General features: G+C 58.6%; 55 protein-coding genes and 1 tRNA gene (2 of these 56 only partly in view). 25 read left to right on the plus strand and 31 right to left on the minus strand.

The genetic code is table 11. The features are described from left to right. From ACTJK5_RS12200 to ACTJK5_RS12225, 6 genes are all read left to right on the plus strand, one after another. On the plus strand, positions 1–1,341 hold the 3' portion of the coding sequence (locus ACTJK5_RS12200; RefSeq protein ID WP_112955379.1) for a sigma-54-dependent transcriptional regulator. It extends 21 nt beyond the left edge of the window; the window shows 1,341 of its 1,362 coding nt (coding positions 22–1,362); its start codon lies beyond the left edge, outside the window; it ends in the stop codon at positions 1,339–1,341. A 217-nt stretch (positions 1,342–1,558) separates the two neighbouring features. Next, entirely contained in the window at positions 1,559–2,542 is a 984-nt protein-coding gene (locus ACTJK5_RS12205; RefSeq protein ID WP_062427228.1) for a tripartite tricarboxylate transporter substrate-binding protein, read from the plus strand. A 135-nt stretch (positions 2,543–2,677) separates the two neighbouring features. Continuing rightward, a complete protein-coding gene (locus tag ACTJK5_RS12210) occupies positions 2,678–3,139 on the plus strand; it encodes a tripartite tricarboxylate transporter TctB family protein (protein ID WP_062427229.1) in 462 nt (153 codons plus the stop codon). Between the two features lie 9 nt (positions 3,140–3,148). Continuing rightward, the gene (locus ACTJK5_RS12215; protein WP_062427230.1) at positions 3,149–4,654 is read left to right on the plus strand and encodes a tripartite tricarboxylate transporter permease; all 1,506 of its coding nucleotides are present in this window, start codon (positions 3,149–3,151) and stop codon (positions 4,652–4,654) included. A 115-nt stretch (positions 4,655–4,769) separates the two neighbouring features. After that, the gene (locus tag ACTJK5_RS12220; RefSeq protein WP_440612512.1) at positions 4,770–4,982 is read left to right on the plus strand and encodes a SlyX family protein; all 213 of its coding nucleotides are present in this window, start codon (positions 4,770–4,772) and stop codon (positions 4,980–4,982) included. 46 nt (positions 4,983–5,028) lie between these two features. Then, positions 5,029–5,583, plus strand: coding sequence for a DUF924 family protein (locus tag ACTJK5_RS12225; protein ID WP_440612513.1), 555 nt, complete (start codon positions 5,029–5,031; stop codon positions 5,581–5,583). Positions 5,584–5,648: 65 nt separating this feature from the next. Here ACTJK5_RS12225 and dnaJ read toward each other — a convergent pair whose 3' ends face one another. The 6 genes from dnaJ to ACTJK5_RS12255 all read right to left on the minus strand — a co-directional run bounded on the left by dnaJ (position 5,649) and on the right by ACTJK5_RS12255 (position 13,205). Further along, the gene (dnaJ, locus tag ACTJK5_RS12230; RefSeq protein ID WP_438371030.1) at positions 5,649–6,779 is read right to left on the minus strand and encodes a molecular chaperone DnaJ; all 1,131 of its coding nucleotides are present in this window, start codon (positions 6,777–6,779) and stop codon (positions 5,649–5,651) included. 89 nt (positions 6,780–6,868) lie between these two features. Continuing rightward, positions 6,869–8,773 (minus strand): molecular chaperone DnaK, encoded by a 1,905-nt coding sequence (dnaK, locus tag ACTJK5_RS12235; RefSeq protein WP_438371029.1) that lies wholly within the window; start codon positions 8,771–8,773, stop codon positions 6,869–6,871. A 264-nt stretch (positions 8,774–9,037) separates the two neighbouring features. Then, positions 9,038–11,065 (minus strand): PAS domain-containing protein, encoded by a 2,028-nt coding sequence (locus ACTJK5_RS12240; RefSeq protein ID WP_440612514.1) that lies wholly within the window; start codon positions 11,063–11,065, stop codon positions 9,038–9,040. After that, on the minus strand, positions 11,065–11,475 hold the full coding sequence (locus ACTJK5_RS12245; protein ID WP_062427327.1) for a response regulator: 411 nt from the start codon (positions 11,473–11,475) through the stop codon (positions 11,065–11,067). Before ACTJK5_RS12245 ends, ACTJK5_RS12240 begins: the two co-directional genes overlap by 1 nt. A gap of 2 nt (positions 11,476–11,477) precedes the next feature. Then, positions 11,478–12,596: a PAS domain-containing protein gene (locus ACTJK5_RS12250; RefSeq protein ID WP_440612515.1), complete on the minus strand. Its 1,119-nt coding sequence runs from the start codon at positions 12,594–12,596 to the stop codon at positions 11,478–11,480. Positions 12,597–12,755: 159 nt separating this feature from the next. Further along, positions 12,756–13,205, minus strand: a complete 450-nt coding sequence (locus tag ACTJK5_RS12255; RefSeq protein WP_440612516.1) for a DoxX family protein — start codon at positions 13,203–13,205, stop codon at positions 12,756–12,758. Positions 13,206–13,329: 124 nt separating this feature from the next. Between ACTJK5_RS12255 and ACTJK5_RS12260 the strand changes: the two genes are divergently transcribed. Both ACTJK5_RS12260 and ACTJK5_RS12265 read left to right on the plus strand, forming a co-directional pair. Continuing rightward, on the plus strand, positions 13,330–13,638 hold the full coding sequence (locus ACTJK5_RS12260; protein WP_312806739.1) for a SelT/SelW/SelH family protein: 309 nt from the start codon (positions 13,330–13,332) through the stop codon (positions 13,636–13,638). A gap of 207 nt (positions 13,639–13,845) precedes the next feature. Continuing rightward, positions 13,846–13,932, plus strand: a tRNA-Leu gene (locus tag ACTJK5_RS12265). A gap of 341 nt (positions 13,933–14,273) precedes the next feature. On the opposite strand, the gene ACTJK5_RS12270 is transcribed toward ACTJK5_RS12265, so the two are convergent. Beyond that, the gene (locus ACTJK5_RS12270; RefSeq protein ID WP_440612606.1) at positions 14,274–14,573 is read right to left on the minus strand and encodes a pilus assembly protein N-terminal domain-containing protein; all 300 of its coding nucleotides are present in this window, start codon (positions 14,571–14,573) and stop codon (positions 14,274–14,276) included. Between the two features lie 498 nt (positions 14,574–15,071). Between ACTJK5_RS12270 and ACTJK5_RS12275 the strand changes: the two genes are divergently transcribed. The 9 genes from ACTJK5_RS12275 to ACTJK5_RS12315 all read left to right on the plus strand — a co-directional run bounded on the left by ACTJK5_RS12275 (position 15,072) and on the right by ACTJK5_RS12315 (position 23,911). Continuing rightward, positions 15,072–15,251, plus strand: coding sequence for a Flp family type IVb pilin (locus ACTJK5_RS12275; RefSeq protein ID WP_427928192.1), 180 nt, complete (start codon positions 15,072–15,074; stop codon positions 15,249–15,251). 79 nt (positions 15,252–15,330) lie between these two features. Beyond that, positions 15,331–15,843, plus strand: coding sequence for an A24 family peptidase (locus tag ACTJK5_RS12280; protein ID WP_440612517.1), 513 nt, complete (start codon positions 15,331–15,333; stop codon positions 15,841–15,843). Between the two features lie 141 nt (positions 15,844–15,984). After that, positions 15,985–16,791: a Flp pilus assembly protein CpaB gene (gene cpaB / locus ACTJK5_RS12285; protein ID WP_113178828.1), complete on the plus strand. Its 807-nt coding sequence runs from the start codon at positions 15,985–15,987 to the stop codon at positions 16,789–16,791. Then, positions 16,788–18,368, plus strand: coding sequence for a type II and III secretion system protein family protein (locus ACTJK5_RS12290; RefSeq protein WP_440612518.1), 1,581 nt, complete (start codon positions 16,788–16,790; stop codon positions 18,366–18,368). Before cpaB ends, ACTJK5_RS12290 begins: the two co-directional genes overlap by 4 nt. Beyond that, positions 18,365–19,057, plus strand: coding sequence for a CpaD family pilus assembly protein (locus ACTJK5_RS12295; protein ID WP_112358212.1), 693 nt, complete (start codon positions 18,365–18,367; stop codon positions 19,055–19,057). Before ACTJK5_RS12290 ends, ACTJK5_RS12295 begins: the two co-directional genes overlap by 4 nt. Before the next feature lie 34 nt (positions 19,058–19,091). Continuing rightward, a complete protein-coding gene (locus ACTJK5_RS12300) occupies positions 19,092–20,381 on the plus strand; it encodes an AAA family ATPase (protein ID WP_162741785.1) in 1,290 nt (429 codons plus the stop codon). 42 nt (positions 20,382–20,423) lie between these two features. After that, positions 20,424–21,914: a CpaF family protein gene (locus tag ACTJK5_RS12305; RefSeq protein ID WP_440612519.1), complete on the plus strand. Its 1,491-nt coding sequence runs from the start codon at positions 20,424–20,426 to the stop codon at positions 21,912–21,914. Then, positions 21,911–22,915, plus strand: coding sequence for a type II secretion system F family protein (locus ACTJK5_RS12310; protein ID WP_440612520.1), 1,005 nt, complete (start codon positions 21,911–21,913; stop codon positions 22,913–22,915). The genes ACTJK5_RS12305 and ACTJK5_RS12310 overlap by 4 nt, the downstream gene beginning before the upstream one ends. A 9-nt stretch (positions 22,916–22,924) precedes the next feature. Continuing rightward, on the plus strand, positions 22,925–23,911 hold the full coding sequence (locus tag ACTJK5_RS12315; protein ID WP_062443298.1) for a type II secretion system F family protein: 987 nt from the start codon (positions 22,925–22,927) through the stop codon (positions 23,909–23,911). 108 nt (positions 23,912–24,019) lie between these two features. On the opposite strand, the gene ACTJK5_RS12320 is transcribed toward ACTJK5_RS12315, so the two are convergent. Beyond that, positions 24,020–24,736, minus strand: a complete 717-nt coding sequence (locus ACTJK5_RS12320) for a tetratricopeptide repeat protein (protein ID WP_440612607.1) — start codon at positions 24,734–24,736, stop codon at positions 24,020–24,022. Between the two features lie 243 nt (positions 24,737–24,979). Between ACTJK5_RS12320 and ACTJK5_RS12325 the strand changes: the two genes are divergently transcribed. Then, on the plus strand, positions 24,980–26,377 hold the full coding sequence (locus ACTJK5_RS12325) for a leucyl aminopeptidase family protein (RefSeq protein WP_062599103.1): 1,398 nt from the start codon (positions 24,980–24,982) through the stop codon (positions 26,375–26,377). A 73-nt stretch (positions 26,378–26,450) separates the two neighbouring features. Here the strand turns inward: ACTJK5_RS12325 and pncB are convergent, their stop codons facing one another. The 7 genes from pncB to ACTJK5_RS12360 form a co-directional block, all read right to left on the minus strand. After that, positions 26,451–27,755, minus strand: a complete 1,305-nt coding sequence (gene pncB, locus ACTJK5_RS12330) for a nicotinate phosphoribosyltransferase (protein WP_062443305.1) — start codon at positions 27,753–27,755, stop codon at positions 26,451–26,453. Between the two features lie 164 nt (positions 27,756–27,919). Beyond that, positions 27,920–28,288 (minus strand): hypothetical protein, encoded by a 369-nt coding sequence (locus ACTJK5_RS12335; RefSeq protein WP_440612521.1) that lies wholly within the window; start codon positions 28,286–28,288, stop codon positions 27,920–27,922. An 84-nt stretch (positions 28,289–28,372) separates the two neighbouring features. After that, complete coding sequence (locus ACTJK5_RS12340; protein ID WP_440612522.1) at positions 28,373–29,230, minus strand: C40 family peptidase; 858 nt, start codon at positions 29,228–29,230, stop codon at positions 28,373–28,375. A 68-nt stretch (positions 29,231–29,298) separates the two neighbouring features. Further along, complete coding sequence (locus ACTJK5_RS12345; RefSeq protein WP_062427251.1) at positions 29,299–29,643, minus strand: MarR family winged helix-turn-helix transcriptional regulator; 345 nt, start codon at positions 29,641–29,643, stop codon at positions 29,299–29,301. Between the two features lie 315 nt (positions 29,644–29,958). Next, positions 29,959–31,065, minus strand: coding sequence for a DUF475 domain-containing protein (locus tag ACTJK5_RS12350; protein WP_113272957.1), 1,107 nt, complete (start codon positions 31,063–31,065; stop codon positions 29,959–29,961). Positions 31,066–31,416: 351 nt separating this feature from the next. Continuing rightward, positions 31,417–32,346 carry a DMT family transporter gene (locus ACTJK5_RS12355; RefSeq protein WP_112955355.1) on the minus strand — a complete coding sequence of 310 codons (930 nt, stop codon included), beginning with the start codon at positions 32,344–32,346 and terminating at the stop codon, positions 31,417–31,419. A gap of 89 nt (positions 32,347–32,435) precedes the next feature. Beyond that, positions 32,436–33,779 (minus strand): formimidoylglutamate deiminase, encoded by a 1,344-nt coding sequence (locus tag ACTJK5_RS12360; protein ID WP_113272959.1) that lies wholly within the window; start codon positions 33,777–33,779, stop codon positions 32,436–32,438. Positions 33,780–33,864: 85 nt separating this feature from the next. On the opposite strand from ACTJK5_RS12360, the gene hutI reads away from it, so the two are divergent. From hutI to ACTJK5_RS12385, 5 genes are read left to right on the plus strand one after another with little or no spacing between them, the layout of a single operon-like run. Next, a complete protein-coding gene (gene hutI, locus ACTJK5_RS12365; protein WP_440612523.1) occupies positions 33,865–35,109 on the plus strand; it encodes an imidazolonepropionase in 1,245 nt (414 codons plus the stop codon). A 3-nt stretch (positions 35,110–35,112) separates the two neighbouring features. Further along, on the plus strand, positions 35,113–36,648 hold the full coding sequence (hutH, locus tag ACTJK5_RS12370; protein ID WP_440612524.1) for a histidine ammonia-lyase: 1,536 nt from the start codon (positions 35,113–35,115) through the stop codon (positions 36,646–36,648). Between the two features lies 1 nt (position 36,649). Next, entirely contained in the window at positions 36,650–37,450 is an 801-nt protein-coding gene (gene hutG, locus ACTJK5_RS12375) for an N-formylglutamate deformylase (RefSeq protein ID WP_440612525.1), read from the plus strand. A gap of 12 nt (positions 37,451–37,462) precedes the next feature. Then, positions 37,463–39,148 (plus strand): urocanate hydratase, encoded by a 1,686-nt coding sequence (gene hutU, locus ACTJK5_RS12380; protein ID WP_062427258.1) that lies wholly within the window; start codon positions 37,463–37,465, stop codon positions 39,146–39,148. Between the two features lie 3 nt (positions 39,149–39,151). Continuing rightward, the gene (locus ACTJK5_RS12385; RefSeq protein ID WP_062599095.1) at positions 39,152–39,718 is read left to right on the plus strand and encodes a HutD/Ves family protein; all 567 of its coding nucleotides are present in this window, start codon (positions 39,152–39,154) and stop codon (positions 39,716–39,718) included. Between the two features lie 229 nt (positions 39,719–39,947). On the opposite strand, the gene ACTJK5_RS12390 is transcribed toward ACTJK5_RS12385, so the two are convergent. Next, positions 39,948–41,444: a CoA-acylating methylmalonate-semialdehyde dehydrogenase gene (locus ACTJK5_RS12390; protein ID WP_440612526.1), complete on the minus strand. Its 1,497-nt coding sequence runs from the start codon at positions 41,442–41,444 to the stop codon at positions 39,948–39,950. A gap of 107 nt (positions 41,445–41,551) precedes the next feature. Here ACTJK5_RS12390 and ACTJK5_RS12395 point away from each other — a divergent pair, with 107 nt between their 5' ends. Continuing rightward, the gene (locus tag ACTJK5_RS12395) at positions 41,552–42,433 is read left to right on the plus strand and encodes a LysR family transcriptional regulator (RefSeq protein WP_062599094.1); all 882 of its coding nucleotides are present in this window, start codon (positions 41,552–41,554) and stop codon (positions 42,431–42,433) included. 9 nt (positions 42,434–42,442) lie between these two features. On the opposite strand, the gene phnN is transcribed toward ACTJK5_RS12395, so the two are convergent. The 14 genes from phnN to phnG all read right to left on the minus strand — a co-directional run bounded on the left by phnN (position 42,443) and on the right by phnG (position 54,831). Further along, positions 42,443–43,042, minus strand: coding sequence for a phosphonate metabolism protein/1,5-bisphosphokinase (PRPP-forming) PhnN (phnN, locus tag ACTJK5_RS12400; protein WP_440612527.1), 600 nt, complete (start codon positions 43,040–43,042; stop codon positions 42,443–42,445). Further along, positions 43,039–44,175, minus strand: coding sequence for an alpha-D-ribose 1-methylphosphonate 5-triphosphate diphosphatase (locus tag ACTJK5_RS12405; RefSeq protein WP_062599092.1), 1,137 nt, complete (start codon positions 44,173–44,175; stop codon positions 43,039–43,041). Before ACTJK5_RS12405 ends, phnN begins: the two co-directional genes overlap by 4 nt. Then, positions 44,168–44,860 carry a DUF1045 domain-containing protein gene (locus ACTJK5_RS12410; protein ID WP_440612528.1) on the minus strand — a complete coding sequence of 231 codons (693 nt, stop codon included), beginning with the start codon at positions 44,858–44,860 and terminating at the stop codon, positions 44,168–44,170. Before ACTJK5_RS12410 ends, ACTJK5_RS12405 begins: the two co-directional genes overlap by 8 nt. A gap of 150 nt (positions 44,861–45,010) precedes the next feature. Further along, positions 45,011–46,360 (minus strand): phosphonate ABC transporter, permease protein PhnE, encoded by a 1,350-nt coding sequence (phnE, locus tag ACTJK5_RS12415; protein WP_440612529.1) that lies wholly within the window; start codon positions 46,358–46,360, stop codon positions 45,011–45,013. After that, entirely contained in the window at positions 46,360–47,334 is a 975-nt protein-coding gene (gene phnE / locus ACTJK5_RS12420; RefSeq protein WP_440612530.1) for a phosphonate ABC transporter, permease protein PhnE, read from the minus strand. The genes phnE (ACTJK5_RS12415) and phnE (ACTJK5_RS12420) overlap by 1 nt, the downstream gene beginning before the upstream one ends. 166 nt (positions 47,335–47,500) lie before the next feature. Next, on the minus strand, positions 47,501–48,406 hold the full coding sequence (gene phnD, locus ACTJK5_RS12425; protein ID WP_440612531.1) for a phosphonate ABC transporter substrate-binding protein: 906 nt from the start codon (positions 48,404–48,406) through the stop codon (positions 47,501–47,503). 94 nt (positions 48,407–48,500) lie between these two features. After that, complete coding sequence (phnC, locus tag ACTJK5_RS12430; RefSeq protein ID WP_440612532.1) at positions 48,501–49,376, minus strand: phosphonate ABC transporter ATP-binding protein; 876 nt, start codon at positions 49,374–49,376, stop codon at positions 48,501–48,503. A gap of 115 nt (positions 49,377–49,491) precedes the next feature. Continuing rightward, positions 49,492–50,109 (minus strand): DapH/DapD/GlmU-related protein, encoded by a 618-nt coding sequence (locus ACTJK5_RS12435; protein WP_440612533.1) that lies wholly within the window; start codon positions 50,107–50,109, stop codon positions 49,492–49,494. Continuing rightward, positions 50,106–50,813 (minus strand): phosphonate C-P lyase system protein PhnL, encoded by a 708-nt coding sequence (gene phnL, locus ACTJK5_RS12440; protein ID WP_440612534.1) that lies wholly within the window; start codon positions 50,811–50,813, stop codon positions 50,106–50,108. The genes ACTJK5_RS12435 and phnL overlap by 4 nt, the downstream gene beginning before the upstream one ends. Before the next feature lies 1 nt (position 50,814). After that, positions 50,815–51,591: a phosphonate C-P lyase system protein PhnK gene (gene phnK / locus ACTJK5_RS12445; RefSeq protein ID WP_062427272.1), complete on the minus strand. Its 777-nt coding sequence runs from the start codon at positions 51,589–51,591 to the stop codon at positions 50,815–50,817. Next, positions 51,588–52,505 carry an alpha-D-ribose 1-methylphosphonate 5-phosphate C-P-lyase PhnJ gene (locus ACTJK5_RS12450; RefSeq protein WP_062427273.1) on the minus strand — a complete coding sequence of 306 codons (918 nt, stop codon included), beginning with the start codon at positions 52,503–52,505 and terminating at the stop codon, positions 51,588–51,590. The genes phnK and ACTJK5_RS12450 overlap by 4 nt, the downstream gene beginning before the upstream one ends. A gap of 149 nt (positions 52,506–52,654) precedes the next feature. Next, positions 52,655–53,764 (minus strand): carbon-phosphorus lyase complex subunit PhnI, encoded by a 1,110-nt coding sequence (locus tag ACTJK5_RS12455; protein WP_113259732.1) that lies wholly within the window; start codon positions 53,762–53,764, stop codon positions 52,655–52,657. 3 nt (positions 53,765–53,767) lie between these two features. Continuing rightward, positions 53,768–54,373: a phosphonate C-P lyase system protein PhnH gene (gene phnH / locus ACTJK5_RS12460; RefSeq protein WP_440612535.1), complete on the minus strand. Its 606-nt coding sequence runs from the start codon at positions 54,371–54,373 to the stop codon at positions 53,768–53,770. Beyond that, positions 54,373–54,831, minus strand: coding sequence for a phosphonate C-P lyase system protein PhnG (gene phnG, locus ACTJK5_RS12465; RefSeq protein WP_113259730.1), 459 nt, complete (start codon positions 54,829–54,831; stop codon positions 54,373–54,375). Before phnG ends, phnH begins: the two co-directional genes overlap by 1 nt. A gap of 80 nt (positions 54,832–54,911) precedes the next feature. Between phnG and phnF the strand changes: the two genes are divergently transcribed. Next, on the plus strand, positions 54,912–55,649 hold the full coding sequence (gene phnF / locus ACTJK5_RS12470) for a phosphonate metabolism transcriptional regulator PhnF (RefSeq protein ID WP_440612536.1): 738 nt from the start codon (positions 54,912–54,914) through the stop codon (positions 55,647–55,649). Positions 55,650–55,684: 35 nt separating this feature from the next. Here phnF and ACTJK5_RS12475 read toward each other — a convergent pair whose 3' ends face one another. Beyond that, on the minus strand, positions 55,685–56,361 hold the 3' portion of the coding sequence (locus ACTJK5_RS12475; protein ID WP_440612537.1) for a TonB family protein. Its footprint extends 262 nt past the window's final position; 677 of the gene's 939 nt are visible here — the last part of the coding sequence; its start codon lies off the right edge, out of view; its stop codon occupies positions 55,685–55,687.

A 56,361-nucleotide genomic window follows, 5' to 3' on the forward strand; every position in this document is an offset into this window, starting at 1 on the left:
CTGATCGATGACGAAGAGGATTTGCGCCTTTCCACAGCCCAGGCGCTTGAGCTTGCAGGCCTCGATGTCGTGACCATCGACAATGCCGACCATGTCTTCGAACTGATTGGCTACAGTTTCGACGGCGTGATCGTCAGCGATATCCGCATGCCCGGCATCGACGGCATGAGTCTGCTGCAGAAGGTGCGGGAGCTGGATGCCGAAATTCCAGTGATCCTCGTGACCGGCCATGGCGATGTGCAGCTTGCGGTCAGCGCCATGCGCAACGGTGCTTACGACTTTATCGAAAAACCCTTCAGCATCCAGTACCTCGCCGGCATCATCAAACGCGCCATGGATCGGCGTTCTCTGGTGCTGGAAAATCGGCGCCTGCGCGCGGTTGCCGGAAAGCGCGACGATCTGGAAACGCGCCTGCCAGGTCGCACACAGGTGATGGTCGATCTGCGCTACCGTATCCGTGCCATAGGAGCCGCGGATGCCGATACGCTGATCATCGGCGACACGGGGGCCGGCAAGGAAGTGGTGGCGCGGGCGCTGCATGATGTCAGCGCGCGTGCCGACCGTCCCTTCGTCGCCATCAATTGCGCCGCCCTTCCCCAGCATCTGATCGAGAGCGAACTCTTCGGCCACGAGGCAGGTGCCTTTCCAGGGGCGCTGAGGGCACGCTACGGCAAGTTCGAGCATGCGCGCGGTGGCACCATCCTGCTCGACGAGATCGGCTCCATGCCGCCCGATATGCAGGGCAAGCTGCTGCGCGTGCTTCAGGAGCGCACCATCACGCGGCTTGGCTCCAACGAGACCGTGGAACTCGATGTTCGCTTCATTGCCACCAGCAAGACGGACCTGGCGCATGAGGCCCTTGCCGGGCGCTTCCGCCAGGATCTTCTCTATCGTCTGAACGTCGCCACGATCCATGTCCCGTCGCTTGCACAACGGCAAAGCGATATTCCCCTGCTTTTCCTGCATCTCGTAAGAGAAGCCGCAGCGCGCTATGGCCGCGACGACATGGAGGTGCCCTCCAGCATCATTTCATCGCTGGCGATGCGCGAGTGGCCAGGCAATGTGCGTGAGCTGAGAAACGAAGCGGACCGGTTCGTTCTTGGACTGGACGGTCGCTCCGGCGAAGGGCAGCAAAGCGATCCGCTTGCTGGTCATGGGCTCTCCGCCAAGGTGGCGGAGTTTGAGAAAGGCATCATCGCAAGAACAATCGCGACCCATAAAGGCAATCTGAAAGCCGTCTACGAGACGCTCGGAATATCGCGCAAGACGCTCTATGAAAAGATGCAAAAATACGCACTAACAAAGCATGCCCCCACCGATGAAGACATGACAAGCTCCTGAGTTCTGTTCTCTATTATTATCATGGGTAGGAATCCACCCACGCCGCGACGGCAATGTTTCGGATTCCACCCATCCGGGCCTTTAGCCGACACTCTTTTAACGATTTGTTTTCTTCCCTCGATTGCGTGAAGCGCGATCTCGACTGCAAATGATCTCACCCCGGCGAGCGCAGAGGAGTGCGTCTCGTCGCTGAGGCCATATTCATCGGGAGGAAAAGATGAAACTTCTGAAATCCGTCACGGGTGCAGTCGCTGCCGCCGCCGTATCGCTCTTTGCGCTTTCCGCAGCCGCACAGGATTATCCTGGCCGCAACATCACCATGGTCGTGCCGTTCTCTGCAGGCGGTCCGACGGACACCGTGGCACGTCTCGTTGCTGAATCGATGTCCAAGGATCTCGGCCAGCAGATCATCGTCGAAAATGTCGGCGGCGCTGGCGGCACGCTCGGCGCAGGTCGCGTGGCATCTGCCGATCCGGATGGTTACACCATCCTTCTGCATCACATCGGCATGGCCACCAGCGATACTCTCTACCGCAAGCTGGCCTACAAGACGCTCGACGCCTTCGACTATGTCGGCCTCGTGACCGAAGTTCCGATGACGATCCTGTCGCGCAAGAACCTAGAAACCAACGACCTCAAGGGCCTGATCGACTATGCCAAGGCGAACAAGGACAAGGTGACGGTTGCCAATGCCGGCATCGGCGCTGCCTCTCACCTGTGCGGCATGCTGTTCATGAGCGCCATCGAAACGCCGCTCGTCACCGTTCCGTACAAGGGAACGGGTCCTGCCATGACCGACCTTCTCGGCGGCCAGGTCGACATCATGTGCGACCAGACCACCAACACCACCAAGCAGATCCAGGGCGGCACCGTGAAGGCTTACGCGGTCACCACGCCTCAGCGTCTGAGCGTCCTGCCGAACGTGCCGACCGCAACGGAAGCCGGCCTGCCCAACTTCGAAGTTGGTATTTGGCACGGCATCTACACACCGAAGGGCACGCCTGCGGCTGTGAATGAGCGTTTGTCCAAGGCGCTTCAGGTGGCCCTGAAGGATCAGAACGTTGCCGCACGTTTTGCCGAACTCGGTACCACGCCTTCGCCGGAAGCAGATGCGACGCCAGCCGCGCTCAAGGCCAAGCTTGAAAGCGAAATTGCTCGCTGGAAGCCTGTGATCGAATCTGCCGGCCAATACGCCGACTAATCCTGCTTCAAGGCCGGGGATGACGTATGTCGTCCCCGGTTTCGCCTTGCAGACGACAGTTATCCTTGAAGACCTTACATCGAACTCTACAGACATCGGGCCAAAGGCGGCACCGATGCACAGGCGGGGACGACCATGAAATCAGTTAGTTTCGATGCCACAGAAGCCATCTGCGGCGCAATTTTCATCTGCCTCGGCATTTTCTTTGCCTGGCAAGCCTATGATCTGGATCTGGGAACGACATTTCGCATGGGGCCAGGCTATTTTCCGCTCGTCCTGTCCTTGATCCTCATATTGCTCGGCGGCGTCATTTTTCTTCGCGCCGGCAAGGTTGCAAACGAGCCGATGACCTCCATCGCTTGGCGGGGCATCTTCTTCATCCTTCCCGCACCGATCTTCTTCGGCCTGACGGTGCGTGGGCTGGGGTTCGTGCCATCGCTGTTTCTCAGTGCGCTGATTGCGTCCTTTGCATCGCACAAGATGAAACCGATGATGGCCGTGCTTCTCTCGGCTGCCATCACGGTGTTTTCGGTTCTCGTCTTCAATTACGGTCTCGGCCTGCCTTTCCAGCGCTTTGGCCCCTGGCTCAACTTCTGAGGTCGCGTCATGGAACTCTTCGATAATCTGGCGCTTGGCTTTTACACGGCCTCCACGCTTCATAACCTGTTCTTCTGCCTGATCGGCGTGCTTCTCGGAACGCTGATCGGCGTTCTGCCGGGTATCGGCGCCACGGCAACCATTGCCATGCTGTTGCCGATCACCTTCCAGTTGGAGCCCGTCTCCTCGCTGATCATGCTGGCCGGCATTTATTACGGCGCGCAATATGGCGGCTCGACCACGGCGATCCTGATCAACATGCCGGGCGAGTCCTCATCCGCCGTGACGGCCATCGACGGTTACCAGATGGCGCGCAAGGGCAAGGCTGGTGCAGCTCTTGCAATCGCTGCCATTGGCTCATTTTTTGCCGGCACTGTTGCGACCTTCCTCGTAGCGGTCTTCGCTCCTCCACTGACATCGATTGCTCTCGAGTTCGGCGCAGCGGAATATTTCTCGCTGATGGTCGTTGGTCTCGTCTCGTCCATCGCACTGGCACATGGCTCCATCGTCAAGGCGCTCGCCATGGTCGTGCTCGGCCTGCTGCTCGGCCTCGTCGGTACCGACATCTATAGCGGCACGCCGCGCTTCACGCTCGGCATTCGCGAATATGCCGATGGCCTGAACTTCGTCGCTGTTGCCGTTGGTGTTTTCGGTATCGCCGAAATCCTGCGCAATCTGGAAGACGAGCGCACCCGTACCGTGCTGATGGCCAAGGTTTCCGGCCTTCTGCCAACCAAGGACGACTTCAAGAAGATGGTGGGGCCGGTCCTGCGCGGTACGGCCATCGGGTCCGCACTCGGCATCCTGCCGGGTGGCGGGGCCATCCTCGCGGCCTTTGCCTCCTATACGGTGGAAAAGCGCGTCTCGAAGAACCCGGAAGAATTCGGCCATGGCGCAATCGCCGGCGTGGCCGGTCCGGAATCGGCCAACAATGCCGGTGCTCAGACCTCCTTCATCCCGCTTCTGACCCTTGGAATTCCAGCCAATCCGGTCATGGCGCTGATGGTGGGTGCAATGATCATCCAGGGTATCGTTCCAGGCCCGAATGTTGCGACTGAACAGCCAGCGCTCTTCTGGGGTATCATCGCCTCCATGTGGATCGGCAACCTGATGCTGGTGGTGTTGAACCTGCCGCTCATCGGGCTCTGGGTCAAGCTTCTGACGATCCCTTACTACGTGCTCTTCCCGATCATCATGGCCTTCTGCGCCATCGGGGTTTACAGCGTTAACTCCAACGTCTTCGATCTCTATGCCGTCGCTTTCTTCGGCTTTATCGGTTACGCCTTGGTGAAACTGCGCTGCGAACCGGCACCGCTGCTGCTCGGCTTCGTGCTTGGGCCGCTCCTGGAAGAGAACCTGCGCCGCGCCATGATCCTGTCGCGTGGCGATCCGAGCACCTTCGTCACCCGGCCGATCAGCGCCACGCTGCTTCTGATCGCCGTGCTGGTTCTCGTTGTCGTTTTCCTACCGAGCGTCAAGAAGAAACGCGAAGAGGTTTTCCAGGACGAAGGCTGACACAGGCTCACGATTTTCATCACACCATCAAAGGCCGGGCACCATGTGTCCGGCCTTTGTCTTGTTTATGCTTTATAAAACTGCGAAAGCAGCGTGAGTGATAACGGAGGTCTTCATGGCAGATCACAACGAAGCGCGGATCGTCGCTTTGGAAGAGACGGTGGCATATCAGGCCAAGACGATCGAGGAGCTGTCCGATCAGTTGGCACAGCAGTGGAAGGTCGTCGAGCAGACCCGTGCGAAGCTCGATCGTCTCACCGAGCGGTTCTTGAGCCTTGAGGAGCAGTCGCTCGACGCGCCAGCCATAACCAAGCCGCCGCATTACTGATAGCCTCGGTGCGCGCCAGCGCAGACCAAGATATTGAGGAGCTGAGATGACAGAAATCGCGATACCGACGCCAGCCGCCGAGGTCCTGTCCTTCTGGAACGAGGCAGGCCCGGAAAAATGGTTTGAGAAGAACGCCCATTTCGACAGTTCCTTCCATGCCCGCTTTCACGATCTGCACTTCGCGGCGGCACGTCAGGAGTTAACCGACTGGCTGAATGCGCCAGAAAGCAGCCTTGCCCTCCTCCTTCTCCTCGACCAGTTTCCCCGCAACTGTTTCCGAGGCACGGCGCATATGTATGCGACCGATCCGCTGGCGCTCCATTATGCCCGCGACGCGATTTCGCGCGGCCATGATGAGACGATCAATCCCGAACTGCGGATTTTCTTCTACCTGCCCTTCATGCATTCCGAAGAGCTGGCTGACCAGGAGCTTTGCTGCGAGCTTTGCGAGCCTCTTGGCGAACGCTACCTGCCTTTCGCGATCGAACACCGCGATATCGTCGCGCGCTTTGGCCGCTTCCCGCACCGCAACGACATCCTGCTTCGCGAGACGACGGCTGAAGAGCGCGCCTTCCTTGCCGAAGGCGGGTTTGCAGGCTGATCAACAAAAACGCCGCCAATCCAGATGGATGGCGGCGTTAGAAGACTTGTGGGCTGAAGGCGGCGTCAGCCGTCGAAAAATTCCTTCATCCGAGCAAAGAAGCCCGTCGATTCCGGATTGTTGTCCTTCGATGAGATTTCCTCGAACTCCTGCAAGAGTTCGCGCTGACGCTTGGTCAGCTTCTGCGGCGTCTCGATCTGGATCTGGATATAGAGATCACCCGTCTGCGCCGAGCGCAGAACCGGCATGCCCTTGCCCTTCAATCGGAACTGCTTGCCTGGCTGCGTGCCTTCCGGCACGGTGACGCGCGACTTCGTTCCGTCCAGCGTCGTGACATCGAAGGTGCCACCGAGCGCCGCCGTCGTCATCGAGATCGGCACCGCGCAATAGAGGTCGGCGCCATCGCGCTGGAAGAATTCGTGCGGACGCACCGACAAGAAGATGTAGAGATCTCCCGAAGGACCGCCCCGCATGCCCGCTTCACCCTCGCCCTGCAGACGAATACGCGTTCCGTCCTCGATACCGGCCGGGATATTGACCGACAGCGACCGCTCTTCCGTTACACGGCCCTGGCCGTGGCACTTGGTGCAGGGATCGGTAATCGTCTGGCCGCGGCCATGGCAGGTCGGGCAGGTGCGCTCGACCGAGAAGAACCCTTGCGCGGCACGCACGCGTCCCGAACCCTGGCAGGTGCCACAGGTCTTGGGGCTCGTACCCGGTTTCGCGCCGGAACCGGAACAGACATCGCAGGTTATGGATGTCGGCACGCGGATCTGCGCCGTCTTGCCGGTGAAGGCTTCTTCAAGCGAGATTTCCATATTGTAGCGGAGATCGGCACCGCGTTCGCGACCGCCCGACGACCGGCGCGCACGACCGCCACCCATCATCTCGCCGAATATGTCTTCGAAGATGTCGGAGAAGCCGCCGCTGGCAAAACCACCGCCGGCGCCACCGCCACCCATGCCACCATGCTCGAAAGCTGCGTGGCCAAAGCGATCGTAAGCCGCCCGCTTTTGTGGGTCCTTCAGTGTTTCGTAGGCTTCGTTGATTTCCTTGAACTTCTTCTCGGATTCAGCGTCATCGGGATTCTTGTCCGGATGATACTTCATCGCAAGTTTGCGGAAGGCGCTCTTCAGCTCCTTTTCATCGGCGGATCTGCTCACGCCCAATGTCTCGTAAAAGTCTGCTTTCGCCATGAAGATAACACACCCCGAAATGGATTTCCGGCTGCACGAGGCAGCCGGAGTCAGTCTCATTTACCCAAGTTCAAGAGCAAGAACCACACTTAAGCGGACTTCTTGTCGTCCTTGATTTCCTCATAGTCGGCGTCGACCACACCATCGTCCTTGACGCCTGCGCCGCCTTCACCGGCTTCCGCCTGCTGGGCTTCGTAGATGGCCTGACCGAGCTTCATGGACACTTCCATGAGGGTCTGGGTCTTCGCCTGGATGTCATCTGCATCCGGCTCGGATGCTTCGACAGCCGTCTTGAGGGCAGCGATGGCATCTTCAATCGCCTTGCGGTCAGTTTCGGAAACCTTGTCACCATACTCCTGAACCGACTTCTCGGTGGAGTGAATCAGGCTTTCCGCCTGGTTCTTGGCTTCTACGCCCGCACGACGCTTCTTGTCGGCTTCAGCATTGGCTTCCGCATCCTTGACCATCTTCTCGATGTCGGCGTCGGAGAGACCACCAGATGCCTGGATACGAATCTGCTGCTCCTTGCCGGTGCCCTTGTCCTTGGCCGAAACCTGGACAATGCCGTTCGCGTCAATATCGAAGGTCACTTCGATCTGCGGAACGCCACGGGGAGATGGCGGCAGGCCAACGAGGTCGAACTGGCCGAGCAGCTTGTTGTCGGCTGCCATTTCGCGCTCACCCTGCGAGACGCGGATGGTCACGGCAGACTGGTTGTCTTCGGCGGTCGAGAAGGTCTGGCTCTTCTTCGTCGGGATCGTCGTGTTACGGTCGATCAGACGGGTGAAGACGCCGCCCAGCGTTTCGATGCCGAGAGACAGCGGGGTTACGTCGAGAAGCAGAACGTCCTTGACGTCGCCCTGCAGAACGCCTGCCTGGATGGCAGCGCCCATGGCAACCACTTCGTCCGGGTTGACGCCCTTATGGGGTTCCTTGCCGAACAGCTGCTTGACGACTTCCTGCACCTTCGGCATGCGGCTCATACCACCGACCAGAACGACTTCGTCGATCTCGGAAGCGGACACGCCTGCATCCTTCAGCGCTGCCTTGCACGGCGCTACAGTGCGCTGAACCAGGTCATCAACCAGGCTTTCGAACTTGGCGCGCGTCAGCTTTAGCGTCAGGTGCTTCGGACCGGAAGCATCTGCCGTGATAAAGGGCAGGTTGATTTCGGTCTGCTGCGAAGACGACAGCTCGATCTTTGCCTTTTCGGCAGCTTCCTTGAGGCGCTGCAGAGCCAGCTTGTCGGACTTCAGGTCGATGCCGTTGTCCTTCTTGAATTCGGCTGCGAGGTACTCGACCAGACGCATGTCGAAGTCTTCACCGCCGAGGAAGGTATCACCATTGGTGGACTTCACTTCGAAGACGCCATCGCCGATTTCCAGGATGGAGATATCGAAGGTACCACCACCAAGGTCGTACACGGCAATCGTCTTGCCTTCCTTCTTGTCGAGACCATAGGCAAGCGCGGCAGCTGTCGGCTCGTTGATGATGCGCAGCACATCAAGACCAGCGATGCGGCCTGCATCCTTGGTGGCCTGACGCTGGGCATCGTTGAAGTATGCCGGAACGGTGATAACAGCCTTTTCGACCTTTTCACCGAGATAGGATTCAGCGGTTTCCTTCATCTTCTGAAGGATCATCGCGGAGATCTGCGATGGGGAATAACCCTTGCCCTGCGCTTGTACCCAAGCGTCGCCATTGTCACCCTTGACGATGTCGAAGGGGACCAGGCCCTTGTCCTTCTCAACGGTCGGATCGTCGTAACGACGGCCGATGAGGCGCTTTACCGCAAACAGGGTATTGGTCGGGTTGGTGACGGCCTGGCGCTTTGCAGGCTGACCGACCAGACGTTCGCCATCATCGCTGAACGCGACCATGGAAGGGGTGGTGCGCGCGCCTTCCGCGTTTTCGATTACTTTGATGTCCTTGCCGTCCATCACTGCGACGCAGGAATTGGTCGTGCCAAGGTCAATGCCGATTACTTTTGCCATTTTCTTCTCTCCTTGAAGCGAGTCATCGGAACCCCGGGAGGCATTCCACTGACGACTCCTTGACTTGGATGGTCTTGCCTTTTTGTCAGCATTTCTGCTGGTATGCGGCGTATATAAGGAGCGAATTTTCTTGCTGCAAGGCGAATGGCGTCAGCGAAGGCAGCAAAAAGAAAGATTTGCTGAACTTCTTCATCAAGCTTCTAAAGCTGGTGTGACAGGCGTACGATCCACACAAGGGATCGTGCTATAGCAGTCGGACAGCCCTTAACCTTGCGGCTTGATCAGGCTCTTGACCCTTTGGGCGAAAACATCGAGCTGGAAGGGCTTGGTCATCACGTGCATGCCATGCTCCAGATGGCCGTGGTTCAACACCGCATTCTCCGCATAGCCGGTGATGAACAGCACTTCCAGATCCGGCCGGTTGGTGCGCGCGGCATCCGCCAGCTGTCGGCCATTCATGCCTCCGGGCAAGCCGACATCAGTGATCAACAGGCTGATTTGTCTATTGGAATTGAGCAGACGCAGAGCAGACGGCGCGTCTTCCGCTTCGATGACGGAGTAGCCCAAATCCTGAAGCTCCTCGACAGCAAGCATTCTGACGAGAGGCTCGTCATCCACCACCAGGATCGTCTCGTCACCATCCGCCCGCGGCGCATCGATGCTGGCCTCCGCTTCCGGATCGGCCGTATCGATGGAGCCGGAATAGCGCGGCAGATAGATGCAAATCATCGTGCCTTTGCCGAGTTCGGAATAGATGCGCGCTGCACCGCCCGATTGACCGGCAAAACCATAGACCATGGAGAGGCCGAGCCCCGTGCCCTGACCGATCGGTTTGGTGGTGAAGAACGGATCGAAGGCGCGTTCGATAATGTCCTGCGACATGCCCGTTCCCGTATCGGAAACGCAAAGAGACACGTACTGTCCCGGCTCCAGCCCGCGCATCCGGGCCGCGCGCTCGTCCATCCAGCGATTTCCGGTTTCGATCGTCAGCTTGCCGCCATTCGGCATGGCATCGCGCGCATTGATGCAGAGATTGAGAAGTGCATTTTCGAGCTGGCTGGTATCGACGAATGTCGGCCAGAGACCTGCCGCCCCCACCGTCTCTACCTTGATTTCCGGCCCGACGCTGCGGATCAACAAATCCAGCATGCTATCGACCAGCGTGTTGATGTTGAGCGGTTTCGGATCAAGCGTCTGGCGGCGCGAGAAGGCGAGCAATCGTTGGGTCAGTGCGGAGGCCCGCTTGGTGGCGCCCATGGCACCATTGATATAGCGTGACAGGTCCCCAACCCGACCCTGCGCAAGCCGGGTGTTCATCATCTCCAGGCTGCCACTGATGCCGGCCAGGATGTTATTGAAATCATGGGCCAATCCGCCGGTCAGCTGGCCGACGGCTTCCATCTTCTGGGCTTGGCGCAGAGCTTCTTCCGCCACCATCAGCTCGGCGGTGCGCTCTTCGACCTGCTGCTCCAAAGTGACGTTCAGCTTCTCCAGCGCGAGCTCCGCCCGTCTGCGCGCGGTAATATCCTGAAAAAGAACGGCGACCTGGCGCCGCTCCTGCGGCTCGATGCGAACGGCCGCAAGCTCGAGATAGCGGCCTGTGGCCACCAGTTCCTGCTGAAAACGAATGGGCTCCCCTGTTTTGAGAACCGCACCATAGCGCGCGATCCAGGCATCGGCCTCGTCCGGCACCATCTCGCGCAGCTTCTGGCCAACCACATTCGGGATCCCTGCGTGACGGGCATAGGCATCGTTTGCCTGGATGTGCACATAGTCGCTGTCCGGCCCATGCGGCCCATCCATAAACTCGATGATACAGAAGCCCTCATCAATGGCATCGAAGAGGCCTTTGTAGAGGTCTTCGCTTTCGCGCCTCGCCCGTTCGGAGAGCGTGCGTTCCGTGACGTCCGAGCCTTCGACGAAAATGGCGCAGACGTCTCCGTTCTCATCTCGGATCGGCTGATAAAGGAAGTCGAGATAGCATTCTCTGCCGGGTCCACCCTCTTCCGTCTGAATGACGAAAAGCGCGCCGAGAGCCTTATAGGGTGTGCCGGTCCGGTAAACATCATCGAGAATGTTGACAAAGCCTTGCGCAGCCGCGTCAGGAAGCGCTTCGGCCACCGTTCGCCCTAGAATATCGTGCCGTCCAACAAGGTTCAGATAGCTTGGATTGGCAAGCTCGAAGCGGTGGTCTGGTCCGCGCAAAAGCGCAATGAAGGTCGGCGCCTGCTCGAAAAGCTGGGTCAGAATCGGACCGATATTGCCGGTATCGCTAGTCACAGTCATAGCCATTACGGAGTCGTTGTTGCGGGCATGATCAGGTTCGGTGGCACAATCAGAGCGTCTTTGCCGCTGATCATGGCATCCAGATATTCGAGCGCGTTCTGTAAGCCATTGACCGTATAGGGTTTTTCAATGGCGCCGACAGCGCCGGCAAAATCCGGCGGGATGCGTTTCACATTGCCGCTGACAAACACGTAAGGGATGTCTTTGCTGGCAAGAAACCGCCCGACATCCACGCCGGTCGGACCGTCAAGAAGATGAATATCAACAAAGGCGAAGTCCGCACTTTCCTTCTCGATCAAGGTCATGGCCGACGCGCTATCGGCTGCGACACCGATGACGGTATGTCCGGCGGCCTCGACTTCGCTTTCCAGTTCAAGCGCCAGGAGTGCCTCATCCTCCACGATGATAATGCGCAAATTCATGATTCCTTTTCATGTCCCACCAGCAGCGTCACGCTGACGATCGTCTGCCGACCATTTTGTTCTCGTTTGATTTCCGCACTGACTTGGCGTGCGCATGTTTCCAGCAACATCTGACTGAAACGCTGTTCTTCCTCATCGACCTCGACCGGATCGGTCGTATCGGCCACCTGAATGAGGAAATGCCCGTTCAGCCTCTTCACCGTCACCTTGATGTCGCCGCCACTATCACCCAGCCCGCGCCTGACTGCATCGCCCACCAACTCGTTGACGATGAGCGACAGAGGCGATGCTTTGTCTGCGGGCACATAGACCGGGGATAGATCCAGCATGACATTGATATCGGTGCGCTTCAGCTGGCTTGTCAGATTGACGACGAGATCTTCGGCGAAATCGGCAACATCGAAGCGAGCGATATTGTCGAACGTGAACAGCTTGCGATGAACGGTGCTGAGGGCCTCGATGCGGTTCAGCACCGATTTCAGCGTCGCGCTCGCCGTCTCGTTCTCCGTCATCCGCTCCTGAAGCTTCACGATAGACGCCATGGTCATCAGGTTGTTCTTGACGCGGTGATCGACCTCGTGGACCAGCATGGTCTTTGCGTCGAGCGCATCGCGAAGATCCTTGGTGCGGCGGCTGACTTCTTCTTCGGCAAGGTTACGGGCTTCGGCGAGCTCTGCTTCCTTGTCCTTGATCCGGGTGAAATCGAGCTGCGAGGCGAAATAGTAGATCACCTCTCCCTTATCATCCCAGACAGGGCTAACGAAGAGAGCATTCCAGAACTGCGTTCCGTCTTTTCGATAGTTCAATATGTCGACGGAGACCGAGGTTTGCGCACTGATGGCGTCGCGGATTTTGGCGACCGCCTGTGGATCGGTCCTCTCGCCCTGGAGAAGACGACAGTTTCGGCCGATCAACTCATCGCTGCTATAGCCTGTGAGGTCATTGAAGGCCTTGTTGCAGAAGATGATCGGATTGTCGTCCTGCTTCGGATTGGTGATGATCATCGGCATGCGGGTTGCCTTGAACGCTGCCGCAAAAGGGTCTTCCGATGCATGATCGGCAAGCAAACGCTCACCGGCTCTACGCGCTTCCAGAGGCAGCAAATAATCGACCATGAATTTTTCCGCACTTCACCCCATGCGTAATCCGCTTGCGGCAGGAAAGTTCCCGGCTGAAGATTATTTTCACCGCCTCGTCATGTGCTCGTTGGACGACGGAATTTTGCGTGGAGGCGCGCTGCTAATACGCAGTGTCGCCTCCACATTGTCTTTCTCTCAAAAGACTCTGCGCAGCTTGGCATCGATGGAGTGCCTGTTGCCGCCTCTGACCGCAAAGAACAGAAAAATCGCCGACCACAGGATGGACTTCTCTGCCCCGCCGAGCCCTTCCGACTTGACGATCCAATGGAAATAGACCGTCACCATCAAGACGATGAAGGCGGCGAAAGCCGCAGGACGCGTGAGGAGCCCGACTGCGACAAGAATGCCGCCAAAAAATTCCGTTGCCGCCAGTAGCGGCGACCAGAAGACGCCGGGATAGAAACCCAGGCTTTCCACCATGCCGACGGCGCCGAAGGGATTGGTGATCTTGCCGAAGCCATGCGTGACGAGAAGCACGCCGGCAACGACACGCAGAACCGTTTCCACAAGTTCATAGGTGCCGTTATAGACCGGCGCGACAGCCGGGACGATCAATCGTTCACGAGAAAGCTCATTATGTGGCACAAGAATACTCCGTTGATTGCAATTCCTGACCATCTGCAACAAGCTGCCGTTCGCGCAAGTTGCGCTCGTTCAAAACATGACAAACTAAGTAATATTTCCGTGAGTTTATATGAGGACGGCTGAGATGGAAGGCACTGTAAAACCCCGCGTTTCGATCACCTACTGCACACAGTGCAACTGGCTGCTACGTTCTGCTTGGATGGCGCAAGAGCTGCTCAACACCTTCTCGGACAGTCTCGCAGAGGTCGCACTCGTTCCGGCCACAGGTGGCCGCTTTGAAATCACCGTGGATGGGGCACTGTTGTGGGAGCGCAAACGCGATGGCGGTTTTCCGGGCCCCAAGGAGTTGAAACAGCGCCTGCGCGACATGATCGACCCGGACCGGGATCTCGGCCATCTCGACCGGCAGAAGAATGAGGGGCTGGATACGTAATACTACAAGCAAGCCGGCTGGCCGCTATCAGGAATCAGCGCATGGACGGTGCATCGTCGACGGCCCAATATTTGATTGATCGACTGACATTCCAGTATCCAACTCAGGCCCAGCAACGATGTTTTCTGATGAAAAAACAAGGATCGTCACAAAACTTCAAAATCCCTGTTGACACCAGCCGCCTGCCCCCGTACATGGCTCCTCGTCGCCCAGATGGCGGAATTGGTAGACGCGCCAGCTTCAGGTGCTGGTACTCGCAAGGGTGTGGAGGTTCGAGTCCTCTTCTGGGCACCATTCCTTATTTGATCCTAGCCAGATCAATCACTTAGCTAAAAAATCGATATTGTGATCTCCCCTTAGGGGGCGATACTTTTAGCTTTAGGATTGTCGATCCCACTCACGAATTGGGTGTCGATGAGCGCCGTGTAAGGCAGCGGCTATTCCCAGCCAGGCAAGCTTCTACACATTGATTAATGACTCGGTTTTTCCTGCGAAACTTCTGTTTCAACAAAAGGGGACGCCGTTTTTTGAGTGGAGTGCGTGCGGCGTCCAAACGCCAAAGTCAGCAGATGTGTTCAGCAAACGCGGGCTGAACGAAGAACACCCTGAAGCGAGCCATGCTGGCATACGCGATTTTAGTTCTGCGCGTGCTCTTCACATGAGGGAGAGCAGGACAGAACGCTTCGTGAGGTCTGGCGATAGACCCTGACCGTGTTACCCTCATCGATCGACACCAGAACACGTTCATCGACGATTGCGTTTCCCTCGGCATCCAGAAGCACAAGATTGGTGGTGCCGAAACTGCGTCCGGTCAGCACGATCGTCGTCGCATCGGCAACGGTCGCATCTGCGACCTTCGAATTACCGACAATGACTTTGCTCACGGCGCGGTCAAGTTTCAACACACGGGCCTGGTTCATCGAGACGCGGAGCATCTCATCATCCGCAGAGAGCGCAAAAGCAGGCGCAAAACCTAGGATCACTGCAGCAATTGCAAATCTTTTGATGGTGGAAGACAGCATGAGCGGAACAGACCTTTGGTTATGCTTGGCGCATTTCATCCTCACCACCATGAACGGGAATGGTGAATGAAGACTTAAACAGCGCTCCAAAATGAGAAAGTGCCGCTTGATCAAATACAATCCAACATGGCTGCAGCCTGTCGCATAACCGCACAATACCAGCCATGTTGCGATGAATTTCAGGCAAGATAGGCTCGCTCTATCCTATACTCTCCAGGCGTTCTCTCCATCGATCGTATTTTATCTTTTAATCTTTGGCTTTGTTTACCACACGTTCGACATTACTCATTTAACGTTACGTTAAGCCCGTTTTTTAAACGCTTGGCAATCGAGATTTTGTAGGTTTGCCTCAACCGAACAACGAGAAACAGTTGTCGGCGTGCTGACCAACAACGAATTAGGAGAATCCGCATGACCAATATTTTCGCTCGGTTCCTCAAGGACGAGTCCGGCGCCACTGCCATTGAGTATGGCCTGATCGCGGCTCTGATCTCTGTCGCGATTATCACTGGAGCGACGACGCTGGGGTCCAAGCTGAGTACTCAGTTCACCAATATCTCTTCGTATCTTAACCAGGCCGCGAAGTCTTAATCCTACCTGGAAGACACACTAATCGAAGACGTTTCTGCTACTAGAGCAGCGGAGACCTTAATATTACTGGCGAGAGCAAATGGTAGTATCCGTTGTTTTTCTGTTGCTGCCATTTTGCCTCGCCTTTGCTGCGTTCACCGATCTTTTCACGATGAAGATCCCAAACCGCATCTCAATCATTTTGTCTTGCTCATTTCTCATCGTAGCGCCTCTCTCTGGAATGACCGTTGGAGCTGTTGGCTTGGGGTTGCTGGCAGCAATAGCAGTCTTCAGCGGATGCTTCGCATTGTTCGCACTAAACGTCATGGGAGGCGGTGACGCGAAGCTGCTCACAGCCTCGGCCCTCTGGTTCGGCCTCAATTCATCGCTAACTTTATTCTTGATTTCAGTGACGCTTGTTGGGGGAGTACTGACCCTCGCTATTCTGTTCTTGCGATCAAGATCTGAGGACATCGTTGCGACCGGCATCCCAATTCCGGATTCCCTGTTGGTCGCCCAAAAGGTGCCCTATGGTATCGCAATTGCCATCGCGGGTTTATTAACCTATCCCGAAGCACCGATCGTACAGGCCGCCATGCGCGCCGTTCTCTGATAACCCGCTGAAAATCCCATTTAAACTTGCTAATACAGCACATTAATTTCTGATTAACCCAAAACAATCACTTCTTATTAACCATAATTACACGAATGGCAGGCCATCTTCTGGGTAGAGATTCTACTCCAAAGGCCCAGCATGAAGTCCTCACGTGTCGTTATCCTCTCCGTTGCCGTTGTGGCTGCTGGTCTTGCGGGCCTGCTGGCCATGCAGATTTCTGCGCCACAAGCGGTTGTGGAGAAGGCAGAAGCCATTATCCAGAAAGAGCCGACCGTCAGCGTTCTGGTCTCGGCCGTTAATTTGCCCGTGGGTAGCAGGCTCGACGCAAGTTCCGTGCGCTGGGCGCGATGGCCGCAAGGCAGCGTCAATGACAGTTATGTCACCGAGGAAAAACGGCCTGATGCGATCGCCGAACTGACCGGAGCGATCGTTCGCCTCCCGCTTTTCGAAGGCGAGCCGCTTCGTTCCGAAAAGGTCGTCGATTCCAGCACCCGCATCATGTCGTCGCTTTTGCCCGCCGGAAAGCGGGCTGTTTCCACCGAAATATCGGTTGCCACCGGTGCCGGCGGCTTCGTTCTTCCCAATGACCGCGTCGACGTCATCATGGTGCGCAAAAATGAGGGCGGCGGCTTCTTGACCGAAAACGTCCTCAACAATGTCCGCGTTCTGGCGATCGACCAGCAGATCAAGGAAGGGCCTGACGGTACGCCGTCCGTCATTGGTGCCACCGCAACCCTGGAGCTGACGCCTGAGCAGGCAAAGATCATCACCGTCGCACACCAGATGGCAGACCGTCTGACCTTGTCGCTCCGCTCCGTTGCGGATGTGCAGGATAGCGACACAGCATCTGCAGATTATCTACTCAGCGGCGCATCCGGCAGACCGGCGATCCAAATCATCAAGTCGGGCTCGATCGTGCGAGAAAATGAGGGAGCCGCACAATGAGCAAGACAAACTCGATCCTACATGGCCTGAAGGCGACGCTCATTGGGGGCATCGCCTTCAGCATAGGCTTTGCAGGCGTTCCTGGTGCATCCCACTTTGGGATCGGCACCATGGAAGCGCTGGCTCAGGGCGCCAGCATTCTTCGGATCTCTGAAAGTGGCACGGGCGTGCGCAAGCGCGTGAAGCTTGGTCTGAACAAGGCCCTCGTCGTGGATCTGCCGCAGGATGCCCATGATATTCTTGTTGCCGATCCGAGCATGGCAGATGCGGTAACCCGCACGTCGCGGCGTATCTATCTCTTCGGCAAGTCGGTCGGGCAGACCAACATCTTTATCTTCGGTGCCCATGGCGAAGAGATCGTCAGCCTTGATCTTGAGGTCGAGCGCGATATCACCGGTCTTGAGGCCAATCTGCGCCGCTTCATTCCGGATTCGGATATCCGGGTTGAGATCGTATCGGACAACATTGTTCTTTCGGGCAGCGTCCGCACCCCTCAGGATTCCGCACGCGCAGTGCAACTTGCCACAGCCTTCCTCCAGGGGGGTGAAGCAACGACCCGCAACATCACGGCGACCAGCGAAAGCAACGGGGATGGTGCCGTGGCGATCTTTGCGGAAAACCGCCAGAAGTCGTCTATCGTCAATATGCTGACGATCGAAGGCGAAGATCAGGTGACCTTGAAGGTGACAGTCGCCGAAGTCAGTCGCCAGGTTCTCAAGCAGCTTGGCTTCAACGGTTCCATCAGCGGCTCGGGCTCGGACTTCGGTGGAGCGGTCTCGTTCTCCAATCCAGCCAACCTTGGTAACGCGCTGGCGATCGGGGGCTCCGGCAATATCGGAGGCGCCATCGGCAAGGTCGCTCTGTCCAGCTATTTCAACGCCATGGAGCAGGCAGGCGTCATGCGCACGCTCGCCGAACCGAGCCTGACTGCGATTTCCGGCGAACAGGCAAAGTTCTATGTCGGCGGCGACTTCCGTCTTGCAGGCGTCCAGAACGTCACTTTCGACGACAATAATGTGCCGACGGTAACGCGCCAGACCGATACGGTGGAATATGGCATCGAGTTGAATTTCCGGCCAGTCGTGCTGTCTCCTGGCCGCATCAGCCTGAAAATCGAGACAAACGTGTCCGAGCCGACCTATGAAGGCAACGTCGTCTCAGGCAACGGCAACACGAGCCGCGTTCCTGGCAGCACCTATCTGTCGATCCGCAAACGCGAAGCATCAACAAGTGTTGAGTTGCCCTCGGGTGGCTCGATCGTGATTGCCGGTCTGGTGCAGGACAATGTCCGCCAGGCTATGTCAGGCCTCCCAGGTGCGTCCAAGGTCCCAATTCTCGGCACGCTGTTCCGCAGCAAGGATTTCATTCGCAACGAGACCGAACTCGTCATCATCGCCACGCCCTATCTCGTTCGGCCCGTGGCACGTAATCAGATCGCACGACCGGATGACAACTTCAGCCCGGAAAACGACTCAGCGACGTTTTTCATGAACCGGGTGAACAAGGTCTACGGCAACAACAGGCAGCAGGTTCAGGCACAGCCATATCAGGGCTCGGTAGGATTTATCTACAAATGACGAAAACGCACCCTATAACGAATTCTGTTTCTTATCTGCGCCTCTCTAACCTCGTCTGCGTGCTCGCTGCGGTCGCTGCCCTGCAGGGATGTGCCCGCGACCCACAGACGACGGGCGCCATTCCAGACGACTATCGCACGCGCCACCCGATCACCCTGTCCGAAGCGCAGCACTCTCTGGATATTCCAGTCTCTCCGGCAGACAACAGGCTGCCCGGGGCTATGGCCGAAAATGTGAAGGGCTTCGTCCAGAACTATGTGGCGAGTTCCACGAGCATCGTTCAAATGCAGGTGCCCACGGGCTCGGCCAATGCAGCGTCCGCGTCCATCATCAAGCGTCAAATCCGATCGATCCTGACATCTTCCGGCATTCCAGCAGGCAAGATTGCGGAGGTTCCTTATGGTGCTTCGCCCTACGGCGATGCGGCGCCCATACGGCTTTCCTATGTCGCCGTCACCGCCATGACGGGTCAGTGCGGCCAGTGGCCCGAAGACTTGAACAGCAACACCTCGTCCAACAAGAATTGGTACAATTTCGGCTGCGCTTCCCAGAACAATCTGGCGGCACAGATCGCCAACCCCATGGATCTCGTCGGCCCCCGCGGCATGAGCCCGATCGACGCTGAACGGCGATCGGTCGTACTCGGCAAGTATCGCGCCGGTAAGAACACAGCCACCACGAACGACTAAGACGCGCCTCCCAGCTTGAGCGACAGGATCTGATATGAACCCGGTGAACTACGATATTCGGCACAATAACGCAGATGTGCCAGTCGCCGAAGAGACGCTCCGCCCGGGCGAGCTGGAGAGTGTGCGTCCTTTGCCACGCATCTCGATCCACGCCTTCTGTGAAAGCGAGGCTATGCAGCGGACAATGGAGCGGCTGGCAGCCGACCGGCGGATGAACAAGGTCAGCATGCGAGTGACCAATGGCGAGATCGAAGCGGCTGCGAGAACGTTTTCGTCCACGGCTACACCCAATCTCGTCATCCTCGAAACCCATCGCGATCCATCGACGCTTCTGACCGATCTCGCACCACTGGCGGAGGTGTGCGATCCATCGACGCGCGTCATCATCATCGGGCGTCACAACGATATCGCGCTCTACCGCGACCTGATGCGCAACGGCATTTCCGAGTACCTCGTTGCACCGATCAAAGCGTCGGACCTGATGGCGTCAATCTCTGCAATCTTCGTCGATCCTGAGGCTGAGCCGCTTGGGCGGAGCATCGCCTTCATCGGTGCCAAGGGCGGTGTCGGCTCTTCCACTATCGCGCATAATTGTGCCTTCGGAATATCGAGCCTGTTTTCGACAGAAACAATTCTTGCAGACCTGGATCTGCCCTTCGGCACGGTCAATATCGACTTCGATCAGGACCCTGCACAGGGAATAGCCGAGGCAGTCTTCGCGCCGGATCGGCTTGACGAGGTTTTTCTTGATCGCCTGCTGACCAAATGTTCCGAAAACCTGTCCATTCTGGCCGCGCCATCGCTTCTCGACCGTGCATATGATTTCGACAGAGCGGCCTTCCAGCCGCTTTTGGAACTCCTGCAACGCAGCGCACCGGTTGCGGTGCTGGACGTACCACATATCTGGTCGGACTGGACGCAGGCCGTTTTGGCAGAGGTCGATGAGGTGGTCATCACCGCAGTTCCGGACCTGGCAAATCTAAGAAACACCAAGAACCTTCTCGATGCATTGAAGAAGCTGCGACCGAACGACAAGGCGCCGCATTTGGTTCTGAACCAGGTGGGTATGGCGAAGCGTCCTGAGATCGATCCTACCGACTTCTTCGAGCCGCTGGAAATAGAGCCGCTTGCCATCATCCCCTTCGATGTTCAGCTCTTCGGTGCTGCCTCTAACAGCGGGCGCATGATCAGTGAGATAGACGCCAAATCGCCGGTTGCGGAAACCTTCTCCCAGCTTTCGCACGTGCTTACGGGCCGATCGTCGGCCCGCAAAGCGAAACGACCGGGGCTCGGCAAGTTCATGGAAATCCTGAAACGCAAATAAAACGTGGATTGGTCCACGAGACGACAGACCGGAAGACAAGAGATGTTTGGAAAACGTGGCGGCGAAGGCTTCGGGCGAAGCGGGAACATTGGACAGTCGGTATCGCCGCCTGCTCATGCGGCTGTCATGACCGCCCCTCCTGTGATGGAGGAACCCCGTCCATCACAGACTATCGTGATGCAGCCACCGGCGCCTAAGCCTTCTGCGGTTCAAAAGGACACAGGCAGCCAGGCCCGCAAGCGTGTGCGCACCGAGGACTATTACCAGACGAAGGCTCAGGTCTTCTCCGCCTTGATCGACACCATCGATCTGTCCCAGCTTTCAAAGCTCGACGGGGAGAGCGCGCGCGAAGAAATCCGCGATATCGTCAACGATATCATCACCATCAAAAACTTCGCGATGTCTATCTCCGAGCAGGAAGAACTGCTGGAAGATATCTGCAACGACGTCCTGGGTTATGGTCCGCTGGAGCCGCTTCTGGCGCGTGACGACATTGCCGACATAATGGTCAATGGTGCCGGGCAGACCTTCATCGAAGTCAACGGCAAGACGATCGAATCCGATATCCGCTTCCGCGACAATGCCCAGCTGCTTTCGATCTGCCAACGCATCGTCAGTCAGGTGGGCCGCCGCGTCGATGAATCAAGCCCAATATGCGATGCGCGCCTCCCGGATGGCTCGCGCGTCAACGTGATCGCGCCGCCACTCTCTATCGATGGGCCGGCGCTGACGATCCGTAAGTTCAAGAAGGACAAGCTGACGCTTGACCAGTTGGTGCGTTTCGGCGCGATCACGCCGGAGGGCGCTGTCCTTCTGCAGATCATCGGTCGCGTCCGCTGCAATGTCGTCATCTCCGGTGGCACAGGCTCAGGTAAGACGACCCTTCTCAACTGCCTGACGAGTTATATCGACCGCGATGAACGCGTGATCACCTGCGAGGACACCGCCGAGCTTCAGCTTCAGCAGCCGCACGTCGTACGCCTTGAAACCCGCCCGCCGAATATCGAAGGCGAAGGCGAGATCACCATGCGTGATCTCATCAAGAACTGCCTGCGTATGCGGCCTGAACGTATCATCGTCGGCGAAGTCCGTGGACCGGAGGTCTTCGACCTTCTGCAGGCCATGAATACCGGTCACGACGGCTCGATGGGTACCATCCACGCCAATACGCCCCGCGAGTGCCTGAGTCGTATGGAATCGATGATTGCCATGGGCGGCTATACGCTACCGGCAAAAACCGTTCGTGAAATCATCGCTTCATCCGTTGATGTCATCATCCAGGCCGCGCGTCTTCGCGACGGCTCCAGACGCATTACCCAGGTGACGGAAGTCGTCGGCATGGAAGGTGATGTAATCATCACCCAGGACCTCTTCAAATATGAGATCGAGGGGGAGGACTCCAACGGACGCTTGATCGGACGGCACGTTTCCAGCGGAATCACCAAGCCGCACTTCCACGATCGGGTTCGCTATTACAACGAGGAACAGCGTCTTGCTGCGGCCTTGGAGGCGATGGAGCGCAATAGCCAATGACCATGACAATGCTGCTTCTCATCGTTCTCGTCGCCATTTCGGCTGGATCGCTCGCCTATGTTTTCCTTTTTCCGCAAATCGAAACGGAGAAGAAAACTGCGACCCGCGTCAACCGTGTGAAGGCGGCCGAAACAGACCGCATCAACATGAAAGCCGCGCGCGACCGCCTTCAGGAAACCACCAAGCGTCGCAAGTCGACGCAGGACATGCTGAAAGAGTTGGAGAAAAAACAAAACGAGAAGGCCAAAAAGCGCAACAATGCAAGCGTGAAGAGCCTCATTCTTCAGGCCAATCTGTCGATCTCACCTTCCAGACTCTATCTCATCAGCGCCGGTCTTTCTGTGTTCGCGGCACTGGTTGCTCTTCTTTACGACATGCCGCTTCTCGTGGCGCTCGGCATCGGCTTTATTGGCGTTCTCGGTGCTCCCCGCTGGGTTTTACGGTTTCTTGTGAAACGTCGTCAGGCCAAATTTCTCGAGGAGTTTCCGAATGCGCTCGACGTGATGTGCCGCTCGATCCGATCCGGCCTTCCACTCAACGAAGCGGTACGGCTCATCGCCTCCGACGGTCAGGAACCGGTGAAGACGGAGTTCAGACGCGTCGTCGATTCCCAGCAGGTCGGCATGTCGCTACCCGAAGCCATCGAGCGCATGACTCTGACAATGCCTCTGCCTGAGGTGAGTTTCTTCGGAATCGTCATTGCAATGCAGGCACAGGCCGGCGGCAATCTGTCCGAAACGCTCGGCAACCTTTCAAAGGTGCTGCGCGATCGGCGCAAGATGAAGGCCAAGGTCAGCGCGTTGTCGATGGAGGCGAAGGCCTCTGCCGTCATCATCGGAGCCCTGCCCTTCATCGTAGCGTTCCTGGTCTATCTTACCTCCCCAGACTATCTGATGGTGCTGTTCACCGACCAGCGAGGGCACCTCATTCTTGGCTGCTCTGCGGTGTGGATGTCGATCGGCATCATCATCATGCGCAACATGATCAACTTCGAGATTTGAGGCCGTTCCATGTTTGATCATATCATGTCCAGCCTTCTCAACCTGCATTTGATCATCGGTGCTCTTGTTGCCTTTGCAGCTTTCTCCACCGTCTATACATTGGCTATGCCCTATCTGAACCGCGCGGACCTCAACCGGCGGACGAAAGCGGTATCGACGGAACGCGAGCGCATTCGCGTGCGCGAACGTGAGCGGACGGATGGTGGGACCAAGGCCGGCAAAGCAAGCCTTCGAGCCACGCAGAGTAAATCCGCCACGAAGATCGTGGAGCGCTTCAACCTGCGTGAGGCGCTGGTGGATGCCAATACGATGAACAAGCTGAAGGCGGCAGGTTTCCGCTCTCAAAACGCGCTGAATACGTTTCTGGCGGCACGTTTCATTCTGCCCTTCATCTTTCTGACTCTCGCAGCGTTCTGGGTCTACGGCCTGAACAACCTTGCCAATTACAGCTTTTTTGTCCGTCTCATGGCTGTCCTGTTGTTCGGCTATCTCGGATTTTACGCGCCGAATATCTATATCTCGAACCGCATCACCAAGCGACAAAAGTCGATCAAGCGGAGTTGGCCGGATGCGCTGGATCTGATGCTCATCTGCGTCGAATCCGGGACCACCATGGAAATCGCCATGCGCCGCGTGGCAGATGAAATGACGGAGCAGTCTCCGGAACTTGCGGAAGAAATGGTGCTGACGGTGGCAGAGCTGTCCTTTCTACAGGATCGCCGCGTCGCGCTGGAGAATCTTGGATTGCGCACCCAGTTGGACGGCGTGAAGAACGTCGTTCAGGCGCTCATCCAGGCGGAACGCTACGGTACGCCGCTCTCCCAGGCTTTGCGTGTTCTGGCGCAAGAGGGTCGTGACGAGCGCATGAACGAGGCCGAGAAGAAGGCAGCGGCCTTGCCGCCCAAGCTCACCGTGCCGATGATCCTGTTTTTCCTGCCGGTGCTGGTTGCAGTGATTCTCGGTCCCGCCGGTATTCGCGTTGCCGACTCGTTCTGATGACGGTGCCGACAGCGCCAGCCGTGCCGTTCCAGACCGATGATCATGGGTCGCAATGCTGCGGCACACGGCTCCGCCGTCGCTGAGGGAATCCACAAGAAGAAGTGCTTAACGGACTTCCGTCTTCTTGTTCTTGTCGGAAAGCTGCGACCATGCATTTTGCTGAGACAGCATGCCGCGCAGATAGGTGAGGTTGGCCTGCGCCTGCTGAGGAGAGAGCTCCTGCGTGGCGATCTTCTGCGCTTCCTCAAAACGTCCCTGAAGGCCTACGACCAACGCCAGATTCTGGCGGATACGGCTATCGGCACCGGGCTGCCCGGCGGCATTGCGCAGATAGGTCTCTGCGGTGCGCGGATCGTTTTGCAGAACGTAGGACATTCCAAGATTTGAGAGGATGCTCGGATCGTTGGGTTTCAAGTCAAGCGCCTGACGATACTTCGTCCGGGCTTCGTTCGAACGGCCCAACTGATCCAGAACCGCACCTTCCGCGGAATAGAGGCGCCAATCCGGTCTATCGGGGGTTTGCGCGCGCTGGATGGTGTTGAGCGCCTGTTCGAGCTGGCCAGCGGCAGCCTGTGACTTGCCATAGGCCGCCAGAACCTCACGGTCTGCTGGATACGCGATCGCCACTTGCTGCATGACGGCAAGCGCCTGTGCGTTCTTGCCCGTCATCATCAAGATGTTGGCGTAGTTGAGCCCGGTGTTGCGATCCTTGGGATTGCGGGCGTAGGATGCGCCAACCGAGGCTTCCGCCTGACGCAGCTGATCCATGTTCATCTGATCATAGGAGTGCGAGACGGCAGGAGAAATCGATCCCGTCGACATGCGGTCCGGACGGTTCGTGGAGCAGGCTGCAAGGCTCAGCGCCAGAACAGCGGCACAGGCACCCCGAAGGAGGATGCGCTTGTTGGCATGATGTGAGGAAATCGCAATCATGATATCGCCCCGGCCCTGTGATCGGATATTTCATCGAAGCAGCGTGCACCACGCAACTTTCGCTCCAGCAATAATCTGTTAACCCTAACAGAGTGTTAATTTGCCCGCCTCAGCCGTTTACGAAAGCAGACAATGGTCCCTTATCAATTCATCGAGCGCGCCACTCCCTTCAGTTCGAAGCCAGGGGAAACACTTCCCGTTTTTGCGGTTACGCCCGCCCATATCGATCAAGGGGCCATCGATCCCATCGCTCTCGACTGGGCGAAGAAGGCAGGCTTTAAAGCAGAAGCGGGTGCCATCCTGTTGATTCCTTCTGCGGAAGGCGCTCTGGGCGGCGCGTTGCTTGGGCTCGGGACCAACCCTTCGGAGCTTCCTTTCATCGCCGGAAAACTGGCACGCGAGCTTCCCGAAGGCGACTGGCATATCGAGACGGCACCGCTCACTGTCAATCGACTGGCGCTCGGCTTCGGTCTCGGTGCCTATCGCTTCGACAAATATCGTGCCGCCAAAAGCACAGGCCCGAAACTTCTCATTCCCCGCGATGCCGAAGATGCGGAGATCAAGCGCGTGCTGGCCGGTGTCTTCCTGGCGCGCGATCTGATCAACGTTCCTACCAATGACATGGGGCCGGACGAACTCGAGATCGCTTTTCGCAGTCTGGCCGCCCACTACAAGGCGCAAGTTTCCGTCATCACCGGCGACGATCTCTTGAAGGAGAACTTTCCGCTTGTGCATGCGGTTGGCCGCGCCAGTGCCAGCGCGCCGCGCCTGCTGGAAATGTCATGGGGCAAGAAAGGTCATCCGCGCCTGACGCTCGTCGGCAAGGGTGTTTGCTTCGACACAGGTGGGCTCGATATCAAACCCTCCTCCTCCATGGCGCTGATGAAGAAGGATATGGGCGGCGCGGCTAATGTGCTTGGTCTCGCGCTAATGATCATGGATGCCCGGCTGCCCATCGATCTGCGCGTCCTCGTTCCGGCGGTTGAAAACTCCATCTCCGCCAATGCTTTCCGCCCTGGTGATATCTACAAGAGCCGCAAGGGTCTGACCGTCCAGATCGACAATACCGATGCCGAGGGTCGGCTGATTCTTGCCGATGCGCTGGCCTATGCCGACGAGGACGCGCCCGACCTGATGATCGACATGGCGACACTGACGGGGGCTGCGCGCGTCGCCCTCGGACCTGACGTCCCGCCCTTCTACACGGATGATGAAGACCTTGCGCACAGCATCGCAGAGGCCAGCATCGATACTGACGATCCGCTGTGGCGGCTACCGCTTCATATGGGTTACGATAAGGACATTCGCTCCCGCGCCGCCGACCTTACAAATGCGCCGTCCGGCGGCATGGCCGGATCGATCACCGCAGCACTCTTCCTCAAGCGCTTCGTCACGGCCACGAAGAAATGGGTACATTTCGATATCTACGGATGGTCGCTCAGCGAGCGTCCGCACACTTCGGTGGGTGGCGAGGCACAGGCGATCCGCGCTCTGTTCCACTACATCTCCCGCAGCTTTGCGAATAAATAAGCGGACGCATTTTCATCCTCGCCGCTCAAGGCGAGGCTGACCGGGCCGGGTGGGATTGCGTTCTTGAAGGCGCTTACACCAGAACCTTCTGGTCCTTACGGTCTTCCTGGCCGAAGAACTTCAGATAGCGTTGCACCTCGTCTGCCTCGCCGGTCGCCTTTTGCGGATTGTCGGAAAGCTTGACCGCGGGGCGGCCATTGGCATCGCTCACCTTGCAGACGACCGAGATCGGCTTCAAGCCTTCGATGGTTTTCGGCGCGCAGCCGGCAAAGTCGTTGGTGAGGTTGGTGCCCCAGCCGAAGCTCATGCGCGCACGGCCTTCGAAATGCTTATAGGTGTCGATAATGGCATCGACATCCAGCCCGTCGGAGAAGATGAGAAGCTTCTTCTTCGGGTCGCGACCCATCTTCTTCCACCACTCGATGATCTTTTCGCCGCCTTCGATCGGCGGCGCGCTATCCGGTCTGAAACCTGTCCAATCGGCCACCCATTCCGGCGCATTGCGCAGGAAGGCCGCGGTGCCGAAGGCATCTGGCAGGACGATCAAAAGATTGCCGCCATAGAGCCGGTTCCAGTCCTTCATCACCTGATAGGGTGCTGCCGCCAGGTCCTCGTCGTTCTGTGCCAGAGCGGCGACCACCATCGGCAGTTCATGCGCATTGGTGCCGACGGCTTCGAGATCGGAATCCATCGCCAGCAATACATTACTCGTTCCAGTGAAGGCCGGGCCAATGCCTTCCTTCAGCGCTTCGACGCACCAGCGCTGCCACAGAAAGCTGTGGCGGCGGCGCGTGCCGAAATCGGAGATGCGCAGGCCAGGAAGTTCGCGCAACCGCTCTACCTTTGCCCACATCTTGGCCTTTGCACGTGCATAAAGCACGTCGAGGGTGAAATAGCCGAGCGAACGCATGGCGCTTCTCGAACGCAATTCATTGACGATGGCGAGCGCCGGGATTTCCCATAGCGTGGTATCCATCCAGCGGCCATGGAAATTCAGCTCGTACTGGCCGTCGCGCTTGAAGAGCTCATATTCGGGCAATTGATAACTGGAGAGCCAGGAAAGAAACTCGGGCTCGAAAATCTGCGAGCGCCCGTAGAAGGTGTTACCGGCAAGCCAGATGCTTTCCTTCTTCGTCAGTCGAAGACTGCGCGCATGATCGAGCTGCTCGCGCAGTTCGACCTCGTCGATTTCCTCTGCGAGCCGAACCGTCTTGGTTCGATTGATCAGTGAAAAAGTCGCGTTGACGTCCGGATAGAGCTTCCAGATCATCTGCAACATCAACAGCTTGTAGAAATCCGTGTCGATCAGGCTGCGGATGATGGGATCGAGCTTCCAGGTGTGGTTGTGAACACGGGTCGCTATGTCTGTCTTCGTCATTGCTGCTGCTATCCCCCGCGCCAGACCCTTGCATGAGGCATGTCCGGCATCGCCGCGCATTTTTAAAGGTCATGAACCTTGTGGGTCAAAGACTTATCTGAAAAGCGCATGGCAAGTCCAGACCGGTTGATGCAGGTACGGTACGCGCGAAAGCCGAAGCAATTTTAGAAGTCGGTGGCGGGCGGATTGATGCCTGGATACCAGTCTTTCGATGTCGGCACTCTGGTGCCGAAGAAGGACGTGCCTGACGAGCCGGAACAGCGATAGCCTTGAACGGGCAGGCCATCGCTACCAAAGAGATCGCGATACGGGCCGTTCGGGTTGCTGGATTCAACCACCGTCGAATGGCAGCGATAGCGCTCCTGCGGCTGCAGCGTCTTCGGGTCCTTCACTCCAGGCAGATTGGCATAGGCGTCGGGGGCAGGCAGATAACCGTCCTTGTAAACGATCTGGGCCATGCCTGCCTGAGGCACTGCCCAGGCGACAAGGCACACAGTCAGACCGGCAAGAACACGTCTCAGGCTTCTCATCATATCGCACCCCAATGCAAGATGACGTTCATATAAGCAGAGCCTGCGTGATCCGCAGGATGCCTTTCAAAACGTTTTCGTGAGCATTCACGGACGGCGATAGGCTGTCGGCCTGTCATAGAGCCAGCCAATCCGCTCAATGGCCTCGTTCAGATTTTCGCGTGCGACATTCATCGTATGGCCGTTGGCGTGCAGCAGCGTCTTATCGTCCTCCAAGATGCCCACATGGCCTTTCCAGAAGACGAGGTCGCCGCGGCGCAAGGCGTCGCGCTCGATTTCGGTTCCGAGAGACTTCACCTGCATATCCGTATCGCGCAGCGAAAACTTGCCGGTCATGGCCATCGACAACTGAACGAGGCCGGAGCAATCGATGCCGAAGCCGGAGCGGCCGCCCCAGAGATAGGGTGTTTCCAGAAAGCGCAGCGCGACTGCGACGTAGTCGTTTGAAACCTGCTGGTCGACGGGCAGACAATGGGCGGCAATTACGCCCTCGCCTTTTGCCGTCATCAGGTATCGCGTTCCGCGCGTCTCCTCCTCCCCAATAAATTTCAGGCGGCTGCCCATGGAAAGGGCTGCAACGGGTGGCTTTCTCAGTTCAGCGGCGGGATAGAGAAAAGTGCGGGGAGCGATGACGATATGGGTTGTCGCCTCCACAGCGCCCACCGCAGTATCTGGAACGTAACCGACATAACCATCGCCTTCGGCCTGCACGAAAGCCCAGCCATCGGCGCTATCGAAAACACGGATGGCCTCGCCAAGCAGCAGTTCGGTATCGATGCCAGAAGCCATATCGGGCTTCGGGCGAAGTCCGATGACGGGAAGGGCGATTTGCGCGGGTTCGCCAGTGATGAAACGCTGTGCCTCGACCCTGCCTTCAAGTTTCACATCTGCGATATCGGCGCGGAAGACGTTCAGTCGACGGTCAAGCGTTTCGGCGGATGTCATGGTCGTCCGGTCCTATTTCAAAAGGTCTGTGCTGCGTTATCGAACGGCAATGCGGCAACTTTCGAGCATTAAGCTTTTCTTGCTCCATCAATAATCAGATCGCCGAATTTTTCCAGATAAAGCGCGCCAGCGACCGTGCGTTTGATCACCACATTGCGGCGGTCCTTCGCATCGCGCTCACGATCGACAAGACCCATCGCGCCCATGCTGTCGAGTGCCCGCGTGATCACAGGCTTGGTGACGCCAAGTACACTCGCCAAGCCGCGAACGGTGTGCGGCGGTGGCACCAGATAGATCTGGAGAAGGATCGCCGTCTGTCTCAGTGTCAGGTCAGGCGCATTGTCTTCCACCTGCGCCAGCGCGACACGGTGCCACAAGCCGAGCGCCTGGCTTGGCGACAATTCCACTGGCACGTTCGATCTCTCCGTCCTTTGAACAATCGCGCACATCATCGCGCCAAGCGGTGAATAAAAACAAAACCGCCGCCATCGAAGTTTTCTCTTCGAAATGGCGGCGGTCTGTCTCTGCTCTTTCTGAGCTTTCACGTCCCCTCTGGACTTGGGAAATTGAGATGCAGGAAGCGTGCCAACCTGCCATTTCGACAATTTGGCGTCTCCGCACCCTCGATTCGCATCGATCGCGAGGGGTCACGGGCGATTTTTTAAGCGCCGCGCAAAATTAAGGTGCAGCGACCCTCTACCCTTCAAGGCAGAGGGTCTTGCGCTTCGTCAGACTTTGGCACCATGCGCGGCACCGGCTTCGCGGGCCTTTTCCTGCCTGTTATAGCGGATCGAAGACCAGAGCGCGATGCCGATGAGGGTCGCGCCGCCAAGACCGGTGATGACTTCCGGAATGTGGACGAGGCTTTGCGTGTACATGATCACCGCGAGGATCAGGATCGCGTAGAACGCGCCGTGCTCCAGATAGCGGTATTCCGCGAGCGTCCCCTTTTCCACCAGCATGATCGTCATGGAGCGCACATACATGGCGCCGATGCCAAGGCCGATGGCGATGATGAAGAGGTTCGACGTCAGAGCGAAGGCACCGATGACACCATCGAAGGAGAAGCTGGCATCCAGAACTTCGAGGTACAGGAACGCACCGAAGCCGCCCTTCGCCGCGCCTTCCAGCATCTGCTGGCTGCGATCGAGGACGCCGCCAAGCACTTCCACCAGAAGGAAGGTCAAGAGGCCCCAGATCGCGGAGGTGAAGAAGACATTGGCTGCTTCCGGTCCGAGATCAGGGTTGGTGCTGTTGCTGATGATGCGCGTGAAGATCAGCATGATGATCAGGACGAAGGCGATCTCGATGCCCTTGATCGAGGAATAGGTCGCAATCTTTTCCTCGAACCAGCGAACCCAGTGAACGTCCTTCTCATGGTCGAAGAAGAAGCTGAGGCCGACCATCATCAGGAAGGTGCCGCCGAAAGCCGCGATCGGCAGATGGGCGTCATGCATGATCTGGGCGTAACGATCCGGCTCGGTCGCGGCCATCACCATGGCCGTCCAGGGGCCGACATTGGCGGCGATGACGACGATCAGAAGCGGGAAGACGATACGCATGCCGAAGACGGCGATCAGAATGCCCCAGGTGAGGAAGCGATGCTGCCATTCCGGCGTCATGTCCTTCAGCTTGTTGGCATTGACGATAGCGTTGTCGAAGGAGAGCGAGATTTCCAGCACGGCCAGCACCGCGCAGATGAAGAAGATCGTGGCTGTGCCACTCACGGTGCCGGTCATTTCCCAGCCGAGATAGCCGCCGAGAAGCAGGCCGACGACCGTAACGATAAAGGCCCATTTGAAATAGGAGAGCGTGGATTGCGTGGTGGGGGTCATGACAAAGCTCCCGCAAAATTTGGAGAGCGGGAGATGTGCATGGCGTCGCGCGCCAGCACCGAATGCATGGTTGAGTTGTTCATGGGTGTTCATCCGCCGGCGTCATAAGCAGGCGGTACCGACATCGCGAGAGCGCCGTAAAACTCTCGCCAGAGGGGCCCGGCACCAAGGTTTCATCCTGCCCGATGTCAGGGGCAGCATGTCACTCTAGTCTCCCAACTTCGTGATTTCGTCAAGGTCAAAGTTGTTTTTTGGCCGCACGCGGGCCTCGCCACGGCTCGATTATCCCTGCTTTACCTCCCGCAGGTTGTATCAGGACACAAGGCCATCGTTGCCGTGCGCGCTAAGGGATCACACCAGATCTTCGATGGGCTGAACTGTCGTCTTTGCCTGTTTGCGCTTCACGGCATTCTCGCGAAAGAAGATGTAGAGTCCCGAGAGAACGATCAACCCGGCGCCAATGACGATGCTGAGCTGCGGCACGTCGCCGAAGATGAGCCAGCCGAAGATGACGGCCCACAACAGCAACGTATATTGCAACGGTGCGACTGTCGCCGCGTCGGCAAGTTTGAGCGCGCGATTGACCAGCACATGTGCGGTCATCGCGACGATGCCGAGAAGGGCAAGCAGCGACAGATCGAAGCCCGATTGTATCGGAATCCAGCCGGACGGTGTAACGAGAATGGCAACAACACCCGCAAGCCCTGCCCCGATGATCTGCCAGAAGGCCAGCACGGTATCGGGCGTGTTGCGCAGCTGCCGGCCGGACAGCATCATGAAGGCGAAGGCGGCACTGCCGAGGATGGAAAAGAAGGCGGCGCTGGTCAAAGAGGCCGAGCTTGGTTTCAACGCGATCAGGACACCGACGAACCCGATGCCAATCGCTGTCCACCGTCTCCAGCCGACTTTCTCACCCAGAAGGAAGGGTGACAATGCGGCCACATAGATAGGGGCAGCCAGCCAATAGGTCATGACGTCAGCCAGCGGAAGCGCTGCTACGGCGAAGTAAAAGCAGAAGAGTTCCGCGGTGGAAAAAAAGACACGCGCGACCTGCAGACCGGGGCGCTCGACATTCACCAGCTTCGGCAGTCCTGCCTTCCAGACGATCGGCAACAGGATAATGACGGCCGCGATGCTACGCACGGCGATAACCTGACCGAGGCTGTAGGTGGAGACGAGGAACTTGCCCATCGCATCGTTGAGCGCGAAGAGCAGCATGCCGAAAAGCATGACCGCGACGCCGAGACCCGTCGGCGAAAGCTGGCGAAGAAAATGTGGCATGTGTCTGAACTCCCTGACCGCAATGACTCAGCGAGCTTGTTCTCCGAGTCAAGGTCGTCCGGCGCCTATATTAGCTTCATCTATTCGCGTCAGACTGACAAAAGCTGCCGCATCGTATGCTGGAAGCGACCTGCAATTTCATCGCGGCGGATATGTGCGCCGTCGCGCACCACAGGCTTGCCGCCGATCCACACGTCACGCGGCTTGACGAGATTGCCGAAAATCCAGCCGTCGAGAATATCGTCGCCTTGCAGATAGGGAGCGGCCTCCACATTCAAGGATGAGAAATCCGCGGCATTGCCTGCGGCGATCCCGGCCTTGGCACCCAAAGCCTTCGCGCCGCCCGTCAAAGCGCCATCGAACAGGGTGCGGCCCGTCGAGCCATTGGCCGGGGCAATAACGTTGCGCGCGCGGTGCGAAAGGCGTTGAGAATATTCGAGCTGACGCATCTCTTCACCGACACCGATCAGCACATTGCTGTCCGAGCCGATGCCGAAGGTGCCGCCATGTTTGAGGAAATCGACTGCGGAAAAGGTGCCATCCCCGAGATTGGCTTCCGTAATCGGGCAGAGACCGGCAATTGCACCCTTTTTGGCCACGCCCTGCGTTTCGGCTTCTGTCATATGCGTTGCGTGGATGAGGCACCAGCGATCCGTAACCTCCGCATTCTCCAGCAGCCATTCCACCGGACGCCTGCCGGACCAGGCGATGCAGTCTTCAACCTCTTTCACCTGTTCGGCAATGTGAATGTGAAGCGGCGCATCGGGCGCCAGTTGCGCGGCAAAGCTCAGCTCTTCCGGCGTTACAGCGCGCAGGCTATGGGGAGCAACGCCGACGACGCTTGAGGGCAAAGCTGAGACAGCTCTGCGGCAACCCTCCAGCAGACGGGCGAAACTGTCAGTCGAGTTGATAAAGCGGCGCTGGCCCTCCACAGGCTGCTGACCGCCGAAACCGGAATGGGCGTAGAGCACGGGCAGCAATGTCAGAGAAATGCCGGTTTGTGATGCTGCGGCAGCGATGCGTTCAGCCAGCTCCGCAATGTTGGCATAATGAGCGCCATCCTTGTCGTGATGGAGATAATGGAACTCACCCACACGTCCGAAACCGGCCTCCAGCATTTCCATGTAAAGCTGGGCCGCCACTGCCTCCACCTGCTCCGGCGTCATCGACAGCGCGAAGCGGTACATCAGCGTGCGCCAGCTCCAGAAACTGTCCTCGGTGGCACCGCGCCGTTCCACCATGCCGGCCATGGCGCGTTGAAAGGCGTGGCTGTGAAGGTTCGGCATGGCAGGCACGAGCACCGCGTGACGCTCGTCACCGGCGACGGCTTCCACGCCCTGCGTGACCGACAAGATCTTACCATCTGCGATCTCGAGGCGAACATTGGTCGCCCAACCTGTCGGCAACAAAGCGGTTTCAGCATGGATGAACATGTCGGCTCCTCAATTTCCTCGAACAGGCTCTTGCCTCTACCTCTATTATGTATATACATATTGATCAGAAGGGAAGGAAAAACTGATGACAAACCGGAATTCCACCTCGGCCGACGACGGCATTTCGCTCTGGCGAAACGCCCGCCTTGCGACGCTCGATCCTTCCCTGGACGGCCTTGGCATTATCGAGGGCGGCGCGATTGCCGTCAAAGATGGGCGGATCGTGTTTGTCGGTCCCGAGTCCGAGCTCCCTTCAAACCTGATCACCGAGGCAGAGACAATCGATTGCGAAGGCCGCTGGATCACGCCCGGATTGATCGATTGCCACACGCATCTGGTCTTTGGCGGCAACCGCGCCATGGAATTCGAGATGCGTCTGAACGGCGCAAGCTATGAAGAGATCGCCAAGGCTGGCGGCGGTATCGTCTCTTCCGTGCGCGATACCCGCAGGAGGAGCGAAGACGAACTGATCGCGGAAGCCCTTCCCCGCCTCGACACCCTGCTTGCCGAAGGTGTTTCCACAATTGAAGTCAAATCCGGCTACGGGCTAGATATCGACACCGAATTGAAGATGCTGCACGTCGCGCGCAGGCTCGAAACTTTGCGTCCGGTTCGTGTTCTGACCAGCTACCTCGCCGCCCATGCGACGCCCGCCGAATACAAGGGGCGGAATGCGGATTACATAGCCGACGTTGTATTGCCTGGTATGGAACGTGCGCATCACGAAAAGCTGGTTGATGCCGTGGACGGCTTTTGCGAGGGCATCGCTTTTTCCGTCGATGAGATGCGCATTGTCTTCGACAAAGCCAAAGCACTCGGCCTGTCAATCAAGCTTCACGCAGAACAGCTATCCCATCTTCACGGCGCAGAACTGGCCGCCTCCTATGGCGCACTTTCAGCCGACCATCTGGAATATCTGGATGAGGCTGGTGCAAACGCCCTCGCCACATCCGGCACGGTTGCCGTTCTTCTCCCAGGCGCTTTCTATGCGCTGCGCGAAACGAAGCTTCCGCCGATGCAGGCTTTGCGCGATGCGGGCGCAGACATCGCGCTTGCGACAGATTGCAATCCAGGCACCTCGCCGCTGACATCTCTGTTGCTCACCATGAACATGGGAGCGACACTCTTTCGCATGACGGTGGATGAGTGCCTCACCGCCACGACCCGCAACGCCGCCAAGGCTCTCGGTATTCTCGCCGAGGCCGGCACGCTGGAAGTTGGCAAATCTGCTGATCTCGCCATCTGGAACATCGAGCGTCCGGCGGAGCTCGTCTATCGCATCGGCTTCAATCCGCTTCACGCACGCATCTTCAAGGGACGGACGATCTGAACCATGACCATCACTCTTCATCCTGGCGCAGTGCCACTTGCCGATCTCGCGACAATCTACTGGGAGAATGGTGCCGCCAAGCTGCATCCCTCCTTCGATACCGGTATCGAGAAGGCTGCGAAGCGTATCGCCGATATCGCCGCTGGCAACGCGCCGGTCTATGGCATCAATACCGGCTTCGGCAAACTGGCCTCGATCAAGATCGATGCCGCCGATGTCGCGACGCTTCAGCGCAACCTGATCCTTTCCCATTGCTGCGGTGTCGGCGCACCCCTGCCGGAAAATGTCGTGCGGCTGATCATGGCGCTGAAGCTCATTTCCCTTGGGCGCGGCGCGTCCGGCGTGCGGCTGGAGCTGGTACGGCTGATCGAGGCGATGCTGGACAAGGGCGTCATCCCGCTGATTCCGGAGAAGGGCTCGGTCGGTGCTTCGGGCGATCTTGCGCCGCTCGCGCATATGGCCGCAGTGATGATGGGCGAAGGCGAAGCCTTCTTTGGCGGCGAGCAGATGGCTGCCCGCGACGCGCTGGCAAAGGCCGGGCTGATGCCCGTGGTTCTAGCGGCCAAGGAAGGTCTGGCGCTGATCAACGGCACGCAGACATCGACCGCTCTGGCCCTTGCTGGTCTTTTCCGCGCCCATCGCGCGGCACAGGCAGCCCTCATCACCGGCGCGCTTTCCACCGATGCGGCGATGGGATCTTCGGCACCTTTCCATCCGGATATTCATACGCTGCGCGGTCACAAGGGCCAGATTGACGCCGGTGCGGCCCTTCGGCAGTTGCTGGAAGGATCGGAAATCCGCGTCAGCCATATTGAAGGCGACGAGCGGGTTCAGGACCCCTATTGCATCCGCTGCCAGCCGCAGGTGGACGGCGCATGCCTCGATCTTCTGCGACAGGTCGCGAAGACGCTGGAAATCGAAGCCAATGCGGTGACGGACAATCCGCTGGTTCTTTCCGATAACTCGGTCGTCTCCGGTGGCAATTTCCACGCAGAGCCCGTGGCCTTTGCCGCGGACCAGACCGCCCTTGTGATCTGCGAAATCGGGGCGATTGCCCAGCGTCGTATCGCGCTTCTGGTCGATCCGGCCCTCTCCTATGGCCTGCCGGCTTTTCTCTCCAAGAAGCCTGGCCTGAACTCCGGGCTGATGATCGCCGAAGTAACGTCGGCTGCGCTGATGAGCGAAAACAAGCAAATGTCGCACCCGGCATCCGTCGATTCCACGCCGACTTCCGCCAACCAGGAAGACCATGTGTCCATGGCCTGCCACGGCGCGCGCCGCCTGCTGCCCATGACGGACAATCTTTTCGCCATCCTCGGCATCGAGGCGCTGTCTGCCGTGCAGGGCGTTGAACTGCGCGGTCCCTTGAAGACGAGCCCTGAGTTGCAGAAGGCCATGTCTGTTCTGCGCGCAGAAATTCCCTCGCTTGAGGAAGACCGCTACATGGCGCCCGATCTCAAGGCCGCATCCGACCTGATCGCTACCGGTGCTCTGGTGGATGCGATTTCGGGTGGCATTCTGCCGAAGCTGGAGGCGTAAGATGTCAGTCGTCGATATCCACCGGGGTGGATCGCCCATCATTCTCGGCCTGCCGCACACTGGCACGGACGTTCCACCAGACATCTGGGAGCGGCTGAACGACAATGGCCAGCTGCTGGCAGACACCGACTGGCACATTCACGAGCTCTATGCCGGTCTGCTCTCCGACGCGACGACGGTGCGCGCCACCTTCCATCGCTACGTGATCGACGCCAATCGCGATCCTTCCGGCACCAGCCTTTATCCAGGCCAGAACACGACCGGCCTCGTGCCCGAAACGGATTTCGATGGCGAGGCGATCTGGAAAGAGGGTGAGGCGCCGACGGAAGAGGATATCGCTTACCGGCTGCAGCATTTCCATGCGCCTTATCATGCAGCGCTTGCAGCCGAGATCGACCGTGTGAAGGCGATCCATGGCGTGGCGATCCTCTATGATTGCCATTCCATCCGCTCGCATATTCCCTTCCTCTTCGAAGGAAAGCTGCCGGATTTCAACATCGGCACGGATATGGGCAAGACTTGCGATCCGGCGGTGGAAGCCATTGCCGTCGATGTGACCTCTGCGGCTGAAGGCTATACGTCCATTCTCAATGGCCGCTTCAAAGGCGGCTGGACGACGCGCCACTACGGCCAGCCGGACAAGGGTGTGCACGCGATCCAGATGGAGCTTGCACAATGCACGCATCTCAAAACCGAGACGCCGCCCTTTGCCTATGATGACGACAAGGCCGCGACGCTCCGCACCCATCTCAAAACCATTCTGACGCGCATGGAAGATTTTGCGCTCGCTCTCAGACCATAAAGGGGAAAGATCATGACAAACCCGCGTCATAACGAACGAGAAGTCCGCGCACCGCAGGGTCCGGAACTGAACGCCAAGAGCTGGATGACCGAAGCGCCGTTGCGCATGCTGATGAACAACCTGGACCCGGATGTCGCGGAGCGCCCGCATGAACTGGTGGTCTATGGCGGTATCGGCCGCGCCGCGCGCACCTGGGAGGATTTCGACCGGATCGTCGCCACGCTGAAGGACCTCAACGAAGATGAGACGCTGCTGGTACAATCCGGCAAGCCTGTCGGTGTGTTTCGCACCCACAAGGACGCGCCACGCGTGCTGATCGCCAACTCCAACCTCGTTCCGCATTGGGCGACGTGGGAGCATTTCAACGAACTGGACCGCAAGGGTCTTGCCATGTACGGCCAGATGACGGCCGGTTCGTGGATCTATATCGGCACGCAGGGCATCGTTCAGGGCACCTACGAGACCTTCGTGGAAGCCGGGCGCCAGCATTTCGGCGGCAATCTCACGGGCAAGTGGATCCTGACCGGTGGCCTCGGTGGCATGGGTGGCGCACAGCCGCTCGCAGCGGTGATGGCAGGCGCCTGCTGCCTGGCTGTCGAATGCGACGAGACCCGCGTCGATTTCCGCCTGCGCACCCGCTACCTTGATGCCAAGGCGCACACGCTGGATGAGGCGCTTGCGCTGATCGACCAGTGGACCAAGGCCGGCGAAGCGAAATCCGTCGGCCTCATTGGCAACGCCGCCGATATCTTCCCGGAACTGGTCAAGCGGATGAAGGCGGGTGGTGCACGCCCTGATATCGTCACCGACCAGACGTCTGCGCATGACCCGATCCATGGCTATCTGCCTTCCGGCTGGAGCGTCGCAGAATGGCGCGCCAAGCAGGAGAGCGATCCGAAGGCGGTGGAGGCGGCTGCCCGCGCTTCGATGAAGACGCAGGTGCAGGCCATGGTTGATTTCTGGAACGCCGGTGTTCCAACGCTCGACTACGGCAACAATATCCGCCAGGTGGCCAAGGAAGAAGGTTTCGAAAACGCCTTCGCCTTCCCCGGCTTCGTGCCTGCCTATATCCGCCCGCTCTTTTGCCGCGGCATCGGGCCGTTCCGTTGGGCTGCCCTTTCGGGTGATCCGGAAGACATCTACAAGACCGACGCCAAGGTGAAGGAACTGCTGCCGGACAACAAGCACCTGCACAACTGGCTGGACATGGCGCGTGAGCGCATCGCCTTCCAGGGTCTGCCGGCGCGTATCTGCTGGGTTGGTCTTGGCGATCGTCATCGCCTGGCGCTTGCCTTCAACGACATGGTCAAGAGTGGCGAGCTGAAGGCCCCGGTCGTGATCGGCCGCGATCACCTCGATTCCGGCTCGGTCGCCTCACCCAATCGCGAGACCGAAGCGATGAAGGACGGCTCGGATGCCGTTTCCGACTGGCCGCTGTTGAACGCGCTCCTCAACACTGCATCGGGCGCCACCTGGGTGTCGCTGCACCATGGCGGCGGCGTCGGCATGGGCTTTTCCCAGCATTCGGGTGTCGTCATCTGCGCCGACGGCACGGATGATGCCGCACGCCGTCTGGAGCGCGTGCTGTGGAACGACCCGGCGACGGGCGTGATGCGCCACGCGGATGCCGGTTACGACATCGCGCTCGATTGCGCCAAGGAGAAGGGCCTTCGCCTGCCCGGCATTCTGGGTAACTGAGCGATGAGACGGCTTCGCGCGTCTGAGTACAAGCGTATGCCGTGGAAGAACGGCAAGGGAGAGACGGTGGAAATCGCCGTCTTTCCGCCTGGCGCGTCCATGGACGCGTTCGAGTGGCGGATCAGCATGGCAAGCGTTGCCAATGACGGCGCCTTTTCTCTGTTTCCGGAGATTGATCGAACGCTATCCATTCTGTCCGGGCACGGCATGTCGCTCACCATCGATGGCGCGGCACCGGTTCTTTTGACGATGGAAAGCGATCCGCTCCGTTTTGCCGCCGATGTTCCTGTCGACGCAATGCTTGTGGATGACGCGATCACCGATCTCAACGTCATGACGCGTCGTGGGCGGTTTGCGCATAGCGTTGAGCGACGCGCCAGTTCGTTCTCAGTGCGTGGCTGTGAAAGTGGGGAGACGGTGTATCTTCTAGCGACGGGCCCCGTTACGGTCGCCAGTGCAGGCGAGACGGTGGAACTTGAGGCGTTGGATTGCGTGCTCGTTGGAGAGGATGCCACCGTTACGGCTGAGAATATCGTCTGCTATGAAATACGACTTCAAGGGGCTGCTTAGCGCTCGACTAAGAGAGGAGCTCAAGCGACGCTCTGCTTGAAGATGACGGCCAACTTCCCTCTTAGCCGTCACCCTCCGGCCTTGAGCCGAGGATCGATAAGCCATTAACGCCGTTGGGAAAAATGGATCCTCGGGTCAAGCACGAGGATAACCCGAGGGAGAGTTTGGGGGCGACCAAAAGAAAGGCCCCGCGCAAACGGGGCCTTCATCTTTCACACTGTAAACCGCATCACTTCATCGTCGGCATGACGAATTCAGCACCCGACTTGATGCCGGATGGCCAGCGGGCGGTGATCGTCTTGGTCTTGGTCCAGAACTTGATCGAATCCGTGCCGTGCTGGTTGAGGTCGCCAAAGCTCGAGGCCTTCCAGCCGCCGAAGGAGTGATAGGCGAGCGGAACCGGGATCGGAACGTTGATGCCGATCATGCCGATATTGATACGCGAGGCGAAGTCGCGGGCGGCATCGCCGTCGCGGGTGAAGATGGCGACGCCGTTGCCATATTCGTGCTTCATCGGCAGGTCGAGCGCTTCCTCGTAATTCTGGGCGCGGACGACGGAGAGAACCGGTCCGAAGATCTCCTGCTTGTAGATGTCCATATCCGGCGTAACGTGGTCGAACAGGCAGCCGCCGACGAAATAGCCGTTCTCATAGCCCTGCAGCTTGAAATCGCGGCCATCGACCAGAAGCTTTGCGCCCTGCTCCACACCGCTGTCGATCAGGCCCTTCACACGCGCCTGAGCTTCCTTTGTGACGAGCGGACCCATATCCGCCTTGTCATCGGTGTAAGGGCCAATCTTCAGTGCCTCGATCTGTGGGATCAACTTTTCAACCAGACGGTTGGCGGTCTCTTCACCCACCGGCACGGCAACCGAAACGGCCATGCAGCGTTCGCCAGCCGAACCGTAACCGGCACCCATCAGCGCGTTGACCGCCTGATCGAGATCGGCATCCGGCATGATGATCATGTGATTCTTGGCGCCACCGAAGCACTGGGCGCGCTTGCCGTTCATTGCGGCAGTTCCATAGACGTAACGGGCAATCGGCGTGGAGCCGACGAAGGAAACCGCGCCGATATCCGGGTTGGTCAGCAGGCCATCCACCGCGCTCTTATCACCATTGATGACGTTGAGGATACCGGCAGGCAGGCCCGCTTCGATCATCAGTTCGGCAAGACGGATCGGCAGAGACGGATCGCGCTCGGAAGGCTTGAGGATGAAGGCGTTGCCGCAGGCGATTGCCGGGGCAAACATCCACATCGGGATCATGGCCGGGAAGTTGAACGGCGTGATACCCGCACCAATGCCGACGGGCTGGCGGATGGAGTACATGTCGATGGCCGGACCCGCACCCTCGGTAAACTCACCCTTGGCGAGATGTGGAATGCCGCAGACGAATTCGCAAACTTCCAGGCCGCGAATGATATCGCCCTTGGAATCTTCCACCGTCTTGCCGTGTTCGCTGGAGAGAAGAACCGCCAGCTCATCCATGTTCTTGTTGAGAAGTTCGACGAACTTGAAGAAGACGCGAGCGCGGCGCTGGGGGTTGGTCGCTGCCCATTTGGGCTGCGCGGACTTGGCGCTCTGAACGGCTGCAAGGATTTCCGCGTCGCTTGCCAGCGCCACGGTCGCCTGCACTTCGCCAGTTGCCGGATTGAAGACATTCGACGTGCGGCCGCTTGTACCTGCTACACGCTTGCCGTCGATGAAATGGCCGATCTCGTTCATGATGTCCTCCAGGGATTCTTGATGACCCACCATCCTGTTTTCAGTTGCACAAAGCAATGGTCAGGAATACGCATCCGTTGTGCATAAAACGAAATAAGGATGCAGCAATGGACTGGGACGATGTGCGAATTTTTCTCAGCGTAGCGCGCAGTGGTCAGTTTCTGGCAGCCGCCAAGATACTGGGCGTCAATCACGCGACGCTCAGCCGTCGCATGACAGCACTGGAAAAGGCGCTCGGCACCCAGCTGTTCATCCGAACAACGACCGGCTGCATTTTGACGGAGGACGGGAACCAGTTTCTGGCGGCGGCGGAGCGGATGGAAGCGGAAATGCTCTCGGTGCAGGCAACGCTTGGCCAAGGTGTGGCGGGCATCAGCGGCACCGTGCGCATCGGCGCGCCGGACGGTTTTGGCGTTTCGTTTCTCGCGCCACGCCTGGGAGAGTTGACGGCGGCTCACCCGGAACTGAGAATCGAGCTCGTGCCGGTGCCGCGATCCTTTTCGCTTTCGCAGCGCGAGGCAGATATTGCGATCACCATCGAGCGGCCCGAGCAGGGGCGGCTGATCTATTCGAAGCTGACGGATTACTCGCTCGGTCTCTACGCTTCGAAGAGCTATCTTGAAGCAAACCCGACGCCTGAAACGGTCGAGGATTTAAGGCAGCATCGGCGGATCGGTTATGTCGAGGATCTCATCTTTTCGCCGTCACTCAATTTTACCTCGGAGGTTCTCCGCGACTGGGATGCGACCTTCGCGATTTCCAGCGCCATAGGCCAGACCGAAGCAGTACGCTCCGGTGCCGGGATCTGCATCCTGCATGATTACATTGCCCGCAACGATCCAAGCCTTGTACGCCTACTTCCCGAGATATCGATTCGCCGATCCTACTGGACCGCCTATCACGAAAATGCCCGTCAGCTTGCGCGGGTAAGAACGGTGGTGCAGTTCCTGCAGGATATCGTCGCGAAGGAGCGTCGCAGCTTCTTGTGAGCGAATAGCCTATCGGGTCGATAGGCTGCTCTGCAGGAGAGCGAGCAGGACCGATCCCGCCTCCTCGATCTCGCCGCTATTGTCGATGGTCGTCACGTCGAAACTATCGCAGATTGCATCCACCTTGCGGTCGAGCCGGCCCATGATTTCCGACATGCTCTCGCGGCCCCGGTTCGCCAGCCTGGCGGAGAGGATTTCCGGCCGTGCTGTGACCACCACCACTTTCAAGTTGGGGAAGGCTGCTCTGAAGTGGGGAAGTGCGGAGCGTGAGCCATTCGCCACCGCCACGCCGCCCTTCTTCAGATGCTGCTTGACCGAAGCGGGTATTCCATAATGCAGACCGTGGGCACTCCAGGACACACAAAATTCGCCGGCTACCTTTTTTCGTTGGAAGGTCTCTTCGCTGCAACCCTCATGGTTCTCGCCACCCGCGTCACTGTCTCGGGTAATGATACGCCGGACGAAATGCACGTCTGCCTGATCACGCAGCCGCTCGGCCGCGTAGTCGATCAGCGTGTCCTTGCCGGCACCGCTCGGACCGACAACGACGATCATCGTTCCGAGGGTGTCCAAATTCGGCGGAAATGCGTCTGACGATACAAGGCTCATGCGACACGTTTTCCCTGCCGCCAGACGCTGCGCACCACGGGCACACCGCTTTCGCGACGCACCCGTACGAGGTCGGCGCGCAGTCCTTCGGCAATAGAACCGCGATCTGTCAGACCAACCGTCTTTGCCGGTGTTGCCGTGACCATCGCAAGTGCCTTGGGAAGGGTAATCCCGTCCACCTGATCGGCGAGCAGGAAGGGCGCGTAGAGCAGGCTGAAAGGCACGTAATCAGAGGACAGCACATCGAGAACGCCGAGTTCGGCGAGATCGCGCGCAGCAATATTGCCCGAATGGGATTTGCCGCGAACGATGTTCGGCGCGCCCATCAGAACACTCATGCCCGCCGTGTGCGATGCCTTGGCGGCTTCGACGCTGGTGGGGAATTCAGCAAGCCGCACACCATGACCGATCGCCTCCTCGACATGGGCTTCAGTGGCATCGTCATGGCTCGCAACCGTGATGCCGCGCTCAGCACAACGGGCGGAAAGGTAATCGCGGTGCTTGCCGGAATATTTCCCGGAGGCCGAGACGCGCCGGTCGACAAAGGCCTTGAAGGCCTCATCGCTCAGACCGCGCTTTTTCTGGTAGAACATGATGTACTGGTCCATCGTCTGAAACTGACGCTGGCCCGGGGAATGATCCATCAGCGAAATCAGCCGCACATGCGGATCGTTTTCGAAATCCTCGAAATGCTCCAGTACGTCGGCGGAGGCTACTTCGCAGCGCAGATGCAGCAGGTGATCGGAGCGAAGCCGATCTTCACCCTTGGCCTTTTCAATGGCGTCGGCCATGTCGCGCATTTCGCCGCGCTCGAAGCCGCCATCCTCATCCGAGCCGAGACGCAGACAATCGAAGACGGTGGTGATGCCGGAGGACGCGACCTGCGCATCATGGGCCTGAATGGCGGCAATCTTGTCCCAGGTGACGCCCGGGCGCGGGGAATAATGCTGTTCAAGATGGTCGGTGTGAAGCTCGACGAGGCCGGGGATCAGATAGTCGCCTTCGAAGTCTTCGCCGGTTTGCGATGCGCCTTCGCTGATATCGGCAATCACGCCATCGCGGATCAGGACGGAACCTTGGATAACATCGTCGGAGAGGACGATGTGCGCATTGGATAGGACATGTTCAGCCATTTCGGACGTCTTTCGTATTGGAAGCAGCCAGTGGCTGCCAGCTATGAACGGTAAAGGCTTCACCACGCTCTTTCTCGACAAAAAGGCCGAGGCCGGAGATGGTCAGGGGGCTATGGATGAAGCCGGAAAATGTCTTGCTCAGGATGTCGCCCATCTCTTGCCTACGTGCCTCACTCACCGGCCCTGTCAGTGTCATGTGAAAGCGGAAATCATCCATCACATAAGGGTAACCCCAGCGATGAAGATTGGCGCGCTGGCTTTCGCTGAGCGTTTCCGGCTTACGGCGGGCAATATCGCGCTCCGACAACGGCGCGCGGAAGGGCTCGAAATGTCTCACCACATCGGCGGTGAAATCCTGAAGCGGCTGATGGAGCGTGGCCGGAACCAGTGCGAAGAAAGGCCCGAGTGAGCCGATGACGATTTCGGGAATATCGAAGGCGGCGTGTGAAGCTGCAAAGGCGGAGAATGCCTCCACCAACTCGCTCTCATGTCTGCCTTCGGCAAGCTCGAAGGGCGCTTTCAGCGTGGCGTGGAAACCGTAGCGCCTTGGCTCTTCGGTAACGTCCGCAAAGCTGGCATAGTCGTCAAAGCCCTCACCGGAAAAGGCGTTGCGTCCCAGCCACCGTGACGCTGTCTCAGTCAGCGAATCGGTGGCGGAGGGCGAAAAAAAGAGAGCGTAGCGCACGATGTCGCACTTTCGAATGTCATGGAAACAGCGGAAGCGTCATTTGAGACGACTCGTCTCTACCCCGCAAGGTCAGAAGTGCGAGGTAGACCTTTTCCGTGACAGAATGATGATACCGGGCAAGAAATTTGCCGGATATCCTTTCCCCATTCAGTGGTGCGTTTTGCCAATGAGGCGCGAGCGGATCGCGTTCGACATATTGTCGAACAGGAAGACGACGATAAGGATCAACAGCACCATATAGGCGACCTTGTCCCAATCCTGATTGGTACGCATGGCTTCCAGCAGTTTGAGGCCGATGCCGCCTGCGCCCACCGCACCGATAACCGTGGCGGAGCGGGTGTTGCTTTCCCAGAAATAGAGCGACTGTGAAATGAAGACCGGCAGCACCTGCGGAATGACGCCGAAGCGGTTGACGATGACCGACGAGGCGCCGACCGATTTCACGCCTTCGCGCTGCTTGTCATCGACATTTTCCAGAGCCTCGGCATAGACCTTTCCGAGCGCACCCGTGTCGGTGAAGAAGATCGCGGCAATGCCGGGGATCGGTCCGGGGCCGAAGCTTCTGGTGAAGAATAGCGCCCAGATCAGCATGTCGATCGAGCGGAGGAAGTCGAAGAGCCGCTTCATGCCCCAGTTTGCCGCCCTGCTGGCAGTGATGTTGCGGGCGGCGATGAAGGCCAGAGGAAAGGCAAAGAGCGTACCGAGAAGCGTGCCGAGGAAGGCCATGACCAGCGTCTGCAACAGCTTGGACAGGATGTCCTCATGCTGCCAGGCATCGTTGCCGAGGAAATCATCGGCCATCTTTGAAATATTGGACTGTGCCGGATCGACGCGATCCTGCCACAGCGCCAGCGCTGCCAGCTCACCCCAGCTCTTGCCCCAGAACTGTGAGCGCGTGTCGAAGAAGAAGTTGGCCCAGCCGAGGAAGCGGCGCTGGACATAAAGCTGCGAGGTGCGAATTTCCGCCTGACCGGCAAAGCCGTACTCGACGACGACCTTGTTCTCATCCTGGCGGATTTGAACAGGCGCGCCGGCGGGGGCCGTGACGCGGTCAGCGCCGATGGTCACCGGATAGAGCGTACCATCGATGTAAACATTGGCCTGCGTCGGGGTGATATCGATACGGTTCTGCTGATCGCCATAGGTCACGCTATAGCCGCCATTCGGCAACGGCTGGAGCCAGCTGATATTGGCATTGGCTGGATACTGCCCGCGGCTCGTCCATTGCGGCACGACCTTGCCATCATCGAAGCGAAGCCGTGGCTGGGCGCGCCAGGAATACCAGTCCTGAATATAGCTGGAAGCGCGGTCCCAGCGACCGTTGGTCAAGGCCGGGCCGACATTGAAGGCGAAGAAGCAGATGACGAGATAGGCGATGGCTACGACCAGACCGACAAACAGTCCATAGCGGCGCATGAAGCCCAGCTGGAAAACCTGAGGGTATTGGGACAAAAGACGTTCGCGATCCGCACCATTGATGACAAAGCTCGTGGACATCAGGCCGCTCCCCGTCCGAATTCAAAGGATTGATGGCCGATCAGCCTGCGGCGCAGCCAGCCGGAAAACTGGTCGACAGCGATGATGGTGACCAGCAGCATGATGATGATGGCATAGGTCTTGGCGGCGTGATCATTGCCGATCGCCAGGCGAAAGACCTCGCCGATACCGCCGCCGCCGACAGCACCGATGATGGTGGAGGCGCGCACATTGATTTCGGCGCGCAGCAGCGCATAGGAGACGAAATTCGGCAGAACCTGCGGCACGATGGCAAAGCGCACACGCTCCAGCCAGTTGGCGCCCGATGCCCGCAACCCCTCATCCGGCTTCATATCGGCATTTTCGACGACTTCGAAGAAGAGTTTTCCGAGCGCGCCGACGGTATGAATGGTGATGGCGACGATGGCGGCAATGGGCCCGAGCGAAAGAATGGCGGTCAGCAGTCCGGCGATGACGATTTCCGGGAAGGCGCGCATCACTTCCAGCATGCGTCGGACGGAAAAACGCACGGCACCGGCGCCGACGAGATTGGTGGAGGCGAAGAAGCACAGCGCGAAAGCGAAGGCCGTGCCGATCAGCGTCGAGACCAGCGCAATGTTCAGCGTGATGATCAGCTGATAGAAGAAATGCGGAATATAAAAGCCGTCGCCGATATAGACCCGCTCCGAGACATAGTCATATTTCAGCGAGCCGTCGGCATAGGGTGACGGCAGATCGAACATGGCGCGAACAACTTCCATGGGGCTGTTCGGCAGGAAGGTCTTCATAAAATCGAAGAAATAGGGCAGTCGCTCGAAGAACTTGCCGGAATTGGCGCTGTTGGCAAAATCGAGCGAGGCAAAGAGCAACGCAAGAAAGACGACGATGGCGATGCCGGTGTAGATACGTCGCGTGACCAGCTGTTGCTGGTAGTGCTGCATGACCTTCTTCGAGGCCTCGCCCAACGTATCTGGGGTGATTGGCGTGCTGGCCATGTCTTTTGCGTCCTTACCGGAGCCATGCGGGTGACGATGGATTCACCGAGGCTCTCATTCACCGTTTCAGCGTCATCCCTCAGGAAGCGTGACGGCTTTCCCGGGCTGCGCTTTAAAAAAACGGCGGCGTCTTTCTGACGCCGCCGTCTCATGCCATTGCTGGCAATCAGCCGCCGATCACGGCCTTACGGGCATCAACGATCGTCTGGTAGAAGGACGGATCGACCTTGATGTATTCCTTGTTCTTGCCCTGGGTGAAGCCCTGGAAGCAAGCGAGGTCCTTCTTCGGCAGGTCGAGGAAGAAAGCTTCGATCTTTTCCTTCATCGGCTCGCCGACCTTGTTGGCAACCATCAGCGGACCGTTCGGGATCAGCGGCGACTTCCAGACTTCGACGAGATCGTCCATGTCGAGATTGCCCTTGGCGACCATCTGGTGGAGGTTGCCGGAGCTGTAGCCTTCTTCCCACTTGCCAACGCCGGAACCGAAGGTGGTGCCGACATCGAACTTCTTGTCGAGAACGGCGAGAACGAGGTTCTCATGGCCGCCGCCGAAGCCGGTTTCAGAGAAGTATTCCTTGACCGGCTTGCCGGTGTCCTTCGGCAGGGCGACGTTCGGGATGAGATAGCCGGAGGTGGAGTCCGGATCGGCAAAGCCGAGCTTCTTGCCCTTGGCGTCTGCCAGCGTCTTGATGCCGGAGTCCTTGCGGGCAACCATGATGGTGTAATAGCCGCTGGAGCCGTCAGCGCCGGTGTATGTCAGGATCGGATCGACAGCCTTCGGGTCCTGAATAGCGATCTTGGCGTAGGAGGATGCGCCCATGGAAGCAATGTCGATGGTGCCGCCCAGCAGACCCTGGATGACGCCGTTATAATCGGGCGACGGGAAGAGCTGAACCTGCTCAACACCGGTGGCAGCCTTCAGGCCATCGGCAATGCACTGCGCGTTGCGCAGCTGGTCGTTGGAGTTTTCGCCGCCATCGAGGCCGATGCGCAGAACCTTGACGTCCTGAGCGAGAGCCGAACCGGCCAGAAGGCCAAGTGCAACCGCCGAAAGAAGAGCTTTCTTCAACATGGATTTATCTCCGTTTTTCCGGCGAGCCGGAGTTTGACACGATGTGGAATGTGATATTGGCCCCTGACGCGGGCGGATCGATGCTGTGCGGTCCTTACAGTCCAGCCATGGAAAGCGGCTTGGGAGCAGAAGCTTCAGGACCGGCAGATGGGTGTTGGGCGCGCGCGGCAAGCTCCGCACCTTCAATGGTGATGCTGGTCGACGTCATGGTTTCGTCGATGCCGGCACCATGAGAATCAGTACCGTAGATTTCCTTGACCGCGCGGGCATCGAGTTCGGCGGGCGTGCCGTCGAAGACGACGCGACCGGCCGCCATGCCGATGATGCGCTCACAATAATTGCGGGCCGTATCGAGCGTGTGCAGGTTGGTGATGACGGTGATGCCTTCGCGCTCATTGATGTCGCGCAGCGCATCCATGACGATTTTCGCGTTGAGCGGGTCAAGCGAGGCAATGGGCTCATCGGCAAGCAGCATGCGCGGCGACTGCATCAGTGCACGTGCGATCGCCACACGCTGCTGCTGGCCGCCCGACAGAGTTCCCGCTGGCTGCATCGCCACATGCTCGATTCCCAGGCGCTCCAGTGCTGAAATCGCCATCAGACGCTCTTCGGTGGTGAAGATGCTGAGCAGGCTCAAGACCGTGGAGCGGTGGTCGAGGCGACCGAGCATGACGTTGGTCAGAACGTCGATACGCGGCACGAGATTGAATTGCTGGAAGATCATGGCGCAATCGCGCTGCCAGTGGCGAAGCGCAGCACCGCGGAGCGAGGAAACCTCGAGATCGCCAAAGTGAATGGAGCCGGATGTTGGATCGACCAGGCGGTTGATCATGCGCAGCAGGGTGGATTTGCCTGCACCCGAACGTCCGATGACGCCGACCATCTGGCCCTGGGGGATGTCGAGCGTCACGCTGTCGACGGCGGTCGATTTGCCGAAGCGGCGCGTTACCTGCTTGAGGTGAAAAGTCATAGGCCAAATCCAGTCTCGTTATTTCGGATTCGGCCTATCAGGGGTGCGTGAAGCGCGAATGTCAGTTTGATGAAGAAATTATTACAAGGCTGACGTCACGGGAGATGGTGTTCGTTTACCCGTCATACTTGGCAAGAAAGGCTTCCGCTTCGAGCGAACGGAAATCATCGAGGGCAGCGCGAAGCCTCACGTGATCCCAATCCCACCAGGCCAGCCGGTCCATGCGCTCGCCGATCTCTTCCGCAAAACGGCGTCGAATGAGTTTGGCTGGGACACCGCCGACGATGGTGTAGGGTGCAACATCCTTCGAGACCACGGCACCGGCACCGACGACGGCGCCATTGCCGATGGTGACGCCGGGCAGGATGGTCGCGCCGTGTCCGATCCAGACATCATGGCCGATGACGACGCGTCTGGCGCGTCTTGCGGCGAAGAACTCCGTCTCGTCCTGCGCATCGTCCCAATAATTATGGGCGCGGTAGGTGAAGTGGTGCAGCGTCGCGCGCGACATGGGATGGTTGGTTGCGTTGATGCGCACCGAGGCGGCGATGTTGACGAACTTGCCAATTGTCGCGCACCAGACGGCACCGTCCTGCATGATGTAGGAGTAGTCATCCATATCCACTTCTTCAATACGGCAGCGCTCCGAGACCTCAATGTATCGGCCGAGCTTGGAATTGACGACGCGGGCGCTTTCGTGAATGGCCGGTTCCAGGCCAACTTTGACACTCATGCTGCGATCTTTCTGGGTGAGAACTGCGAGACATCGAGGATGCGATCGGCCACGGCTTCACGCACTTCCTCATCGTGAAAAATGCCAAGAAGGGCTGTTCCTTCGGCTTTCTTTTGCCGGATCATCTCTACCACCACCTTGCGGTTGGCCGCGTCGAGCGACGCCGTCGGTTCGTCCAAAAGCAGGATGGCATGGTCGGTAATGAAGCCGCGGGCAATGTTGACGCGCTGCTGTTCGCCGCCGGAGAAGGTCGCGGGTGGCAGGGACCACAATTCCCGTGGCAAGTTGAGCTTCGACAGCAACTCTCCTGCCCGTTCGCGTGCGTCTTCGACCGGAACTTTTCGAGCAAGCAGCGGCTCCGCCACCACATCGACGGCGGCGACGCGCGGGACGGTGCGCAGGAACTGGCTGACATAGCCAAGGCTGCGGTGACGGACTTCGAGCACGGTGCGGGGCGCGGCACTTCCGATATCGACCATCTGTCCCTCATGCTTGATGAGGATCTGGCCGCTATCGATGGCATAATTGCCGTAGAGCATCTTGAGGATGGAGCTTTTGCCGATCCCCGAAGGCCCGCCAAGCACGACGCATTCGCCCGCCTGGACGGAAAAGGTCACATTGCGCACGACGGGCAGTTCGATCCCGTCACGCAGATGCATGGTGAAGCTTTTGAAGACTTCCGAAACAATGAGGGGGGTCGGCATGTCACACCTGCAGGATCGAGGAAACGAGAAGCTGGGTATAGGGCTCGCGCGGGTCGTCCAGCACGCGGTCGGTCAAGCCATGCTCGATGACGTTGCCGCCCTTCATCACCATCATGCGGTGCGACAGGAGCCGTGCGACAGCAAGGTCATGGGTGACGACGATGACGGAAAGGCCGAGATCGTTGACGAGACCGCGAACGAGATCGAGAAGCCTTGCCTGAACCGAGACATCCAGACCGCCGGTCGGCTCGTCCATAAAGACGAGGCGCGGCGAGGTGACGAGATTGCGGGCGATCTGCAGGCGCTGGCGCATGCCGCCGGAAAAGGCACGCGGCTGATCATCGATGCGATCGGTGCCGATCTCCACCCGCTCCAACCATTCGCTGGCGGTGTTGCGGATATTGCCATAATGCCGGTTGCCGACTGCCATGAGCCGTTCGCCGACATTGGCGCCGGCAGATACCGTCATGCGCAGACCGTCAGCCGGATTCTGGTGAACGAAGCCCCAATCGGTGCGCATGAGGAAACGGCGTTCCGCCTCGCCCATGTGGTAAAGATCGCGGAGAGACCCGTCGCGCATGCGATATTCCACGCTGCCGGTGGTCGGCATCAGTCGGGTGGAAATGCAGTTCAGCAGCGTGGTCTTGCCGGAACCGGATTCGCCGACGATCGCCAGGACTTCGCCCGGCCAAAGATCGAAGGAGACGTTGCGGCAACCGGCGCGGTCGCCGTAATATTTGGATACGTCGCGGACTTTCAACAGCGGCTGATCGCTCATTCTGCGGCCTCCTTCACATCGGCCAGCAGATGGCCGCGATGGCCATGTTCGCGCCGATCTTCGCAATGGTCGGTATCGGAGCAGACGAACATGCGCCCGCCCCGATCATCCAGGATGACTTCATCGAGATAGACATGGTCCGCACCACACAGCGCACATGGCTTGTCGAAGGTCTGAATCTCGAAGGGATGGTCGTCGAAATCGAGGCTGACGACTTCGGTGTAGGGCGGCACGGCATAGATACGCTTTTCACGCCCGGCACCGAAGAGCTGCAAGGCTTCCGACATGTGCATTTTCGGATTGTCGAATTTCGGCGTCGGCGACGGGTCCATGACGTATCGGCCTGCGACCTTCACCGGATAGGCGTAGGTTTTGGAAATGCGACCATTATGGGCAATGTCCTCATAGAGACGCACATGCATCAGGCCATATTCTTCCAGCGCGTGCATGACGCGGGTCTCTGTCTCGCGTGGCTCGAGGAAGCGCAAAGGCTCAGGGATCGGCACCTGGTAGACCAGCACCTGACCTTCCGTCAGCGTTTCTTCAGGAACACGGTGACGGGTCTGGATGACGGTGGCTTCCTTGGTATGCGTGGTGACGGCGACATTGGCGACCTTCTGGAAAAAGGCGCGGATGGAGACGGCATTGGTCGTATCATCCGCCCCCTGGTCGATGACCTTCAGCACATCATGCGGTCCGAGGATTGAGGCTGTCACCTGCACGCCGCCCGTTCCCCAGCCGTAGGGCATGGGCATCTCGCGCGAGGCAAAGGGCACCTGGTAGCCGGGTATGGCGATGGCCTTCAGAATAGCGCGGCGGATCATCCGCTTGGTCTGTTCGTCCAGATAGGCGAAATTGTACGTAGCGAGACCTTCATCCGCGAAGGTCTCTTCAAATGAAACTTCTTCAAGCATCGTGCGTTGTCCTTCCGTAAGTCACAACGGATGTCAGGAGTAAATGATCATGGAGATCGGAATTCTCATTGCGCTGTTCTTCACTGTATTTGCAGCATCCAGCGTATTTTGCGCATACTGGTTCAACGAGCAGCGCTGAAACCAAGTCTTTATTCGGCAGCATCGTTCAACCAACTTTCATCTGATCTCTGCGCAGCCTCGAAATCGGCGCGCATCTTTCTGACAAGACCAAGTTCAGCTTGGAAATCCACATAGTGCGGGAGTTTTAGATGCTCCACGAAACCTGTCGACTGAACATTGTCCGCATGCGAAATCACAAACTCTTCGTCCTGAGCCGGTGCGGTTCTGTCCTCACCGAACTCGTCTGCGCGTAGCGCCCGGTCCACCAGCGACATCGCCATGGCCTTGCGTTCGCTTTGCCCGAAGACGAGGCCGTAACCGCGGGTGAATTGCGGGGGCGCTTTTGCGGACCCCTTGAACTGGTTCACCATCTGGCACTCTGTCACCTGAATATCGCCGATGGAGACGGCAAAGCCGAGTTCCGGGATATCCAGCTCGACCTCCACCTCGCCAATTCTGACTTCACCGACGAAGGGATGGTTGCGGCCGTAGCCGCGCTGCGTCGAATAGGCCAATGCCAGGAGAAAACCTTCATCGCCGCGGGCAAGCGACTGCAGCCGCAAATCGCGTGCCATGGGAAATTCCATCGGTTCGCGGGTCAGATCGCCAGGAATATGATCTTCCGGCATATCACCATCGCTCTCGATCAGGCCTTCTTCCGCCAGAATTTCCGAAACGCGCATGATATGTTCGGCTTCTGAGTCGCGCAGGACAGGCTCCTCCACCTCTCCATCTTCGAGAAGCGAAGGATCGAGCAGGCGGTGGGTGTAGTCGAAGGTAGGGCCCAGCAACTGTCCGCCGGGCAGATCCTTGTAGGTTGCCGACACGCGGCGCTCGACCAGCATATCGCCCGTTTCCACCGGGTTGGAATAGCCGAAACGTGGCAATGTCGTGCGATAGGCGCGCAGCAGGAAGATCGCCTCGATCATGTCCCCACGCGATTGCTTGACGGCGAGAGCTGCAAGCGAGCGATCATGAAGCGAGGCTTCGGCCATCACCCGGTCGACGGCCAGGCCAAGCTGTTCGACGATCTGGCTAATCGTCATGGCCGGCAGGTTGCGGTCTCCACGACGGCGATCGGCCAGCAGGCGGTGTGCATTGGCAATGGCGGTTTCTCCGCCCTTTACGGCAACATACATAGCTCAGGCCTCCGTCTTGATGCGGGTGGAGCGCGGCAGGCAGATGGATTGGCTGCCGCAGGTGAGGATGACATCGACGCCGCGGGGGAAGACCGCGCGGTTCTCGCTCCAAAGCCGCACGAAGATGTCGGGCAGGCCCGAAGGGCGGATGATCTCGCTCTCGCGAATGCCTGGGCCGGAAAGGCGCAAGGCCGGGCCACCGGTCAGATCCGGTACTTCGATGATCACGGTTGCGGAGCGGTCGGGATATTCTTGGCTACCCTGAGCGAAGAGATCGAAGGAGGACAGCGTGCTTCCGGCATCCAGAACCGCGAAACGGGCGTCAGCCTTGGTGGGCGCCATCTGCGCTCCGGTGTGGAAGCTCAGCCAGCTTGGAACGATCGACTTCGAAAAGGCGCCGTTCATCCACACGGGCGTTTCGTAGTCGCAAAGAGTGAGAAGAATGCCGCCGGCGGCCTTGCCGAGAGGGCTTGGCGGCTGGATCGGCAGATCGAACGACTGGAGCTTTCCCGGCCGTGCCATGCCGTCCATCGCAGCCTTGAAGATGTGCTGGGAATCGAAGACCGGATCGGAAAAGCCGCCGGTCACGATGTTTGCTTTGGCGGACATCAGTCGTCTCCCCGTACCATCGTGAAGAAATCGACGCGGGTTGCGGCGGTTTGCTGGATGGCATTGGTCTTGCGCTTTTCAAGCCGAGACGCGACCACAGAGAGGACCTCGCGCTCAACGAGAGGACGGGTCGTCTCTTCCTGCCAAAGCGCATCGGCGATTGCTGCGTACCACGCCTGCTTTCGGCTGGTGCCGAGCGCATGGGCATGGCCGATCGTGCCGGAGGCCAGCTTGACGGTGGCGCGCGTCACGGTCGCTTCTCCGAGATTGAAGGGCGAACCGCCGCCGCCGATCTTTCCGCGCACCATGACGAGCCCGGTTTCCGGTCCACGTACCTTTTCGACTCGCGGCTTGGTATCCAGAGCGCTCCAGCAATTGAGAAGCTCTTCAACCGTCGCACGGGCCAGCAGCCCTGCGGCCCGCTTTCTCGCCTCTTGAATTTCGGTCGGTTCGTTCATTTTATCCTCAAACGTCTATTGATATAGACAACCATACAAGATAGCTTAGATGTAAGCCTTCAGCATGACAAGCGTGTGACATGACCCTGACGAACAATATGCGAAAGAAGAATGGCGTGGCGCTTTGGCGCCAGATCGCCGACCGGATCAGAACGGCGATTGCTGCGGGCGAATATGACGGCACCGGCATGTTACCGTCTGAAATGGTGTTGGCGGAACGCTTCGGCGTCAATCGTCATACCGTCAGAGGCGCCATTGCAGCGCTTGCGGATGAAGGCATCGTTCAGGCGCTGCAAGGCCGCGGGACACTCATCACCCGAAAAGATCGCCTGAATTTCCCGATCTCGAAGCGAACGCGTTTTACCACTGGTCTTGGCGATCAGGCACGGGAGATGAAAGGGCTGCTTTTGGCGCATTCCCTCGAGGGAGCGACGACAGCTCTTGCCAAGAAGCTGAATGTTGCGCCGGGTACGCCACTGATCCGGCTGGAGTTGCTGCGCAAGGTCGATCAGAAGCCAGTGTCGCGCTCGACATCCTGGTTTCCGGCTGAGCGCTTTGGCGGCATCGCCACTGACTATGAAGACACGGGCTCAATTACAGAGGCGCTGAAGCGATCGGGCGTGGAAGACTATGTCCGGGCGTCAACAACAGTCTCTGCACGGCATGCGGAGGCCGACGATCTGGCCGATCTCGAATTGTCGCCGGGCGCCATTCTTCTCGTCTCCGATTCCTTGAATGTCGACATGGACGGCCAGCCGATCCAGTTCGGCACCAGCCGCTTTCCGGCGGATGTGGTGCAATTCACCGTAGAGAATTGACGCCAGATAAAAGACGGTCGCCTTGCAAGCGACCGCTATCTGATCTGGACGGGAACGACGAAGGACGTCTGCGCACCCGGCGGCGGGGTCGAGACCGAGGCCCTGCCAATCGACGATTTGATTTTGGCATCGACGGCCTCATCGCCTGTGGATTTGACCACGCTGAGCCTGCCAATCGAGCCGTCGTTTTGCACGACGAAGGACACTGTCACCGTCATTCCTGAACGTCCTGCACCGCGAACGATACGTCGGGCAACAGCGCTTTGAACTTTCGACGCCCAGTCTGCCGGAGAAATGGAAGACGATGCAGAGCCCGCGCTGTTGCGAGACGCCGCCGTTCTGTCCGACTGCGTCGCCTCAGCCTTGGCGATATCGCGGCGCTGCGATTGCTGTGGCGCCGGCGTCGGCTTTTGCACTCGTTTCTTTTCCGGCTCTTTTTCCTTCTCCACCTTCTTCTGTACTGGTGGCGGAGGCGGAGGACGAAGCACAGGAAGGGGAACCTCGACATATTCGAGTTCCGCCACCTGCTGCTGCTCGATGGGATCGACCTCCTGCACCGGTTCTGGCGGCGCGGGCTCCTCTACAGGCTGCTGCACCACCTCTGGCGGCACTTCGGGGGTAGGCTCGGGCTCCACTGGCGGCTCTTCAACGACAGGCTCTGGAACCGGCTCCGGCGGAGGTTCTACGGGCGGAGGTTCTTCGACAGGCTGGG

The sequence above is a fragment of the Agrobacterium sp. 22094 genome (assembly GCF_052046015.1).
GTDB lineage: Bacteria > Pseudomonadota > Alphaproteobacteria > Rhizobiales > Rhizobiaceae > Agrobacterium > Agrobacterium cavarae.

What these genes read in the sequence shown, in the direction of transcription:
- ACTJK5_RS12335 (WP_440612521.1), bottom strand. Translation starts at nt 28,288, where the DNA reads ATGATGAGAAGCCTGAGACGTGTTCTTGCCGGTCTGACTGTGTGCCTT.
- phnC (WP_440612532.1), bottom strand. Translation starts at nt 49,376, where the DNA reads ATGACTTTTCACCTCAAGCAGGTAACGCGCCGCTTCGGCAAATCGACC.
- ACTJK5_RS12305 (WP_440612519.1), top strand. Translation starts at nt 20,424, where the DNA reads ATGTTTGGAAAACGTGGCGGCGAAGGCTTCGGGCGAAGCGGGAACATT.
- phnE (WP_440612530.1), bottom strand. Translation starts at nt 47,334, where the DNA reads ATGGCCAGCACGCCAATCACCCCAGATACGTTGGGCGAGGCCTCGAAG.
- phnL (WP_440612534.1), bottom strand. Translation starts at nt 50,813, where the DNA reads ATGCCGACCCCCCTCATTGTTTCGGAAGTCTTCAAAAGCTTCACCATG.
- ACTJK5_RS12455 (WP_113259732.1), bottom strand. Translation starts at nt 53,764, where the DNA reads ATGTATGTTGCCGTAAAGGGCGGAGAAACCGCCATTGCCAATGCACAC.
- ACTJK5_RS12325 (WP_062599103.1), top strand. Translation starts at nt 24,980, where the DNA reads ATGGTCCCTTATCAATTCATCGAGCGCGCCACTCCCTTCAGTTCGAAG.
- cpaB (WP_113178828.1), top strand. Translation starts at nt 15,985, where the DNA reads ATGAAGTCCTCACGTGTCGTTATCCTCTCCGTTGCCGTTGTGGCTGCT.
- ACTJK5_RS12225 (WP_440612513.1), top strand. Translation starts at nt 5,029, where the DNA reads ATGACAGAAATCGCGATACCGACGCCAGCCGCCGAGGTCCTGTCCTTC.
- ACTJK5_RS12450 (WP_062427273.1), bottom strand. Translation starts at nt 52,505, where the DNA reads ATGCTTGAAGAAGTTTCATTTGAAGAGACCTTCGCGGATGAAGGTCTC.
- phnG (WP_113259730.1), bottom strand. Translation starts at nt 54,831, where the DNA reads ATGAACGAACCGACCGAAATTCAAGAGGCGAGAAAGCGGGCCGCAGGG.
- ACTJK5_RS12390 (WP_440612526.1), bottom strand. Translation starts at nt 41,444, where the DNA reads ATGAACGAGATCGGCCATTTCATCGACGGCAAGCGTGTAGCAGGTACA.
- phnN (WP_440612527.1), bottom strand. Translation starts at nt 43,042, where the DNA reads ATGAGCCTTGTATCGTCAGACGCATTTCCGCCGAATTTGGACACCCTC.
- ACTJK5_RS12355 (WP_112955355.1), bottom strand. Translation starts at nt 32,346, where the DNA reads ATGCCACATTTTCTTCGCCAGCTTTCGCCGACGGGTCTCGGCGTCGCG.
- hutU (WP_062427258.1), top strand. Translation starts at nt 37,463, where the DNA reads ATGACAAACCCGCGTCATAACGAACGAGAAGTCCGCGCACCGCAGGGT.
- ACTJK5_RS12220 (WP_440612512.1), top strand. Translation starts at nt 4,770, where the DNA reads ATGGCAGATCACAACGAAGCGCGGATCGTCGCTTTGGAAGAGACGGTG.
- dnaK (WP_438371029.1), bottom strand. Translation starts at nt 8,773, where the DNA reads ATGGCAAAAGTAATCGGCATTGACCTTGGCACGACCAATTCCTGCGTC.
- pncB (WP_062443305.1), bottom strand. Translation starts at nt 27,755, where the DNA reads ATGACGAAGACAGACATAGCGACCCGTGTTCACAACCACACCTGGAAG.
- ACTJK5_RS12240 (WP_440612514.1), bottom strand. Translation starts at nt 11,065, where the DNA reads ATGGCTATGACTGTGACTAGCGATACCGGCAATATCGGTCCGATTCTG.
- ACTJK5_RS12395 (WP_062599094.1), top strand. Translation starts at nt 41,552, where the DNA reads ATGGACTGGGACGATGTGCGAATTTTTCTCAGCGTAGCGCGCAGTGGT.
- phnD (WP_440612531.1), bottom strand. Translation starts at nt 48,406, where the DNA reads ATGTTGAAGAAAGCTCTTCTTTCGGCGGTTGCACTTGGCCTTCTGGCC.
- ACTJK5_RS12300 (WP_162741785.1), top strand. Translation starts at nt 19,092, where the DNA reads ATGAACCCGGTGAACTACGATATTCGGCACAATAACGCAGATGTGCCA.
- dnaJ (WP_438371030.1), bottom strand. Translation starts at nt 6,779, where the DNA reads ATGGCGAAAGCAGACTTTTACGAGACATTGGGCGTGAGCAGATCCGCC.
- ACTJK5_RS12260 (WP_312806739.1), top strand. Translation starts at nt 13,330, where the DNA reads ATGGAAGGCACTGTAAAACCCCGCGTTTCGATCACCTACTGCACACAG.
- ACTJK5_RS12310 (WP_440612520.1), top strand. Translation starts at nt 21,911, where the DNA reads ATGACCATGACAATGCTGCTTCTCATCGTTCTCGTCGCCATTTCGGCT.
- phnK (WP_062427272.1), bottom strand. Translation starts at nt 51,591, where the DNA reads ATGAGCGATCAGCCGCTGTTGAAAGTCCGCGACGTATCCAAATATTAC.
- ACTJK5_RS12360 (WP_113272959.1), bottom strand. Translation starts at nt 33,779, where the DNA reads ATGTTCATCCATGCTGAAACCGCTTTGTTGCCGACAGGTTGGGCGACC.
- hutI (WP_440612523.1), top strand. Translation starts at nt 33,865, where the DNA reads ATGACAAACCGGAATTCCACCTCGGCCGACGACGGCATTTCGCTCTGG.
- ACTJK5_RS12320 (WP_440612607.1), bottom strand. Translation starts at nt 24,736, where the DNA reads ATGTCGACGGGATCGATTTCTCCTGCCGTCTCGCACTCCTATGATCAG.
- ACTJK5_RS12315 (WP_062443298.1), top strand. Translation starts at nt 22,925, where the DNA reads ATGTTTGATCATATCATGTCCAGCCTTCTCAACCTGCATTTGATCATC.
- hutG (WP_440612525.1), top strand. Translation starts at nt 36,650, where the DNA reads ATGTCAGTCGTCGATATCCACCGGGGTGGATCGCCCATCATTCTCGGC.
- ACTJK5_RS12275 (WP_427928192.1), top strand. Translation starts at nt 15,072, where the DNA reads ATGACCAATATTTTCGCTCGGTTCCTCAAGGACGAGTCCGGCGCCACT.
- ACTJK5_RS12270 (WP_440612606.1), bottom strand. Translation starts at nt 14,573, where the DNA reads ATGCTCCGCGTCTCGATGAACCAGGCCCGTGTGTTGAAACTTGACCGC.
- ACTJK5_RS12250 (WP_440612515.1), bottom strand. Translation starts at nt 12,596, where the DNA reads ATGGTCGATTATTTGCTGCCTCTGGAAGCGCGTAGAGCCGGTGAGCGT.
- ACTJK5_RS12405 (WP_062599092.1), bottom strand. Translation starts at nt 44,175, where the DNA reads ATGGCTGAACATGTCCTATCCAATGCGCACATCGTCCTCTCCGACGAT.
- ACTJK5_RS12210 (WP_062427229.1), top strand. Translation starts at nt 2,678, where the DNA reads ATGAAATCAGTTAGTTTCGATGCCACAGAAGCCATCTGCGGCGCAATT.
- ACTJK5_RS12215 (WP_062427230.1), top strand. Translation starts at nt 3,149, where the DNA reads ATGGAACTCTTCGATAATCTGGCGCTTGGCTTTTACACGGCCTCCACG.
- ACTJK5_RS12205 (WP_062427228.1), top strand. Translation starts at nt 1,559, where the DNA reads ATGAAACTTCTGAAATCCGTCACGGGTGCAGTCGCTGCCGCCGCCGTA.
- ACTJK5_RS12340 (WP_440612522.1), bottom strand. Translation starts at nt 29,230, where the DNA reads ATGACATCCGCCGAAACGCTTGACCGTCGACTGAACGTCTTCCGCGCC.
- ACTJK5_RS12350 (WP_113272957.1), bottom strand. Translation starts at nt 31,065, where the DNA reads ATGACCCCCACCACGCAATCCACGCTCTCCTATTTCAAATGGGCCTTT.
- ACTJK5_RS12435 (WP_440612533.1), bottom strand. Translation starts at nt 50,109, where the DNA reads ATGAGTGTCAAAGTTGGCCTGGAACCGGCCATTCACGAAAGCGCCCGC.
- phnE (WP_440612529.1), bottom strand. Translation starts at nt 46,360, where the DNA reads ATGTCCACGAGCTTTGTCATCAATGGTGCGGATCGCGAACGTCTTTTG.
- ACTJK5_RS12295 (WP_112358212.1), top strand. Translation starts at nt 18,365, where the DNA reads ATGACGAAAACGCACCCTATAACGAATTCTGTTTCTTATCTGCGCCTC.
- ACTJK5_RS12290 (WP_440612518.1), top strand. Translation starts at nt 16,788, where the DNA reads ATGAGCAAGACAAACTCGATCCTACATGGCCTGAAGGCGACGCTCATT.
- ACTJK5_RS12280 (WP_440612517.1), top strand. Translation starts at nt 15,331, where the DNA reads ATGGTAGTATCCGTTGTTTTTCTGTTGCTGCCATTTTGCCTCGCCTTT.
- phnF (WP_440612536.1), top strand. Translation starts at nt 54,912, where the DNA reads ATGACCCTGACGAACAATATGCGAAAGAAGAATGGCGTGGCGCTTTGG.
- hutH (WP_440612524.1), top strand. Translation starts at nt 35,113, where the DNA reads ATGACCATCACTCTTCATCCTGGCGCAGTGCCACTTGCCGATCTCGCG.
- phnH (WP_440612535.1), bottom strand. Translation starts at nt 54,373, where the DNA reads ATGTCCGCCAAAGCAAACATCGTGACCGGCGGCTTTTCCGATCCGGTC.
- ACTJK5_RS12385 (WP_062599095.1), top strand. Translation starts at nt 39,152, where the DNA reads ATGAGACGGCTTCGCGCGTCTGAGTACAAGCGTATGCCGTGGAAGAAC.